Source organism: Acetivibrio cellulolyticus CD2 (assembly GCF_000179595.2).
Taxonomy (GTDB): Bacteria; Bacillota; Clostridia; order Acetivibrionales; family Acetivibrionaceae; genus Acetivibrio; species Acetivibrio cellulolyticus.
On sequence record NZ_JH556651.1, the window covers coordinates 182,510 to 237,889 of the forward strand.

Below are 55,380 nucleotides of genomic sequence, written 5' to 3' on the forward strand. Positions count from 1 at the left end.
AATATCTGACTTATTTGCTGGAAACGCTTCCAAATGTAGATGTCAAAGATCAGAGTGTGCTGGATTCCTTAATGCCTTGGTCGGATGATTTGCCTGAATCCTGCAGACTTAATAATAAGATTTTACAACAGAAGGAGTAGTAATTGTAGACGGGTTGTATTTTACGCTTACGTTTGAAAAGGAGTGGGGTTTTTATGAAGAAGCACTGGTTTATAGCCCTAAAACACAAACTTGCTATTTATGACCCATAACTAGGTATTTATACACTTCCTGATATGAATAAAATTTGAAAAGAAAATCCGAGGGGCACAGAAATTGATAAGAGAAATTAAGGAGGTGCTGTTATTGACTCAAAAGGTTGAAAAATCATTAAGTAAACTAATCGGCCTAATAATTAAAAAATTAGAATCTGGAATTGATGTTAATGATTCTAAGGAATTAAGAGATGCCCTTAGTCTTTTAGAAACTTTAATTTCGGTGGAACTTAGGAAAAAATACAACGAATGGGCATATGAAAGTCTAGATGGAATATATGTCGGACAAATAACAATGACAGGCAAGAACCAAATCAGCATTATTGGGATGTGTGTCTTGATATCAGACCAAAGTTATATACCTATTTATGTTCATACTAGAATTTCAGATTCATCGGATGAAATAGATTGGATGGACTGTAAATTAGCCGAATACGGAGGAAACGGAATAATAAAGATACCTCGCAATTCTAACCAATGGAATAAGCAGATGTATGCTTTAGATGTAAATAAAATTAATTGGCATTACTCGATAAGTTATGGAAAAGAAATTTAAATTGAGTTATAGATATTTTGAACATATTTTCTGTTTTGTACATATCCCATTTTAATATTAATCAGTAAGGTGATTTATGGAACAATATAAAAATACATGGTTTATTTATCGTTGGTTTTACGAAAATGGTGAAGATTTAATCCATCCTGAAGATTTGAAACGGTTTAAGGAAAGGTTTCGATGTCATGGAAACTGCCTGTTTTTCTGTGTAGGTGCAGATAAAGAATATATTATTTTCAAATATAAAGAAGAGTTGTTCAGAGTTAAACCAAATTTATATAAAAGGGTAGGAATGCCTATATATTCATATGGAGAGCATTTAAAATTAAAGAAATATCCAGATGCTATATGCGAAGTTGATGATATTAGGTGGCATTCAGATAGGTATGAACCATTTTATACCCTTATTGTAGATGGTAAAAAGAAATCTAAAAGTTATTATGAGGATGAATTTTTATTAGAAGTGAATATCTGACAATCACAATACCCCAAAATATTAAAGTGGTTGTTGTATGCGAAATGCGAAAATACATTGAAGCCCTTGAACTAGAATTAGAGTTTACGTGCGGCAATTCAGAAATCCTAAATGATATTTCTGAATCAAAAAGTTTACTTTTTAGATTGGTATTGACAAAGGACCATGAGAAAAGAAAAGTGGCCCTCAAAAATACCTTTCAATTTAGTACCTTGATATTTAAAAAAATATTTATTGTGAATTGAAAGCTGTGATTGTATAATGTTCACAATACATTAGTTAACTGCTGAACGTCAATGAATAAAGGCATTAGGGGTGGTGTCATTTTATGCAGCATTATTAAGCTGTAAAGGTGCACCAGAGTGGAGCACTTTTACGATAGCGATTCCATATATAAAAATAAGGCTGAAAGGAAGATTATATGATTAAGAAATTTGATGTAAATGATTTAGATAAATGTGCAAAAATTATGATGTTAGTTTATAACAATGAATATTGGCAGTGCCAATGGTCGCTGGAAACGGCAAAGGCCTATTTGATGGATTATGTGGAAGGTAAAAAATTTATTGGTTATACACTGTGGATAGATAATGTCATCAAAGGAGCCATATTCTGTCATGAAAAAATATGGTGGAATAACAATGAAATTTTTATCGATGAAATGTTTGTATCACCAGAGATTCAAAGACAAGGTTATGGAACTGAACTTCTGAATATAATCGAAAATCATATTAAAGAGCATAACTTGGCGGGCTTTACACTATCAACTAACCGCTTTACTCCTGCTCCAAATTTCTACAGGAAAAATGGTTTTTCAGACGCCGAACATGTGCTTTTTATGTACAAAGAAATATGATAAATTCTTGATATGAACTGTTTTTATCTATCTGAATTAATAAAAATCTAAAGGAATAAGTAATAAGTTTTACTAGATTTCATTAGATAAACTTCAAGATTTAATCGTTTTATAAGGAGGCAAAATATGATTTATTTTAAAACACAGCGGTTGGTATTCCGAGACTGGAAAGAACAAGACCTAAATGAATTTCGGATAATGAATAAGGATACAAGGGTAATGAAATATTTTGCTAAAACACTTATTGATGAGGAAACAGATAGATTTTATAATATAATTCAAGATGAATTCAGAAATTACGGGTACGGTCTTTATGCGGTTGAAACAAGACATAATAATGGATTTATAGGTTTTATTGGGTTCCATTGGGCAAACTTCAATTCACAATTTACTCCTTGCATTGAAATAGGCTGGAGGCTTAAATATGAAGCATGGGGTAATGGGTTTGCAACAGAAGGAGCAAAGGCATGTTTAAAATATGGATTCGAAACATTAGAATTCAATAAAATATATAGTTTCACCTCGAAAATTAATCTTCAGTCTGAAAATGTAATGAAAAAAATTGGTATGGTAAAAGTTATGGAATTTGAGCATCCAAACATTATTGAAGACAGTCTTTTGAGAAAGCATGTTCTTTATGCTATTGAATTAAATCAGATGAAGGTGTAAAAGAATAGAGAATTTGAAACTTGTTTGTTTTGACCTTGATGATTCACCATTAGGAGTTACACTATGGAAATAGAATACTTTGATATTAACAAGATAAATAATGACCAGTTTGACTTTGCAATAGTCTGTGCCGTTTATAAAGGCAAATGGGTTTTTGTAAAGCAAAGAAACAGGGATACATGGGATATGCCAGGTGGGCATAAAGAAGAAAATGAAGATGTCAATGTAACTGCCTCAAGGGAATTATATGAGGAAACTGGGACATTGGATCATGAAATTGAGCCACTATATGATTACTCTGTCACTATTGGGGAAACAACTACCTATGGAAGGTTGTTTTATGCTAAAGTTATTAAAATAGGGTTTTTGCCTGAAAGTGAAATAAGTGAAGTGAGATTTTTTAAAATTGTACCAGATAATCTTACCTATCCAGAAATACAAAGAAGACTTCTTCAGGAAGTATTACAGTATCTAAGTAAAAAATCGGTAGATATTTTAAAAAATGATAAGGTGAAAAATATCAATATCATCAACTTTATCCGAAATAATCAGATTTGTACTTTTGATATGCTCGGAGAGTCTGTTCTTGTAAGAGGAAGGAGCGATGAGGATTGGATTTATATCAGCAGCAAATCTTTCGACGAGTTCATTCAACTCCTTGAAGGGTTGGACGTAGAGGATAAATGCTTTGCAGCCATTGAGGAATGGATGCTTCCATATATAATTAACGGTAAAGAAATCATGTCTCAATTAACCAGTATTAAACTTGTTTATGACAAAAAGGCTCTTTTGCCGTTTGTAAAGGCCAATGTTGTCAGATTATCAATTTCCGATGCTCAATATGTATTTGACAACTCAATGTACAAAGAGTATATATCTGTTGAGTATATAGAAGAACGGATTAATAGGGGCATTGGACTTGGCATCTGGGAAGATGGTAAATTGATAGCATGGGCGATTACCCATGATGACGGAGCCATTGGATTTCTTAATGTATTGGAAGAGTATAGAGAGAAAGGATATGGCTCGCAGATAACCGTTGCAATGATTAGGCAGTTGCTTGAATTGGATGAATTGCCTTTTGTACATATTGAAGAAGAAAATAAGAGGTCTATGAACCTTGCTTTAAAAGTAGGATTTAAGAAGGATAGGCGGGTGCATTGGATTAAACTTAAGTAATGTTGATTGATATATTAGCCACAAGCAAGACAAATCCTATATCAATAAATAAACTGAAAGGAAGTGTAATATGAAGAATTTAGGGACTGCGAGAATTGAAACTGACAGGTTGATTTTAAGACGATTTAATATGAATGATACAGAAGATATGTATAATAATTGGGCAAATGATGACAGAGTAACTAAGTTTCTTACATGGCCTACACATTCAAATGTTGATATAAGTAGAGAAGTTTTAAAATCCTGGATAAATGATTATTCTAATGAAAAATTTTATCAATGGTGTATTGAATTGAAAGAAGTTAATCAAGCGATAGGAAGCATATCAGTTGTTCATCTAAACGAGGAAGTAAACTCTGTTGAGATTGGTTATTGTATAGGGTATAACTATTGGAATAAAGGGATAACTTCAGAAGCATTGAAAGCAATTGTAAAATTCTTTTTTAATGATGTACAAGTAAACCGTATTGAGGCTCGACATGACACAAAAAATCCAAACTCAGGTAAAGTAATGGCGAAGTGTGGACTAATTTATGAAGGTACGAGAATACAGGCAGATAAAAACAATACTGGAATATGTGATATTGCCTTGTATGGTTTGATTAATCCATATGCTAAATGCTAACATTCTTGAAAAGGACTCTTGCAACTAAATCAGAAGGAATTGAGCTTGTAGGAAACCATTTGGAGTGGCAGGGGTTAAATCTTTTGAAATTTGCCTTGATGGAGGAACAGATTATGTTAAAATTGGTGAAACCAGATATTAAGTATAAAAATCAATATTTAGAAATGTTGGGTGAATGGAAAGGAACAGGGGAGCAGCCTCAACCATGGGTATTACATGAAGATTATTCAGATTTTAATGCTATGGTGCAAAAATTTGAAAACTTATCTAAAGGAATAGATGTTCCGAATGGCTTTGTTCCGAGTTCAACATATTGGGCTTACGATGACGAATCAGGCAAAATCGTATGTGCTGTTAATATAAGACATTACCTGAACGATATGCTGATTAAAGTTTGGGGTAATATAGGATATGGTATCAGACCCAGCGAAAGAAGAAAAGGATATGCTACAATTATTCTTAAACTAGCGTTAGAATGTTGTAAAACCTTAAAGATGGAAAGAGTTTTATTGGGGTGCTATAAGGAAAATATTGCGTCTGCAAAGACTATATTGAAAAATGGCGGAGTTTTAGAAAATGAAGTCATAGAAGAGAACTCTGGGAAATTAGTCCAGAGGTATTGGATAAATACTAAATCAATTCTTGATGAATAGGTAATTGAGAGATATATTGAAAACAATGTTAAGTCTATCGTTCTATGGACACTTCAGGATAATCCTTCAAGTTTTTTTTATGAGCGTTTAGGTGGAAGGATAGTTAGCAAGAGGATAATCAATAGGGGAGGAAAAGAACTCCTGCAAATTGCATACGCCTGGGAGGATATATTATATGCAAAAAATTGAATTGACAAAGGACCTAAAAATACAAGCCATAAATGAAATAAAAAAATACTTCTCGACAGAAAGAGATGAAAATATTGGTGATTTGTCGGCTGAATTATTTCTTGATTTTGTTACGGGTAAAATTGCTCCATTCTTTTATAATCAAGGTATACGGGATGCACACCAGTATATAAACGAAAGGCTGGAAGATTTGTTTGGCCTTGAAAAGAGTACTAATATATAGTACTAACAAGGTTGAAGAGATTGTTGCACGAAATTTTTGAGAAAAGAATTCAAAACAGAATTTATGCGTGGGAAGGAAAAAGTCTGACATGGGAAATAGAGAGATAAAGATTGGAAAGAGGTACCGACACTTCAAAGGCAATGAACATCTTGTCTTATATGTTGCAAAGCATTCCGAGACTCTTGAAGAAATGGTTGTATACCAAGCCCTTTATGGAGAGCGTGGTATTTGGGTAAGGCCATTAGAAATGTTCATGGGTCAAAAAGAAGTTGATGGTGAGTTAATAAATCGGTTTAAAGAAATATCATTTATTTAGAACCTGATAAAAGCAGATAACAGATACTTTACATATGGGAACCTTTTTCTAAGATGAAAGTCTAACTAAAGAAAAAGCTATCATTTGGAGGAGTACAATATGAAAAGAAATCTAGTAATGATGATGTCCTTGTTAACTATATTCATTTTAATGATGGGCTGTAAAAGTGAAGATGTAAGAACTGTGCCGGAAAAAGAATATCCTGTAAAAAGTACAGAGGTTAGAACTTTGCCGAAAGGAGGAAAACCAGTAGAAAGTGCTGAAGAGCTTGGTAAAACTGAACAAGATATTAACAAGCAATTTGAACTGAATCTATACTCAGATAATCAGATATATAAAACAACAGATAAAATCAAGATTTGGGCGACGCTCAAATATATTGGAAGTAATAATCAAATAAAAATATGGCATAGCAACCCATATATAAGTTTTTCAATCACTGATGGTAAAGAATTTGACACTGGCAATCTATTTGATGATGTACTAACCTCTACTATTTTGGAAAAGGATAAACTCTATAAATTTGATTATGTCAAAAGTGGCGGTTATTCAGAAGATGATGCTAAGGCAGATTTTTGGAGGAAGTTTTATTCAGAAAAGGATTTATATTTGCCAGAAGGAGAATATAAAGTAACTGTTGGTGGTGCATTCTCATATATGGAAGATACACAAAAGAGCAAAAGCAATTTATCTAAGGAATTGAAAATTAAAGTAATTAAGCCTTAGTGAATTAAGGAAGAGGTTGGATTTGATGTTTAGCAGAGAAGCTTTTGTATGTTGCTACTTTTAAAAAGTGTTATCCAGAATTCTGGATAACACCACTGTACGTAGAGTACGGTATATGGCGGTTCAATCAACTATGTTGAGTATGTCATTGATTCGTGAATTTTACAGCTACAACCAGTTATTTAACAACTCGATCACCTTGAAATATAAGGAAATTTACACTTCAAACTCTGAATCAGCAAGTAACTTTTTTGCATCTTCTACTGTTAACCCTCTGTTATTCTCCGTACTTGATATATTATCTCTCGGATTAGCTCCGACTTCAGCATATAACTGATTGACACCCGCAATCAAAGTCATTTGAGTTGTTTCATGTGCATTCATAGCCCTGTGAGGCATAGTTACTAACCGTGTCACTGCAGCAATTTTAGTTAATTCTATGGATGAAATTTGTCCTTTTTCGAATAACGGGGTGCCTGGAACTGGAATTCTCCTCATAACAGCCATAACACCAACGTTATAGTCTCTGGCCCTTATCATTTCATCAACGATTTCATCGTAACTATGTTCCGGACCAATAGGTTCAACACAATAATATAATTCCAAACCAGCTTTTTTTATGGCTTCCATTGTTGAAATTCTTACTTCTGGCACTATTGTTGTGTCGATGCCTTCTCTTAATCTCTTAATGTGATAAGCACCTGTAAATCCAACTTCTCTTAAATTTGATGCTGTTTCGAATTCGAAATCTCCAATATTTGCAACAAATCGCATCTGATCTGGAAGAATTGATTTTATTTTTTTTGCCATTTCTAAATATTCATCTTTAGGGTAATCTGCCGTAGTCATTAAGAACAAATCATCCATCCCTTGCTTTATCAAATGCCTAACCTCTTCCAAAACTGTATTTGGATCCTTCTTCCACGTTGATTCCATTGCATAATGATTTTTCCCTAATGAGCAGAATTTACAGTCAACAGAACAAGGTTCAGCATTTAAACCTATTTGAGCAAATACATAGCCTTTATTATTAAATTTCTCACGGGTCATTTGATTTGCTAACGACAATATCCTATAAAAGTCTTCTGAACTGGATGGTACGCTTAACAGTTCGAGTGCTTCTGTTTTTTGCAATAGATTACCATTCATGACATCATTTAAAATGCTATCTATAGACATTTTGAATTCCTCCAATATTTTGATGTATCTGATTGTCTTCTTTTGGTTTTCTGTATTTTTTGACAGTACTTCTATAGGTGAAATGTTATACCTAAAGCATCATTTTTGCTTCTAGCAGTTCCGATAACAACTATTTGCTAGCTTCAGATTTTTTCTTGTTTTCTAAATAGTGTTTCTTCATACATTCAAAGCTTATATCACTAATGTCATGTTCTATCTTGCATGAATCTTGATAGGCAGTCGCTTCATCAACACCAAGTACCATCAAAAAATTAGCAATAATAATATGTCGTTCATACATACGTTCCGCGATTTTGCTACCTTTATCAGTCAACGTAATAAAACCGTTATCATCCATTTCAATAAACCCATTTTCGCGGAATTGCTTCATTACTACACTCACGGTGGGCTTAGAGAACCCTAAAGCATTACAAATATCAATAGAACGGACTTGCCCTCTCTTTTGTTTTTCCATCAGGATTGTTTCCAAATAATTTTCCGCCGATTCTTGAATTTTCATAAATAGCAACTCCTTCCTTAATGGTTATGTTATCCAACTTACTGAAATAATAGCATAAACTCCTGTGATTTTCAAGGAAGTCTAAAAAAGCTTATTATATTGAAATACTATTGACATTGCAGTTAGGTTGTGCTAACCTGTAATTAGTTAGGTAAGACTAACTGATTATGGTATATTATAAGGGGGTATCCAAAATGACTCTTGATAGTCTTCCCATAGGAGAAACTGCTACAATTACCCATGTTGGAGGTGAAGGTCCACTCCGTTTGCGACTACTAGATATGGGAATTATACCTAAAACGAAAATATATATTAGAAAAGTTGCGCCTTTAGGCGATCCGATAGAGATTCACATTAGAGGGTACGAATTGACCATTCGTAAGGATGATGCAAAAAAGATTGAGGTGGAAAGAGAGGGTGGTGCAGCATGATCTTTGCACTTGTTGGTAACCAAAATTGCGGGAAAACTACATTTTTCAATTGCCTAACCGGATCAAACCAGCATGTAGGCAATTTCCCCGGCGTTACCGTTGACCAAAAAATCGGTCAAATCCGAGGTACAAAGGATTGTTCTGTAGTTGATTTGCCAGGCATTTATTCCATCCGTCCATATACGAGCGAAGAAATTGTAACACGTGATTTTATTCTTAATGAAAAACCTGATGGTATTATCAATATTATAGATGCAACAAATATCGAAAGAAACTTGTATCTTACCCTTCAGCTTTTAGAGCTTCATATACCTATGGTTCTTGTTCTAAACATGATGGATGAGGTACGAGGAAATTGTGGAGCAATTGATATTAAGGGAATATCCAAGCGGCTTGGTATCCCTGTTCTTCCAATCAGCGCAGCTAAAAATGAAGGTATTACCGAAGTAATAGATAGTATAATTCAAGTTTCAAAAAATAAAATATATCCTGAGAAAATTGATTATTGTGCTAATGGTTCAGTTCATAGATGCATTCATGCAATATCTCATTTTATTGAGGATCATGCACAAGAACTTGGTATAGCTGCTCGTTTTGCAGCAATAAAGCTAATTGAAGGAGATGATTTCTTTGTAGAAAAATTAGCTATAAATAAGAATGAAATTGAAATGATGGAGCATAGCATTGTTGAAATGGAGCATGAAAGTGGGCTTGACAGGAATGCTGCACTTGCCGATATGCGTTATACCTTTATTGAAGATGTATGTGCAAATACAGTTATTAAATGTAAAGAGAGTAAAGAACATACCCGCAGCGTAAAAATTGATAAATTACTGACAAATAAGTATCTTGGACTACCGCTGTTCTTTGGAATTATGTTCTTTGTGTTTTGGCTCACCTTTAACGTTATTGGTAGCTTTCTCAGTGATTTGTTATCTGCTGGAATTGGTGAGCTGACTAATTTGGCTGATAATGGGCTCAAAGCATATGGTATTAACCCTGTTGTACACAGCTTAATAATCGATGGCATCTTTGCAGGTGTTGGAAGTGTTATTAGTTTCCTGCCGCTTATTATTACTCTGTTTTTCTTCCTCTCTATTCTAGAGGATACGGGATACATGGCAAGGGTAGCATTTGTAATGGATAAACTGCTTCGTAGAATTGGTTTATCAGGACGCAGTTTTGTCCCTATGCTTATCGGTTTTGGTTGTTCTGTCCCTGCGATCATGTCAACAAGAACACTTTCATCTGAGCGTGACCGCAAAATGACAATACTGCTTACTCCTTTTATGAGCTGCTCTGCAAAAATTCCGATTTACGCAGTATTTTGTGCTGCTTTCTTTACAAAATATCAAGCTGTGGTTATGATAGGACTTTATATTTTAGGTATAATAATTGCAGTGCTAGTGGCAAAAATTATGAAGAGTACAGTTTTTAAAGGTAATCCAATACCTTTCATAATGGAGTTGCCAAATTATCGCCTTCCCTCAGCAAAAAGTGTTTTACTTCTCATGTGGGATAAGGCAAGAGATTTTCTGCAAAAGGCTTTTACCGTTATCTTTATTGCAACTATTATCATTTGGTTTTTACAAACTTTTGACACTAGATTTAATGTCGTTTCCGACAGCTCCCAAAGTATGTTGGCTATAATAGGAAAAGTTATTGCTCCTATTTTCCGTCCTCTTGGTTTTGGTGATTGGAGGGTTGCAACATCTCTAATTAGCGGATTTATAGCAAAAGAAGCAGTTATAAGCACTATGAGTGTTTTATCAGGAACAAATGTTGCCAACTTAAACTTGTCTCTCGGCAATTTGTTTACACCTTTATCAGCCCTCAGTTTTCTAACATTCACCTTACTATATACACCATGTATTGCTGCTGTGGCTACGATAAAAAGAGAGTTAAATTCAAGAGTTAAGACCGTTTTCATTGTAGTTTGGCAATGCACGATTGCATGGCTTGTAGGCTTTGCAGTGTACCAAATCGGCTGTTTGTTTTTGTGAGGTGAGCAAATGAGTATTAAAGATTATATTTTACTTTCAGTAGTTGTTATATGTAGCATAGTAGCAATTGTCTTTATTATCCGCCAGAAGAAAAATGGCAAATGCATTGGTTGCAGTTCGTGCTGTAGCCATTGTAATAGTAAAAGAAAACTATAAACGAGCAATAAGAGTAATTCGGACTAATTGACAGTAACTTAATTTTGTGATAATTTATTTAAGAAAATTAAAACCAAGAAGGTTTTAGCAAAAATACAATTAGAATCTTAACAACAAAACCAAACCACGAAGGGATGCCGTAAGGAACGGCTCTATTCGTGGTTTTTATTTTTATACGAAAGGGGGAACAAAATGAACAAGGAACTATGGAAAAAATCAGTGGAATTTCACGGACATGAGTGTCCGGGACTTGCTATGGGCTTTAAAGCTTGCGAAGCAGCTATGGATAGGAAAGATTGTTGGCAAGGAGCAGAAGGCTCAGGAAATTGCTGACTACATGGAGATATGCAAAAATGATCTGGATACCAGGACAAAGGATATTACTGATGACAAAAAACCAAGTGCCTATGTTGGCGGCTTGGGAATGAAAGGTACTCATGGGATTGAAAGCACACAAGGAAATTACTCATTGTTTAATGCGGTTCATGCAAAGAATGTAGTAGATGAAACAGGAAAAACAGGTTCACTGTTGATAGACAAAGAAAAGCTTATCCAATGGAATCCTGATAAAATATTTATTGATGTTAGTGGATTACAGATATTTCAGCAGGATTATCAAAAAAGCAAAGATTATTACAATAAGCTGTCAGCGATAAAAAATGGTGAAATCTATTCACAGCTTCCGTATAATTTCTATACAACAAATATTGATACGGCAATAGCAGATGCGTATTACATAGGTAAGGTGCTTTATCCGGAACAGTTCAAAGACATTGACCCTGAAAAAAGGCTGATGAGATATACAAATATCTTCTTGGCAAAGATCTATATGCAGAGATGGCTAAAGCATACGGTGGGTTTAAGAAACTGACTTTACAGTAATAAAAATTGCTAAACCAATGTTAGCAGGAATAATAAACTGTATTAAATATGCTCAAAAGCTGTTTCCAGATGATGAGATTACAGGAGTTGTACGTGGAATGCATCTAGAAGGAGTGCCAGACATAAGGCTTCAATTTAATCAAACACACGAAAATTTCCTGAAAGTTAGCAGGAAATTTTTGTTAGTGTTATAATGAGTTCAGCTATTGATTATAAGGGAGCGAATTATTTTGGAAAAGATAGAAAAGTTTTGCAGTAACTGTAGGTATGGTATAACTGTTTCTATAAACGATGATATCTTATGCAGAAAAAAGGGAATTGTGTCTTCAAATTATTGTTGTTCAAAACATAAGTTCAATTATAAAATTGAAATATTTAAGCCAAAGTGCATTGATTGCATAAATTTCTTTCTCGAAGATGAAACGGAAGAATGCAGTATGGGCATATGCAGATTATTTACTGTAAGGCAATATGATGGGAGACAGAAAAATGCCTGCTCTAGATATATAGCCAAATAAACGTATTTTTTAATAATATATACTTTCCTATTATTTTGTGAACTTAAAATTTTATCATAAAATTTTCATAAATTATTGATTTATGCTCTAAATAATAATAAAATTTATGGGCATAGGCTTATATTGAAAATTACACATACAAAAGGAGATGTTATTATAATGATAGTTTGTTTTAGAATGGAAATTAATCCGATTTCTCAAATGGTGTTGTATTGGCAGTTCCTCAGGTTGGAATATTAAAAAGAATAATTATTGTTGATCTAGGAGAAGGTGCTAAAAAACCTATAGATCCTGAATTGATTGAAGCGGAAAGTGAATGAGGGAGGTCTTAGCATACCGAAAATTACGGATGAGGTAAAATGTCCTTAAAAGGTTAAAGTAAAGGCAATTGATGAAAAAGGCGATGCAATTATGGTTGAGGGTACAGGGCTTTTGGCCTGGGAATTTTGCCACGAGATTGACCATTTAGAGCAATCCCTTTTAATAGACAAAATTATTCCTGGCACTAAGAAAAGTATATAATGATATTTCTGAAATATGTAAGATATATATTTTAGGAGGGGATAGTATAATGAATGAAGCAAGCTCGAAATTTTTAGATAATCTGGCAATAGATAAATTGTTGAATGAAAAATTAAAAAAGGTAAATCATTCTCCTAAACATTCCGTGTTTGTTCCGGCAGAAGGTCTTTTTACAAATTTAATAAAAAGTTTGAATTTTAGTGAAGTAAATTACATTAAAAGTAGTAAAGTTCATAAATGTATTGAAATACCGTCTTTTGAAAGTTCGACATATTATTCTGAGAACAATTCTGTATATCTTTACCATTATCCTGCACAGAATGCAAATTATAATATTTTGTTTGTACATGGATTATTTGATGATAATATGCTAAATTATGGTTATTTGTTTAAACTTCTAAATGAATTGAATTGTAATGTTTATTTTATGACAATGCCTTATCACTTTGATAGAAGGCCAAAATCAAGTAAGTTTAGTGGAGAGTATTTTTTTAGTGCTGATATTTTTAGAACACAGAATGCTTTTAAACAAGCCATACTTGACATTGATGCATCTTTTCAATATATAGGGAATGAAAACGACCTTCCCAATGTGCTGGTAGGATTTAGTATGGGTGGATGCGTAGCTTTGCGGCATTATATTTTGAAAAAACAGGGGATGTCTACATTCCTAATAAACCCTGTTACTGATTTATTTGAAGTTTTATGGGATTCACCTTTGTTTGTTACAATCGGAAGTGATCTGATTAATTCTGGATACGATATGAAAAAATGTGAAAAGTTTTTTGTTGAAATGGATCCGAGTAAGAACTTAGATAACAGCTTTAGGAATGACAAGATTGCAATGGTTTATTCAATTTATGATCAGGTTATTGAAGAAAAAAAGTATAAGAGATTTATTAACATGACAGGCATTAAGAAGACTTTTGCTTACCATTCAGGCCATTTAAATGTTTTTAGAGTGCCAAAGCTGGCTAAAGACATATATGATTTTGTTGAACAAGTGTCTATTTAGGACCTGATATTAAGTAATCAGAATCGGTCATATAATAATCTTGGCTCGACCATTATAAACCCTACACAAAAATTCTATTAATATAATGAATATGTGATAAATTGTTCTAAAAATGCAATTTGAGAAATCAAATCAAATTGCATTTTTACAAAATAGGTTCGAAAATAAAACCTCTTTTAACTTGACCATAAAGATGGTAGAATAAGATATATGCATGATTATTGAAAGGGGAACAATAAATTGTCAAGACCGCCAAAATGGAGAAAAGTTGAGTTTATTCCTAATATACAGTATTTTGTTCCTTTAGATTCGCAGACAGCGAATATTGAAGAGAACATTCTTAGAATTGAGGAAGTTGAAGCTATACGTTTGAAAGATGTTGAAAAATTAGAGCAGGAAGAATGTGCTGAAAGGATGGAGGTTTCAAGACAAACTTTTCAGAGAATTCTTAATACCGGAAGAGAAAAAATTGCTGACAGTATTATAAATGGAAAGGCTATTCGGATAGAGGGAGGAAATTTTACCCGCAACATTTGTCCGGTCAAATGTCTTGATTGCAACAAGGAATGGAAGGAAAGCTATGAAAACTTCGAGAAAATAATAAAAGGTGATTATTCCTGTCCAGATTGTCAATCGAAAAAAATAGTATGTCAGAATACTAATGGGCAAAAATTCTGTAAACGTAATTGCTGGAGAAGAGGTAAAACAATATAAGTATATAATAAATGCATTGATAAAGGTGGATGATCCCCTATACCAATGCATTTATTTTTGAATTATTTGCCAAGTATCCTTGCTATTTCTGCAACGTCCTTGTCTCCCCTGCCTGAGAGATTTATAACAATAATTTTGTCTTTATCGAGTTCTTTTGCAAGCTTCATTCCATAAAATATTGCGTGAGAGCTTTCAATTGCCGGAATAATGGCTTCTACTTTTGAAAGTTTAAGAAATGAGTCTATGGCATCTTGGTCGGTAGCTGTAACATATTGTGCTCTTCCGCTGTCTTTATAAAATGAGTGTTCGGGACCTACTCCAGGGTAATCAAGGCCAGCTGCTATTGAATAAACAGGAAGAGGTTCACCCTTATCATCTTGCAGCAGATAACATTTAAAACCATGGATAACTCCTGGGCTTCCAAGCGATATGGTAGCAGCATGATCAGGAGTGTCAAGTCCTTTACCTGCAGGTTCAACTCCTACCATTTTAACTTCCTTGTCATCATAGAAAGGTGCAAACAGCCCAATGGAATTACTGCCTCCGCCGACACATGCAACAAGGTAATCGGGAAGCCTGCCTTCAAGTTCCATTATTTGTTCCTTAACCTCCCTTCCGATTATTGATTGGAAATGTTTCACTATTTCTGGATATGGATCAGGACCTACTGTCGAACCTAACATATAATATGTATTTTCATAATTCTGAATTAAGTCATTCAGTGCCTCATCAACAGCATCCTTAAGCGTTCTTGTTCCTGTTTTTACAGGAACAACTTTTGCACCTAAAAGCTCCATCCTGAAAACATTTAATGCTTGTCTGCGTGTGTCTTCTTCACCCATATAAACAATGCATTCCATTTCAAATAAAGCACATGCGGTTGCAGTGGCAACGCCATGCTGTCCGGCTCCTGTTTCAGCAATAATTCGTTTTTTCCCAAGACGTTTTGCAAGAAGAACCTGTCCGATTGTATTATTTATTTTGTGTGCACCCATGTGGTTTAGGTCTTCACGTTTTAAGTATATTTTTGCTCCGCCGATTTGTTTTGTTAGTCTTTCGGCATAATATAAAGGGCTTGGCCGACCTACGAAGTATTTGAAGTAATAATCAAGTTCTTTTTGAAAATCTGGATCATCCTTGAATCTGTAAAAGGCTTGCTTTACTTCGTCTAATACTTTTATGAGGCTTTCTGGCACAAAACGTCCTCCGTATTCTCCATAAAAACCTGAGTTATCTGGCAAATTCATTATTTGTATTCCCCTTTCGCTATTAAATTATTTTAGGGCTATGCCCAGTAAAAAATAATTACCAAACTATTATACTCCAAAAGCAATTATTTTGGAAGGTTAGAAATTCTGTAATAATACTATTGAAATCTGTATTTTGTCATGTTTAAAAATGCTTTATAATGTTTGTGTGGCTTTAGTAAAAGAACTAGTATGGTAAATACTTCTTTTTGAGTTGACAATATAATTGACATATGCCTATTAAAATGATAACATAAACAATATTGGGCAATAGCTCATAATATTGTTATAAACACTTGGAATGAAGTATTAAAATTATTTGAAAGAGGATCAAAATGGAAATACAACTTGACTGCTTACCTTGTTTTATGAGGCAGGTGCTTGATGCCTCCAGAATGGCAACCGATCAGCTTGAAATTCAGAAAGCAATAATTATCGATACGGCAAAGCTGATACAAAATTATGAAGAATATAAGTACTCTCCATCTGTTGGTAGGGAAATGCATTGTATTGTAAAAAGGCATACAGGAGTTTCGGATCCATACAAAGATGTAAAAGCCAGGAATATCAAAACAGCCTTGAGCATTTACCCGTCTCTTAAGCATTTTTTATTTAAAAAGAAGGATAGACTGTATTGGGCCTTAAAGATAGCTGCCACTGGAAATATTATAGATTCAGCTATTTATAATGATATTGATGTGGAAAGCCAGGTTGAAAAAGAACTTGATAGCGAGTTTGCAGTTTGTGATTTAGAGAGGTTTGAAAAGTTGTTGAAAGACTGCAAGACATTGCTAATTATAGGAGACAATGCAGGGGAAACGGTATTTGACCGGGTTCTTATTGAAGATTTCCTTTGTCTGAACATTATATATGCTGTCAGAAGTGAGCCTATTATAAACGATGCTACTGCTGAAGATGTGTGTGCTTCAGATTTCAACCGTAGTATTAAAGTACTTTCTTCAGGATGTAATGCACCGGGAACGATTATTGAAGAATGCAGCAGTGAGTTCCTTGAGATATATAACAATGCAGATATAGTTATAAGCAAAGGTCAGGGTAATTATGAAGCCATGTCTGAGCAGAAAAGGGAAATATTCTTTTTACTGAAAGCAAAATGCCCAATTGTGGCAGACAGACTTGGCGTGCACGTTGGAGATTATGTACTAAAGTCTAATAAGTATGGAGAATAAGTTATGGAAGTTATTTGGAATGCAATAAAAAATAGAACAAAAGATATAAAGACGGTATTGGATGTGGCAACAGGAGAAGGGTATTTTGTCAACCTGATATGTAAAAATATATCAGACTATACAAGCATAATAGGGATTGACCCCAATGAGAATGCAATAGCAAAAGCAAGTAAATTATACACTAATTCAAGGATAAAGTTTCATAAGTCAAAGGCTGAAAATATTCCTTATGGCAATGACATGTTTGATATGGTATCCATTTCAAGGGCATTACACCACCTTGGTGATAGAAAAGCATCAATGTCAGAAATGTACAGGGTTTTAAGACCCGGAGGAGTTCTGATAATAAATGAAATGATAAGAGATGAACAAAATGAAGCTCAAATTACAAGATATATGTATCATCATTTAAGAGCTGAAATCGATAGATTAGCTGGTATGAGCCATAATGAAACTTTAACGAGGTATGAAATAAAACAGCTTGTCGGAAATTTTAGATTTAATAAGATTAGCTTTCTAGAATATAACCAGCCTGATATAGATGTGTTTAACAGAAGTGAAATTGAAAGAATTGAAGAAGGATGCGATAAAATTTCAGAGAGATTCGAAGATGAATGTATCAAAGAAAAGTCTCTTGAGATCAAAGGAAGGTTATGGCGGTATGGCATACAGAATCCTACTCAGTATATTGTCATTGCTGAGAAATAGATATGCTATAGAGAAGAATATGAGATGAGAAAAATTAGTTAATGTTCTAACGTCAAGGAGAATTCTGAGACAGAGGAGAATTAATTTTGATGAGAGCTTTATGTGCTTTTTATCAGGAATTCTTCTGTGTTTTCTTGATAAAAAGCACTTTTTGTTTATGAGGATTTAAATAAATTAGTGTAGATAAGTTCATGGTATAAGCTTCGCCTCAAGTTCAAAATTCCATGCTTAGGGATAATGAAAAAATAACATCCTATTCTCATAATATGAAAATACATTAAATCAAATTTTTTCATTATCCAAAGTTGGAACTTATATTTTAGTCATACCTTATATTTGCATCGGATATCTGATGGAAGAAGCATAAGGTCTAAAAAGAAACAAGAATTCAGTGAAGCAGTAAGCAGGCGGGATGTAAAAAATATTTGAAAGTAAAGCTGTTTAGAAACTGAAAACAAACAGATATTATGAAAATGTACATGGATAGATAGGGTGCTTTTTGATGTTAGAGAAGGAGTGTTTATAATGTTAATAAAACAGTTGCAACTAAAGATAGTAGACGGAAAAGGAAGTTTATACAGTTTAATAATTTGGGATGAAAAAAATCGAGTAGATTTGTTTTTTGATATAGAAACTAAAGTGCTAAATATCATGGGTAATAATGATTTACAACAATTTCTTTTATCCAATGAATATCAATTGAGAAAACTATTGCATAATAAGCGTGCGGATAGTTATTATGTAGGGTTTCAGCTTAAATTTTCTATGCTTGATGGAAAAGATATAGCTGCCTTTAATAATAGAGACAACATTGTTGTTAAAGACCATGGCAGCATTAGCGTTATAATTAAGGAAGAGAAAAAGGAGCTTATCGAGGTCTATACAGATGCAAGCTATGATGAAAAACTTCAAAAAGGTGCCTACAGCATATTAAAAAAGGACTTAGATGGGAATTATGAAGAGCACCAACTTAGCAGTGAATATAAGGATTCTGCTTCTATAGAACTTCAAGCTGTTATTAAAGCTTTAGAGTTGTATTGTGGTGATTTGAGAATTGTGACCGATTCACAGTATGTTCGCAAAGGAATTAGTGAATGGATGGTGCACTGGAAATTAAACGATTGGTGTACTGCAAATGGGACTAAGGCAAAGAATATTGATATGTGGTTGAGACTTGAACAGCTTTGTGAGGATAGGTATGTTGAGTTTGGTTATGTAAAGGCTCATAATGATCATTTTGAAAACGAGTATTGTGATTTGTTGGCTCGTAAAAAACGAGAATCTATGAATTGTGAACAATTAAAAAACTTTGTTTTCTAGCCCTACGAAAAAAGAATTAATCTACATAGTTGATTTAGTATAGCGGAGTCTTTATATTAATTCTCTGAATCAAAGATAAGAGAATAGTTTCCGTTATGATTTTCAAAAATTTCCTCAATTTGCTCGTTAATTAACTTGTCAACTTGTCCATCATAATAAATACGTGCACTTACTTCACAATTTGAGCTCAACGTTCTTGGAAAGGGCATTAGTTCAAAACCTTTACAGAAATGCCTTATGCACTTAAAAAACTATTCTTTTAAATTATTTATAAGGAGGTTATTAAATAAATGAATGAAACTCCAAGAGGCAATAGATTGCATATAGCACTTTTCGGCAGGAGAAATGTAGGAAAATCAAGTTTAATTAATGCTTTGACTCATCAAAAGGTTGCCGTAGTTTCAGAGATAGCAGGAACAACTACAGATCCTGTATATAAAAGCATGGAAGTTTTGCCTCTAGGTCCTGTTGTATTTATTGATACACCTGGTATTGATGATGAGGGGATGTTAGGAAATCTTAGAGTGGAAAAAACTAAAGAGGTTTTAAGAAAAACAGATATCGGTATTATAGTAACAACAGGAATGAAACAGTGGGGCGATTTAGAGGAGGAGCTTTCAAAAAAATTTATTGAAAGAAAAATACCTTTTATTGTTGCTGTTAACAAATGTGACAACTTAAATGACTTTGAACTGATTAGTACATTAAAAGAAAGAGTAAAGGTACCTGTAATAAAAATCTCAGCTTATACAGGTAATGGAGTTGAAGCTTTATTTAAGGAACTTACAGGGCTTAATAGAGAGGATGACAATAAGTTACATCTTATTGATGGACTTGTAAAAGAGCAGGATTTAGTTGTGTTGGTTACACCTATTGATAAAGAAGCACCTAAGGGAAGATTTATACTTCCGCAGCAGCAGGTTTTGAGAGATATTTTGGATAATGGTGCTATGGCATTGGTAACTCAGGAATTTGAATTGGAACATGCGTTAAAGAAGCTAGGAAGATTACCGGATTTAGTTATTACCGATTCTCAGGTTTTTGACAAGTTAAGTGCAATAGTGCCTGAAAGTGTTCCACTTACGTCTTTTTCAATTGTATATGCAAATGAGAAGGGTAACCTTAGTTTGTTTATAAAAGCCTTGAAAGTAATTGAGAGTCTTAGGGATGAGGATGATATTCTTATGGTGGAAGGCTGTACACATCACAGAAAAGATGATGATATTGGTACTGTAAAAATACCGAATCTTCTAATGAAAAAAACCGGTAAAAAGATGAATTTCCATCATATTTCGGGAGGTTTTTTTAAAGAAGATGTTTCAAAATATAAAATGATTGTCCATTGTGGTGCGTGTATGCTCAACAGTAGAGAAATGGAGTATAGACAAATTTTTTCGATAAAATCTGGTGTACCAATGATAAATTATGGAATGATTCTCGCATATCTGCATGGAATTTTAGATAGGGCAGTTAAACCGTTTGAAAGGGTCTTATTAGAAACAAAATATTAAATTATAATTTTAGTCTGGGAGGTTTTTAAAATGAGTTTTTTAGATAAGTATGCTGAGGAATTTAAGAAATATGATTCAGTGGAAAATGATTTTATTGATGATGATAAAATTTGGGGACAGCTTGAAAAGTGGTCAAAACCATCTAAAAGTGATGTTAGAAGAGTGTTGGATAAAGCTGCAAATAAGATAAGGCTAGAACCTGAAGAAATGGCTGTTCTTATACAGAATCAAGATAGTGAGACTATAAATGAGATGTATGCACTTGCCAATAAATTAAAAAGAGAAATTTACGGAGATAGAATTGTTTTCTTTGCACCTTTGTACATAAGTAATAAGTGTGTTAATAAGTGTAAATATTGTGGATTTAGAAGTGAAAATAACGAAATAGAGAGAAGAACACTTACTATGGATGAAATATCCGAAGAGGTAAGTATTATGATTGGAGAAGGTCAAAAAAGGACTGTTCTCGTATATGGTGAATCACCGGAAACTAACATAGATTTTATGTGTGATAGCATTAAGCAGGTCTATAAAACTAAAAATGGAAACGGAGAGATAAGAAGAGCAAACATTAATTGTGCACCTTTGTCAAGAGAAGAACTTGTAAAACTAAAAGAGGTTGGAATAGGCACTTACCAAGTGTTTCAAGAGACTTATCATCACAAGACATATAGGGAAATGCATCCGGAGGGAACCATCAAAGGTAATTACAGATGGAGGTTATATGCACAAGACAGAGCTTTAGATGTAGGGCTTGATGATGTTGCTATTGGTGCTTTGTTTGGTCTTTATGACTGGAGATTTGAATTGATGGGGCTTTTATATCATACTATCCACATGGAAGAAAAATATAACGGAGTTGGTCCGCATACCATTTCTTTCCCAAGAATTGAGCCTGCAATTGGAACTCCTTATGTATCTAACTTGAAATATGCAGTAAGTGACGAGGAATTTAAGAAACTTGTTGCAATATTGAGGTTATCAGTGCCTTATACGGGAATGATACTTACCGCCCGTGAAAAACCGGAAGTAAGAAGAGAAGTTATTCCTCTAGGGGTGTCTCAGATTGATGCGGGAAGCCGTATTGGAGTTGGTGGCTACAGAAAATCTGAAGCAAATATGTTGCCTGATAAGGAACAATTCCAATTAGGAGATACTCGTTCGTTAGATGATGTGATTAAGGAAACTTGTGGTATGGACAGTTTACCGTCTTTTTGTACTGCATGTTATAGGGCAGGAAGGACAGGAGAACATTTTATGGAGGTTGCAAAAAACAGTTTTGTACATAATTTTTGTATGCCTAATGCAATTCTCACAATGAAGGAATATCTGCTTGATTTTGCCTCTGAGGATACAAGAGAAGCAGGAGAAAAAGCTATAAGTAAATATCTGGGTATGATGAAAGAGGATAGAGTAAAACAGTATGTTGTTGAAGCTATTGGACGTTTGGAGAAGGGTGAAAGGGATATAAGGCTTTAAAAAATATTATAAATTTTTTGACAAATCAAGCCACAAAGGTTGCTGTATGAAACAGCTCTTTTTGTGGTTTTTATCTCAGATTTGGTTGTAAATGATATTAAAAGTGCACTAGAGTTACTTGCTTATCCTAATAGATTAAAAGCTACATTAAGATTTTAGAAAAAAATTATTGTATAGATTATTGACATATGCCCATAATAATACTATAATGATAATGAGCATATGCCCAATAATAAAATCAATAAGGAGTGATTTATAATGCCAAGAGGAGACGGAACGGGCCCAATGGGTATGGGGTCAATGACAGGAAGAGGTGCAGGTTATTGTTCAGGTAAAGTGACACCTGGCTTTGCTAATTGTTTAGGTGGATTTGGACGCGGTTTAGGTGCTGGTAGGGGATATAGAAGAATGTTTTATGCAACTGGAGTTCCAGGTGTTTTAAGAAATCCTGTAAATAACGGGCAGATATATGACGAAAAAGCAGTATTGGAAAATCAGGAAGAAAATCTTGAAGCACAGCTTAAACTTGTAAAAGAAAGATTAAAAAATTTTAAAGAACAAAAGTAATTTGTTGCTTTAAAATTTAGGTTGCAGGTTCTCCAGATATAGAGAACCTGTTTTCTATGTTCCTGTGGGTACAAAGCAGCAGTGTTAGTGAGTTTTTTTGTGGTTAAGTGATAATAAAATATCAGAAAGAACTATATTATAGGCCTTTTTGAACATACTTATTGACATGTGTTTAAAAAAGTAATATGATTTTGATTATGGTTAATGGGCATAAGCCCTAATTTTGATTACACCTATTAAAATCAGATTTATATGCTGTAGGCTAATAATAAAATTGAAATCATTGAAATTGCTTAAATGCAAGCTGTTTTGAGGTTTTGTTCAAAAAGAGAGGATTTAATATATATTTATAAGGAGGCTTGAGATGAAGATAGCTGTTTTAAGTGGAAAAGGAGGAACGGGTAAAACTACTGTTTCTGGAAGTTTGGCGGTATCAGTGCCGAATAGTCAGTATATAGATTGTGATGTTGAAGAACCTAATGGGGCTATTTTTTTAAAACCCGTTTTTGAAGTTAGTTACCCAGTAAATGTACTTGTACCTGAGGTTGATATATCAAAATGTAATGAATGTGGTAATTGTGCGAGAGCCTGTCAGTTTAATGCAATTGCTGTAGTGAAAGGTAAAGTTTTGATATTCCCTCAAATTTGTCATCACTGTGGAGCGTGTGTTTTGACATGTCCTAATGATGCAATTAATGAAGTAGAAAGAACTATTGGAGTTATTGAAGGAAATGAAAAAGAGTCTTTTCTTCAAGGAAAGCTTAACGTAAGTGAGCCTATAAGTATTCCTATTTTGAGGGATTTGAAAAAGCGAATTCAAAAGGATAAGAATGTAATAATAGATTGTCCTCCTGGGGCATCGTGTACAGTTGTGCAGTCAATAGAGGATTGTGATTACTGTGTTCTTGTTACAGAGCCTACGCCTTTTGGACTTCATGACTTGAACATAGCAGTGCAGCTGGTTCGCAAAATGAAAATACCTTTTGGTATAGTCCTAAATAAAGCGTCTGATGATAGTAAGATTATACATGAATTTTGTGAGAAAGAGGGTATTGATTTGTTATTGGAAATACCTTTTTCACAAGATATAGCAGAAAAGTATTCAAGAGGGATTTTACCTGCTTCTGACAGTGAACTTTGGACAGATAAATTTAAAACACTCTATGAAAAGATAGAAAGGGGTGCTAAGAAATGAAACATATAGTTTTTATAAGTGGAAAAGGCGGAACAGGGAAAAGCACCCTTGTATCATCCTTAAGTATTATTGTACAAAATAAAATGATTGCCGATTGTGATGTTGATGCACCGAATATGCATATTTTATTAAAGGGAGAAGTTCAAGAAAAGATGGACTATTTTGGGGCTAAAGAAGCAGTGATTGACCCTGATTTGTGTATAAAATGTGGTATATGCAAAGATACCTGCAGATTTGATTCAATAAATGATGAATTTAAAATGATACCTATGAAATGCGAAGGATGTGGAGCCTGTGTTCTGGCCTGTCCTCAAAAAGCAATACATCTGGAAGAAGTTAAAACAGGTGAATTATATATATCAAAAACCTCAAGAGGAACTTTTTCACACGCCTTATTGGATATAGGGGCTGAAGGTTCAGGCAAACTCGTTACTGAGGTAAGAAAGAATATACGTAATGTTCAAAAGGACGAAGATTGGGTTTTGATTGATGGTTCTCCAGGAATAGGTTGTGTAGTTATTGCATCTATAACAGGAGCAGATGCAGTAGTTGCGGTAAGTGAGCCTACAAAATCGGGCCAAAGTGATTTGGAAAGAGTTTTAGGTGTTGCAAAGCATTTTGGAATACCAGCTTTTGTTTGTATAAATAAATATGATTTAAACAGTGAAGTGACTTCTGAAATTGAAGCTTATTGCGAAAAAGAGGGCGTACCTGTTATTGGCAAAATACCTTTTGATCCTTCGATAGTGAAAGCTCTAAGAAATTTTAAAACACCTATTGAGGATGGCAATGAAAATGTAAGTAATGAGATTGAAAATATATGGAAAAGGATTACTGATGAAATTAAAAAAATTGAGAATGCAAATTAGTATAAATTTTTAAGTTGATTTTGTTGATTTTGAAAATATCTGTCAATTTGTAGTAAACTTAATATAATTATTCATACAAAAGGAGACAAAGAAAATGGAAAGTTCCGGACAAGGGAAAAAAAATCCCGAAGATTTAATATGTGAAACTCACGAACTTAATAATATAAAGAAAACAGTTGCAGTTTTAAGCGGTAAAGGTGGTGTTGGGAAATCCTTGGTAACTTCTTTACTTGCAGTTGTTATGAGAAGAAAAGGATATAATATGGGTGTTTTAGATGCGGATATTACCGGCCCTTCAATTCCTAAAGTATTTGGAGGGGATAATTACAAAGCAGAAAATAGTGAGTTTGGTTTATATCCTGCTAGAACGCATAATGATATCAAAATTATGTCTATCAATCTTCTTTTAGAAAAAAATGATGCACCTGTTATATGGAGAGGACCTTTAATTTCCGGTACAGTTAAGCAATTTTGGACGGATGTTATTTGGGGAAATTTAGATCTTTTGCTTTTTGATATGCCTCCAGGAACTGGGGATGTTCCGTTGACGGTATTTCAATCTGTTTCTTTAGATGGAATTATTATTGTGACTTCACCTCAGGATTTGGTTTCTCTTATAGTCAAAAAAGCATATAATATGGCTAAAGGTATGAATATACCAATTATTGGTATTATTGAAAACTTGAGTTATGCCGTTTGTCCGGGTTGTGGGAAGAAAATAAATATGTTTGGAGAGAGCAAGGCTGAAAAAGTTGCTCAAGAGATGGGAATTCCGTTTTTGGGAAGGTTGCCGGTAGATCCTGAACTCGCAGAACTATGTGACAAAGGAGAAATTGAAAAGTTTAATAAGAATTATGTTGATGGATGTATAGAAATGATTGAAAGTAAGTTGAATTTGAGTAAAGAATAATAAGGTTATATCAAAAAGTTTGGTGATTCTTCAAAAATAACTGGTGCGTTGTAACAAAATGACCAGTTATTTTTGAAATTACCTAAATTAAAATTTTTGGGGGTAATGTTTAATGGATAAGAAACAGGCAAGTTTAAGGTCATGTCTTCAACCGGCAACTAAAGTTCTTGTATCTTGTAGGGGACTTGATGGAGAAAATAATGTGTTGGCAGTTGCTTATTGCTGTAATTGCAGTTATGATCCGCCTATGGTTATGGTGGGTATTGTTCCGTCAAGGTATTCTTATAAAATGATTAAAGAGTCAGGGTGTTTTGTTGTAAATTTAGTGGATAAAGAATACAAGGAAACGTTTGACTATTTGGGAAGTGTTAGCAAACGTGATGAAGACAAGCTTTCAAAGATGAAAGTTAATTTAAGTGATGGAGTAAAGGTTAATGCTCCAATTATAAAAGATTGTCCTGTCAATATTGAGTGTACGATTGTAGATTCTATAGTAACAGGTTCACATGAAATGTTTGTTGGAAAAGTTGAGTATGTTCATGCGAATTCAGAGTTAGTTGATAGCGAAGGGAAGATAAATTTTTCGGAGATAAGTTTTCTGTAAGGTTATTAAAAAAGACTTTGTAATTGCAAAGTCTTTTTAAAAGCACATAATAAAAAGCTAGGAGTAATGTGATGATAAAAATATGTTTATTATCTGAAAATTATTCAAGAAAAAGATATATGAAAGGTGAACATGGTCTGTCCTTATGGATACAAAAGGATGATAAAAACATTTTGTTTGATACAGGTCAATCGGATTTGTTTTCACAAAATGCCCAGCAGTTGGGCATAGATTTATCAGAGGCTGATATGCTTGTATTAAGTCATGGACACTATGATCATACTGGTGGAGTCCCGGAATTTTGCAGTGTTAATCAGAAAGCACCAATATATATAAATCAGAATGCTTTTCATAAGAGGTATAATGGCAAAAACGATTTAGGCAACAATATTGGTATACCTTGGGTTGAACAGAAAGACGGCAAGGGTGTTCCTTCTGAAAGACTTATAAGGAATAAAGATAAGGTAGATTTAAGTGAAGGAATATTTTTGTCAGGGCAAATACCAAGAAATGTATCTTTTGAAGAGGCACCAAAGAATTTTTATATGGATGATGGTAAGGGAAACCTTTTAATTGATATTATAATGGATGAGCAAATGTTGGTTATTAAAGGAAGTAAGGGGATGCATATTTTTTCAGGTTGCAGCCATGCTGGAATTGTAAACTGTGTAGAACATGTTAAAAGCTTATTTCCTAAGGACAAAATCATAAGTTTGACAGCCGGTATGCACCTTGAAACGGTATCAGAAACAAGATTGCAAAAAACTATGCAATATTTACTTGAGCTTGATATAGAGGCTATAATTCCATTGCATTGCACAGGTATGATGACCATTTGCAAGATGATGCAGTTTTTTAAAGGATGTTGCAAAAGAATGACGGTTGGGGATCAAATGATACTGGAAGAATAATGATTTAATTAGAATAAGAATTTAAATTCTAATTTAAATTAGAATTAGGTATGTGCTTTATTATTATGAAGCATTTAGATAGGAGAATTGGTGTGGTACATGTATTTTGTATGAATGGTATTAATATTGCCGTAGATGTGAACAGTGGAAGTATTAATGTTCTTGATGATATTTCGTATGAGCTTTTACGTAGTTTTGATGAGCCTTTTACATATCAACAAGCTGAGGAAAAGTTTAAAGGAAGCTTTGATAGTGAAAGTATAAGAGAAGCTTGCAAGGATATAAATGAATTAGTTGAAAAGGGTTTGCTTTTTACTCCTGAGTTTGATAAAGAAACTATTATTAATAGAGTTAATGATTATAATGGAATCAAAGCACTTTGTCTCCATGTTGCACATGATTGTAATCTTATGTGTGAATATTGTTTTGCCTCAAAGGGAAGCTATAAAGTGGCTAAAAGTCTTATGCCTGCTGAGGTTGCTTTCAAAGCTGTAGATTTTGTTGTAAATAATTCTGGTACTAGAAAAAATGTTGAAATAGATTTTTTTGGAGGGGAACCTCTTCTAAATTTTGATGTTATAAAACAAACAGTTGAGTATTCTAAAAAAGTTCAAGAACGTTCAGGTAAGAATATTTATTTTACTATTACAACAAATGGGACTCTTCTTGACGATGAAAAAATTAAGTATATAAACGAGAACATGAACAATGTGGTTATTAGTATTGATGGAAGAAAAGAAGTTCATGATGCTATAAGGTATGATGCAGGACATAAAGGTACGTATGATAAGATACTTAAAAATGCACTTAAGCTTGTAGAGGGTAGGAAGGGAAAAAGTTATTTTATTCGTGGAACCTTTACTTCAAGAAATTTAGATTTTTCAAAAGATGTATTCCACCTGGCAGATTTAGGTTTTGATGAAATATCTGTGGAACCTGTTGTAGGTGCAAGTGAAGATTTTCATATAAGAAGTGAACATATTGATCAAATAATAAAAGAATACGAAAATTTGGCACTTTTATACGTTGATAGAATAAAAAATGGTAAACCCTTTAGGTTTTATCATTTTAATATTAATTTATATAATGGCCCTTGCTTATACAAACGCATAACATCTTGTGGTGCAGGGACAGAATACTTTGCAGTTACGCCGGAAGGTGATTTTTATCCATGCCATCAGTTCGTTGGGGGAAAGGGATTTAAGATTGGCGATCTAGATAATGGCTTTAACAACGATGCTTTACGTAAGGAGTTTGAAAAAGTAAATGTGTTTACAAAGCCTGAATGTGATAAGTGTTGGGCAAAATTTTATTGTTCTGGTGGTTGTCCTGCGAATGCTTATTATTCAAATGGCGATATTACAAGGCCGGAAGAAAAGGCTTGTGAAATGCAGAGAAAGCGTATTGAATGTGCTATTATGATTGAAGTGGTTAAGGCACTTGAGAAGGAAAAGAATTAGGTGGGACTAAATTTGGATAAAGGGTTGATAAAAGCAATATGCAGGAATTGGATGTACTTATAGAAGTGCTGAAAAGTAAGCATGATATTGATAAAGAAAGTATAGTAAAACTTTTGACCTGCAAAGAATCAAAATCAATTTATGCTGCTGCTGATGAAGTGAGAAGCTGTGTTGTGGGCAAGGAGGTTCATTTAAGAGGTCTGATTGAGTTTAGTAGTTATTGCTGTAGAACTTGCTTTTATTGTGGACTTAGAAGTGCAAATTCTACACTAAAAAGATATAGGCTGGAGCCTAAGGAGATTTTGGAATGTGCAAGCAGAGCTGTTGCATATGGGTTAAAAACTATTGTATTGCAAAGTGGAGAGGACAAAAGTTATTCAATAAATGTGTTGTGTAAAATTGTTCAAGCAATTAAAGGTATGGATGTAGCAGTAACCTTAAGCATTGGGGAACTTAAAAGGAGTGAATACGCAGAACTGAAAAAAGCAGGAGCAGATAGATATCTTCTTCGTATTGAAACAAGCAACGAGAATTTATATAATGGCTTGCACCCGGGAATGAGTTATAAAAACAGAGTGCGGTGTCTTTATGATTTGAAGGAATTGGGATACGAAACCGGAACTGGTTGTCTTATAGGAATACCTGGACAGACAATAGATATGCTTGCCGAGGATCTTTTGTTTTTTAAAAAGTTAGATGCGGATATGATAGGTATGGGTCCTTTTATACCTTGTGATGGAACCCCTCTTGAAAAGAGTGAAGGTGGCAAGGTTGATCTGGTATACAGAATGATGTCACTGACAAGGCTTTTTTTGCCAGAGGTAAATATGCCTGTTACCACAGCACTTGGAGTGAAGGATTATAATGGCTACAAAAATGGTCTGATGTGTGGAGCAAACGTAATTATGCCTAATATGGGTATGAGTGAATATAAAAAGATGTATGCTATTTACCCTGGTAAAGGTGAAAGCATAAACAATATGGAAAATCAAATTGAAAATATAAAAAAGGTTGTTTTTGAGCTTGGTAGAAGTATTGGTGTGGATTATGGAAGCAGAAGAAAAACAACGAAATAAAGCTGTTTTTTTAAAAACTTTAAAAGTGGCAATTTACCAGTATTTTTTCAAATTATTATATAAAAATCGAATAAATTATTGACATATGCCCAAAATAATTGTACAATTATTTTGGGCATAAGCCTTTTAAGTCCCTTTGCGAATATTTAAGAGGCTGACATTATTGGGAGTGATTATTGGGTTAAATGTATTGTTTTGTAAATAAATAAAGGAGATGATAGTAATGAAAGTATGCATATCTTCAATTGGTAACACGCTAGATAGCAAAATGGATCCTAGATTTGGAAGAGCGTCGTATTTTGTTATTGCAGATACCGAAACGATGGATTATGAAATTATTGAAAATGCAGCTTCAATTTCAGGTGGAGGTGCAGGTATAACTTCAGGACAATTAATGGTAGATAAGGGCGTAAAGGCAATTGTGACAGGTAATGTTGGACCAAATGCTATGAGTGTATTAAAAGCTGCACGTATAGAAATATACAGGGGGCAAGATACAACGATTAAGGAAAATTTGGAAAACATAAAGAAAGAGGTACTTGTTAAGATAGATAACACTGTACCAGAACATTATGGTATGCAAGGAGGTACAAAATGAGAGCTAAAAAGTATTTAAGATTGATGTTGCTTGTAGTGTTTTCTTTTATTCCAAAATAAAGAATTTAAAGGTTTATAAAACCGCAATGGAACATTTGTATTTTGGAAGTACCTAAATTGATATTGATGTTAATTGGAGGAGATGCAAAAGATGCGTATTGCTATATCAACGGATGAAAGTTATGTTTCAGAACATTTTGGTAGATGTCCTGTATTTACAATTGTAGATATTGAAGACGGCAAGCTTGTAAATAGAAAATCTATTAATAATCCAGGACACGCACCGGGAGCTATACCGCAGTTTTTAAATAGTGAAGGTGTAAAAATGATTGTATGTGGTGGTATGGGTGCAAGAGCGATGGGTTTTTTTGAAGAGTTTGGTATTGATACTATGACAGGTATTAGTGGAAAAATTGATGATATTATTTTAAAATTGCAAAACGGTACCTTAGAAGGTGGGAAAAGTCTTTGTACACCGGGTGCAGGAAGAGGATATGGTATTGATAAGACAGTGTGCGATCATCCGCATGAAGACTAAATAGGGTTTGTTAAGGTTATAAAGGCCTAGTATATATTGACGCTGTAAACTGCAGTTAGCTAGTTGTTTTGCTAAATCACGGTATACTATTTTTCTCAAAAAGTGTCTTATAGCGTAAGCGTTATAAGACACTTTTTGAGAAGATATAGTTCATCTGTTTATCGCAGCGGAGCTTGCTGCTATGATTGCAGCTTCCGCTGCGATATGTGATATTTAAAAGACAATTGGTTAATTGCTGTTTTTTCGGCGTAAAAATTTTTTATAAGGTGATTCTTAAAAAACTTTGCAATTGCAATTTCTATAAATATGATTTTATGGGAACTTAACCGTAAATACTGAACAAGTTATTTTTAGAAATGAGCTAAAGGTAAGTGCAAAGTTTTCTGGAATCATTTAAATAGGAGAGATTTTTATGGCGTTGAGACAGATTAGAAATTATATTGATGATGATGTTTTGAGGAAAAAATCAAAAGTTGTAGAAAAAATAGATGAGAAAATATTGAATTTATTGGATGATATGGCTGAAACAATGTATCAATCAAATGGAGTAGGCTTAGCTGCACCACAGGTAGGAATACTAAAGAGAGTTGTTGTTATAGATGTAGGAGAGGGTCTCATTAAGTTAATAAATCCTCAAATTATTTCTATGGAAGGTGAGCAGCAAGACATAGAAGGTTGTCTCAGTGTTCCGGATATTATAGGTGAAGTTAAGCGTGCTAATAAGGTTAAGGTCAAGGCAATTGATGAAAAGGGTAATAGTATTGAGCTTGATGGAACGGGTCTTTTAGCACGTGCTTTTTGTCATGAAATTGACCATCTTGATGGTATTCTTTTCATAGACAAAATTGTTAATGGTACTAAGAAGTATATTAATAATCATGAAGACAAGAAATAAGGTAACATTAAAAAAACTTTGCAATTGCGATTTCAAAAAAATGATTTGGTTAGCTTTGTGACGTGAATTGTATAGCTTTTTTAAAAGAGCTTTATCTTCGGGAAGATATATTCAAAGAAGCGGAGATAAAAATCAATATACTGAAAGAGAAAAAGGAAAATGTTGATTTTATCACTTATGTTTGTGATGGAGAATCCACATTAGACAAAAATCTTGGTGTTGAGATAGAAATACTAAAATCCTTTGGAATAAAAATTGCTGTTATAACTAATGCGTCTTTGCTTTGGAGGGATGATGTAAAGCAAGATTTATTAAAAGCAGATTTGATATCGGTAAAGTTAGATTCTGTAACAGATAGTGTCTGGAAAAAGATTGACCGACCAAATGGCAAATTGGAACTAAATAAAGTTTTAGAGGGAATAAAGGATTTTGCAAAGGTTTATAAAAATGAATTACTAACAGAAACTATGCTTGTAAAAGATTTGAATGACAATAAGGAAAATATATCTGCAATTGCGGATTTTATTAAAGATATAAATCCACTTAAGGCTTATGTGTTCAGGATGAGTTGCAGGTTTTGTATACGTCCGGTACTGTGTTCCATGCATATCTGGGGGAGAAATTGTCTGACTGGAAAGCGGCAACTATGCTTATTCGCAGGATTGCGGAAATTTCTAGGATCCCTTAACTTGATCCTGATGAGGACAAGTTCTATGCCGAAGGTGCCGAAGAAGTAGAGGAAGAAATTGAGAAAATAAGAAAATAACTAAAACAGTGAATTTAAGAAATAAGGTACTTTACATTTTGATTTCGTAGAGTGCCTTGTTTGTTTTTATGGAAATAGGAAGTTTTTTGGTTATCTTATAGTTCGTAGTGTTTATTAAATTTTTTAATAGTTTTATTATAAAATGCTAATTAATAATTGACTTATGCCCAAAATAAGAATAGAATTTATTGTGGGCATAAGCTTATAATGAAAGTGCTTTAATAAGAGGATATAACTTTACTAATCTTGACATTATTTATGCAGGTGTAAAAAGTTAAGGAATTTTGAAGTTGAATTTTATGTGAAGGGAATGATTAGAATTGCTTGACCAAATTTATAATATGCTGAAGCAATATGATTTAAGGATGACTCCTCAACGCAAAGCAATTCTTGAAATTCTATACAATTGTAGAGGACATCATCTTGAAATTGAAAATATTTATCAGCTTCTTTCTGTTGACTTGGATAAGAAACATAAAGTAGGTCTTGCAACTGTTTACCGAACGATGGATACGCTTGAAAAAGTAGGTTTGGTTTCAAAGCTATCAATGGAAGATTCACCTTCAAGGTATGAGTTGGCATTTCCGGAGGAAACAAACCATCATCATTTGATTTGTTTAAAGTGTGGCAGGGTACAGGAACTTGATGATGTCTTAACAGAAGAATTTAAGAAAATTGTTTTAGAAAGCAAAAATTTTATGATGACTGAAAGACCGATTAAGATATTTGGCTATTGTAGTGAATGCAGAAACTAGATTTATTTTTTATTCTATAGATGATAATTACTATCGTTTGCAATATGAGAGGACCGATTACAGCGCTTGTTGTATTATTTCTTGTATTTAGGTTTATAATTGCGGTTGGTGAATTTATAGTTTCTTTTACAACAAAAGTGTTTGATGCTTTATATACACCGTTTATAATGAAAATTAGCGGTTTGCTTGGAGGGAATGGATTCCTTCATTCTATTCTTATTGGAGAAATATCTACTGGAATTGATTTTGAAGGGGCTATGGGGGGTATTGACAACAGAAGTATTTGTCATATTTGCAATTGTTTTGCCATGTATAATTCTTTTTTATATGGTTTTTGGGCTACTGGAAGACTATGGATATATTCCTAGAATAGCAGTAATACTTGACAGGATACTTCATAGAGTTGGACTTCATGGATATTCGGTTATTCCAATGTTGCTTGCTTGTGGATGTAATGTTCCGGGAATACTGGCGGTAAGAAATCTGGAGGTGATACCTTATGTTCTTGGAGGTATATTATTTATAAATATACTCCATGCAACAGGAATAATTAAATTAGTTGGAAAATTATTGCACCCTTGATAAAAGGAGTATTCGGACTCCCAGAAGAGACTGTATCTGCATTAATTATTGGTACGGTAAGAAAGGATGCTGCTGTTGCATTGCTTGGACCGTTAGGCTTGAATGATTATCAAATGGTTGTTGCAGTAATAATATTGACTTTATATTTCCTGTGTGTTGCTACGTTTACTGTTTTATTAAAGGAACTTGGTATAAAAGATACAGTAAAGGCCGTTGGTATTATGTTTAGTGCTACTCTAATTGCCGGAGGTGCATTGAATTTTTTGGGAAGTGTTTTTATGCCAATAAGTTTGATATTTATTGAGCTTGCACTTATTTTGTTTTGTGCTTTGCTTATTTCTGGTATACCAAAAGTAATGAATAAGTATAATAAAAAGTAATGACAATACCTTTATGGTTTATTATTAATGCAAATAAATAACTATAGAAAGGTGGTTGCTATGAAAAATTATGATGTAGTTGTTATTGGTGGGAGTGCAGCTGGTGTAACTGCTGCTGTGACAGTAAGGAGGCAATGTCCAGAAAAAACTATTCTTTTGATAAGGAAAGAAAAGCATGTGCCTATACCTTGTGGAATACCCTATGTTTTCGGAACTGTAGGAGATCCACAAAAGAATCTTATTCCGGTTGACAATATGCTCCAGAATAGTAAGGTAGATAGTATTGTTGGTGAAGTTTTGGATATTCAAAGAGAAGCAAAGGTCATAGATACTGCAGAAGGTGAAAAAATTGGGTATGACAAACTGATAATTGCAACGGGTTCAATTCCTCTAATTCCGCCATTGCCTGGAGCGGATAAAGGAAATGTTTTTGCTATAAAAAAGGATGTTGCTTATTTGCAAGGAATACTTGATAAGCTCGGAGAAGCAAAGGATTTATGCATTGTTGGCTGTGGCTTTATAGGTGTTGAAATTGCTGAAGAATGCAGAAAAAAACGTCAGGATATAAATATAAGCATTGTTGAAATGCAGAGGCATTGTCTCCAGCTTGTTTATGATGTTGAGTTCTGTGAATTGGCTGAAAAGGTTTTAAAAGAGCAAAATATAAATCTTATGTTGGATGAAAAGGTGAAGTCACTTGAGGGAAAAGATAAGGTTGAAAGTATAAAGTTAGAAAGCGGACAAGAAATAAAAGCGAATATGGTTATTATGGGCATAGGTGCTTTTGCAAATATTGAGCTTGCAAAAAAAATTGGTCTTGAAATTGGTCCTATGAAGGGAATTCAGGTTAATCGTTATATGCAGACAAGCGATAAGAATATATTTGCATGTGGTGATTGTGCTGAAAAGATTTCATTCTTTGACGGAAAACCATCAGGCTTAAAACTGGCTTCAATTGCTACAATGGAGGCTCGTATTGCAGGTGCAAATCTATTTTCTATAAGACGTGTCAACATGGGAGTTATTGGCGTTTATTCTACTGCATTGCAGAATAATGCGTTTGCGTCAGCAGGGCTTACAGAATCCCAGGCGTTAGAAAAAGGATATAATATTATTGCTGGTACAGCAGAGGCAATAAACCGTCATCTGGGATCTATGCCGGGAGGTGCTAATTTAAAAGTAAAACTTGTCTTTGAGGCAGGCAGCAGAATTATTCTTGGTGGACAGGTTTCTGGAGCTTTGAGTGGAGGAGAACTTATAAATACAATAAGTGCGTTTATAAATCAAAGAATGACTGCTGACGATATTGCCACCTTCCAGACAGGTACTCATCCAGCTCTAACAGCTTCACCGATAGCCTATCAACTTGTCAATGCTGCCGAAAATGCAGTTCAACAAATGATTTCAGGGCATACTTGCTGATGGAATTAAGGGAATTAATGTGCAGGTAACAAATAAAAAATGAAAGCAGGAAGTGGTTTTAGTGTGTAGGGATGAGTATTCGGATATAGTTTTGGAGCATTTTATGTGTCCAAGAAATGTTGGAAGTATGAATGATGCTGATGGAGAAGGTACTTGTGGAGATCCGGGATGCGGAGATTCTTTGACAATATATATCAAGGTGAAGAATTCTGTAATAGATGAAATAAGCTTTCTTGTATTTGGTTGTGCAGCTGCAATTGCTACAAGCAGTATGGCTACTGAGCTTGCTAAAGGCAAGACACTTGAAGAGGCATTAAAAATTACTGATGAAGATGTAATTGAAGCATTGGGAGGCCTACCGGAACATAAGAAGCATTGTTCAAACCTTGGTGTAGAGACATTAAAAAAAGCGATTGAGGATTACTATAAGAAGAAAGTTCACAAAGAGTAGACTATAGATATTTTATAGTAAAAGTATAGGTATAAATAAGATATATTTTTATGAATTAACAAAGCAGTTTATAAACTGCTTTGTTAATTCAAATAGCATTAAATGTATAAAATTAGCTGTGCTTTAAGGCAATTAGACCTCAATAATTCCAAAGGGTTCAAGCATATTAATAAAGGCTTTAGACTTATCTGTGTGCCCCATTGTTCCCATACCTCCTGAGGAGATGAAAGTTGATGGTGATTGTACTCTGTAATAATTTGCAGCACAAATCTGATTTTGTCCTACTTCAGTTGTTATAATGGCGTTGTTGCCTGCAATTTCAGATAGTTTTGACAGAAGAAAAGGTGGATTAATAGTATCTGAATTTACTGAAAAGCTTAAGTCTTGCGTATGTTTTTCTTTTAAACTTTTTAGTTTTTCAACCCAATTAAATATATCAGCTGATTCTAGATCAAGTGCTTTTATGATGGCTTGTGAGCCCGCTAGCTTAATTCTTTAGTACCCCCCTTGAAAATTTAAACATTTACATATACTAAAGCTTATAGTTTGAAATATTTAAAATTCATATATAATAATATACTATACCTTGCAAGGGTATATAAGTTAATAATATTTTGAGCAAATGTCATAAATAATATTGGTTTTAAATTAAGTGCTATTGACAAATATATGGTTTTAAATGTGTTTGCTGATAATAATTTTATATTGACGAAACTTAAATTGATAAATATAATGGGCATATGTATAAATAAGGAGGGGTTTTTGTGTTTGATATTAGTGTTGAGCAAATAACAGATGCTTTGGAAGTAGAGAGGTTGATTGAAAATTCGAATAAGCTTGTAATATGTGCAGGAAGATGGGATCCAATGTGTATACCGGTTTATAGGGCTATGGAGCAAATCATAAAAGATGGTCAGTTTCAAGATACTTTACTGAGAGTGATTGAGTTTGACAGTGAAGCTGCAAGCAAAATACGTGGTTTAGAAGAATGTAAGCACTTTAGAGGATTGCCGTTTACAGTTTATTTTCTAAATGGTAAGGTGGTATGTGCAACCGCTAGTATTCAGTCTAGACAGCAGATTGAGGAAAATATTAAAAAATATTTGTACTAAGGTGCACTTAAGGGGATACTATGAGGACTAGAATTGCTATACCTGTAAAAAATGATAAATTAGTAGAAGAGTTGTTATATTGCGAAAGTATGCTTATATATTTGGTTGATGATGGTAATATTATAAGTAAGGAGATCAGGTTATTGCAAGTAAGAAATATAGATATGTTAATTGATGCTTTGAAGGGATTTGGAATTAACCTATTAGTAGCTAATCATATATGTGAAGATGTTAGAATTAAATTAAACAATAAACAAATAGGTGTAATTTGCAAAAGTAACAATAATCCTGATGAAATAGTTGGAGAATACATAAAGTATATTAAATATTAAAATAAAACGTGATACAATTGCACAATATTGCACAATTGACATATGTTTGCAAGGATGATAACATAAATTACATTGGGCAATAGCTCATAATATTTAAGCCATGAATATTCTTTATTAAGTTTTTAAGGTTGCTATTAATTTGGAAAGTTGGGACTTTAAAGAACTTGATAAAGAATTTGTGCTTTTTGAAATAAACAGATTTGAGACTTGCTTAAAACAGATTAGATACTAAAGAGAGGAATAAAAAATGAAAAAAATTGTATGTGCAGTTTTGCTATTAGTATGTATTGCACTTTCAGGATGCAGAGGGCAAAATACAATGCAAGCTGACTCCTCTAAAATACAAGTCGCAGTTTCTATAGTTCCACAGGTCGAATTTGTAAAGGCTGTTGGGGGAGAATTTGTTGAGGTTGTGGCAATGGTTCCTCCAGGTAAAAGTACCGAAAATTATGCACCAACGCCTCAGGAAATTGAGAAGTTCAGTAATTCGGCTTTATATTTTTCTATTGGTGTTCCAACGGAAATTTCAAATATTCTACCAAAAGATGGAGCGTTAAATAAAGATTTAAAAATAGTAAAATTAAATGATGAGGTAAAAAAAGTTTTTCCGGAAAGGGAGTTTTCTCCAGGTAGTAGAGATCCTCATATATGGCTGTCTCCTAAAAGAGTAAAGGTTATGGTGAAAATTATATCGGAGGAGCTTTCAAAAATTGATTCAAAGAATAAAGCCTTTTATGAAAAAAATGCCTTAGAATACAGTAATAAACTTGATGAACTGGATAAACAGACAAAAGAGTCGCTTTCCAACTTAAAGAATAAGAATTTTATAATATATCATCCGGCTTTGGGTTACTTCGCTGATGACTACGGATTAACTATGCTTTCGCTTGAAGAAGAAGGCAAGAGTGCCACTGCAAAGGATTTTGAGCAAAAAATAAGTGAAGCAAAAAAGCAGGGAATCAAGGTGATATTTTATCAGGCCGAAATGGATAGCAAGCAAGCTAAGGTTTTTGCAGAAGAATTAAAGGGTAGTGCAGAACAGATATTCCCTCTTGCTCCCGATTACATTGAGAATTTGAAAAAGACTGTTAATATTTTTGTTAGAGTTCTTAATAAACAATGAGGTGTCTATGAATACTATAGTTCAAATTAAAGATTTGAGTGTGTTTTATGAAGACACATGTGCCTTGGAAAATATAAACCTTAACATTAATGGAGGAGATTTTCTTGGCATTATTGGACCAAACGGAGGCGGTAAAACTACGCTTCTAAAGTCTATATTAGGTTTTATTGCTCCATCAGAAGGTTCAATTAGTATACAGGGTAATAGTAATTTTCATTCAAAAATTAAGGTGGGATATGTTCCGCAGCATACGGTTTTTGATCGTAATTTCCCTATAAAGGTGCTTGATGTAATATTAATGGGTTTGTTAAATGATAAAAACTTATTTTTAAGAAGATTTTCAAATAAAGAAAAAGAAGCTGCTTTATGTGTGATGGAACAGGTAGGTATCAGTGAATTAAAGAATAGACAGATAGGGCAGCTTTCAGGTGGGCAGCTGCAAAAGGTATTATTATCTCGTACACTGTTGCAAAAACCAGATTTGATACTTATGGATGAGCCGACTGCAAGTATGGATACTGGATCGAGAGCAAGAATATATGAAATTATAAAAGCTTTAAATAAAGAAATGACTATTGTTGTTGTAACTCATGATACAAGTTTCATTTCGTCTTATGTTAAAACTATAGCGTGTCTGAACAAAAAGCTGTTTTATCACGGCAATCCGGTTTTAGATGAGTCTGTTGTCGAACAGGTTTTTGGATGTCCAGTAGATATTCTAGCACATGGGATTCCACACAGAGTGTTGAAAGAACATGGAGATGAGCAAAATGTTTAGTTCAATTTTGGAATACGGTTTTATTCAAAATGCATTTATAGCGTCAATCCTTTCAAGTATTGCATGTGGGATTATTGGAACAATAATCATAGAAAAGAAGCTCGTTATGATGAGCGGCGGTATAGCTCACACTGCATTTGGCGGTGTTGGAATGGGATATTTCCTAAAAATAGAACCTATTATAGGGGCGTTGATTTTCTCGCTTTTATCTTCATTGGGTATTGCAAAACTTCATAGAAAATCAAATACGCAAACAGATATTCTTATGGGATTATTCTGGTCAGTTGGCATGGCGGCAGGGATTCTTTTTATTGCCTTTACCCCTGGTTATCCACCAGATATGTCATCCTACCTTTTTGGGGATATTTTAACTGTCACAAGATTTGATTTATTATTGATGCTTATATTAGATAGTATTATTATTTTATTGACTGTGTTTTTATTCAATGCACTAGTGGCGTATATGTTTGATGAGGAATTCCTTAAGGCAAATGGCATTAAAATTTGGTATTTTGATTATTTAGTTTTTGCCATGATTGCTGTAACAGTAGTTCTTCTTATACGTGAAGTAGGGATTATTCTTATACTTGCTTTGCTTACCGCTCCGGCTGCAATTGCAAAGCTTTTTACAAAAGATTTAAAGACCATAATGTTTTTGTCGTGTATACTAGGAATGTTTTTTAGCATTGCAGGTTTGTGGATATCTTATGAAATAAGAATCGCTTCTGGTGCTGCTATTATAATGGTATGTGGGATATCTTATTTAATTGCCACAATGGTACTAAAAAAACTAAAAGTAAAAGTAAAAGTTAAAGAGAATAAGGCTTAATAATTTTGAGGGTATAGGAATTTATAGAAACACTAGTTTTTGTAAATCCTTATATTGGGTGGATTACCTTAATCGAATGAAATAAAGCGAAGGATTTAATTTTGATACTGCAGTAAATCCTTCGCTTATAAATGGCATAAAATAAGATGATTTTCTACTTCTCCAATGCATCAACAAGTTTTTGCAAAGGTTCTTTTATTGAACCGAATCCAACAGTTTTTGTGGTTGCGTACTCTTTTATTAACATGTTTGAATCAGGCAGTTTGTCACTAATGGTTTTTTCTATATCTTTTTTTTTAACTTCCAAATCCAGCAATTCTTTAAAGGTTGTGTTTCCATGTATTGTTTTTTCTGAGTTATCAATTTTTTTGTGTAATAGTTTTTCCTTCAATTGGGCAGAAATCTCTAAATATAACTTGGGATAACACTCTAGAGATGCTGTCAGTAATTCCACCGATTTTTATATTATTGGGTCTTTTGGATGTATGGGTACAAAGAGAAACAATGATTAGGCTTATGGGTGAGAAGTCAGGGATAATAGGAGTTACAATTGCATTTCTTCTTGGGTCAGCTATAGCTGGGCTATTATATGCTGTTTTTCCGGTTGCTGGCGTGCTTCTAAAGAAAGGAAGCAAATTTTCTAATGTGCTTATTTTTATCGGAGCTTGGTCAACAAAAAAATACCTTTACTATTGTTTGAGGCTTCGGCAATTGGTTGGAAGTTTATGCTTACAAGGTTTCTTGTAGATATTCCTGGCATTGCTATAATAGCTTATTTAACTGAAAAACTTATGAACAAATCTGAAAAAGAATTGGTTTATCAAAATGTAAGTAAATATTCTGGCGTTGCCCCAATTACTTATAGTTCAGGTCAAAAGGTCAAACAATTGGAAAATCGTCAGGGCAATAGAACCCTTTACGGTATTTTCCACCTTTTAGCCATATAATACTTGAGAGGAATTCACAAGTCTTCTACCTATCAGCTCAGAAATAGGTCCATGACCGCCACAAATGATGCACGGTTTTTTATTCCTTTTTTCGATATTTTCAATAAGACTAAAAATCTGATTTCTTATCTCTGTAGCTTTCCGGGAGTCAACATTGACACTTCCCATAAGGTATGGTGCAAGAGAATTGAACTCTGCTCTTTCAGGGGAAAATCCATTAATATTAACAAGATTATCTCCGGTGATTACAATACCGTATTTTCTACATACAAAAATCATCTCACCATAAAGATGACCTCCACTGCCCTCAAATGCTTCAAAGACAAGGTTATCAATTTTGAAATCCCCTATATGTAAAAGTTCATCATGCACTTCAGGTGTATTGCTGTCTATAATTTCGAATCTATTGGTATTGGGTGGTGTATATCCTGAAATGATTCGGCTCAACTTACTATATCCTAAATGCAAATCATTATTTTCTCGGTAATCTGGAATACCTATATTCTGCCTATACAAACTGTCAGCACTCTTTTTATTGAGACAGATTTTTACGTCTTCGAGTTTCGACAGAAGACCACAATGATCAACGTCAGCGTGTGTGATATATATTTTTTTGCTTCGTTTATTCCAATCTTGAAATAGTTGATTGAAAATATTGAACATTTCATCTGCATAAATAGCATAACCTGTATCAACTAGCACAAGCTCATCCGTTGTGACAAAAATATACGTATTGCTACCACATGGCGGTTGAATACTGTACAAAGTGATGGAATCATTAATTTTAACTTTTTCAATATCCGCTTTGAAATCACTGCCCTTATGTTTACTTATAAAATATGCAAACCTGCGAATATAACCAAATACTTTATCCGGATTCTCACCCTTGCCTTGAAGCATCTGTAAAACCCTATTAGACTCTGAAATAAACTCCATTGTTTTTTCTATAGTTAGGTCCAAGAGCTTCTGCATCTCATTTGCAAGTCGAATATAAAAAATTGTATTATCCAAGTTTTTTTCTGAATCGTTATAATCAAGAATATCAATCTGATAAAGCTCACTAATATCATCAAGAAGCAATTTAATTATCTTTGGATTCTCAATTAACAGTCCCATTTTAAAATTTTGATACAAAGTGCTATTAGTACTTGAGTTTATATATGAGATATTTATATCATATCTATCAAGGATTTTAAGTACCGGCAACACCGCCCCAGTTGTATCAGGGATTTTAATCTCAACAACAATAACATTAATTTCTGAAATTTTATTGTTGATGTAGCCAACGCTTTCTAATTCTTTCCCTATTTCATCAAGGTTTTCATCTGATGCTTCTACATCAATAAAAAGTGTGTGAAGATCAACTGCCTTATTATAGCTAACACGAACAATATTTCCACTATTTTTTGCAATGATTTTTGATGCAAGCAGAAATGCACCAGTTTTATCCGGCATGCTAGTAACATAAGATTTTCTCGTCATACTACACCTCAATTTTATGACCAATTACAGTTACTAGTAATCGTAATTGGTTATATATAATAAATTCTTAATAAAAATGAAACAATTGCATAATAGCTTATTAGTTCAATAGTATATTTTAAAAACTCATAAGTCAAGAAAGAGTAATAATACAATAATGAACCTAAAATCTGTATATGAAACAATTCAAAAATTGTTACTATTCAAGCGTTGACAGAAAGCAGCAGGTATATTTTGCATTTTGCAAGCTGTTAAAGTATTCCGTAACCTTCATAAAAGATTCTATCGAGGTTATGGCTTCACGCTTGCAGCATCTAGGACCTCCATACTTGCTGATTTCAAGCAGAGCATAACCGGTTACTCTACTGGCAGCACTTCGTTCATCCCGAGACATGGGGGTTGCGGCTTCAATAATCGATGTTGCAATTCCACATCCTGCACCTGCTCCACAGACCCCGTGAAATCCACAACTGCCGCCTTTAATATCCTTGCCGCGTTTTATGGCTTCCTTTATTTTAGAGGTATCTTTATTACGGAATAAGTTTTGATAGGCGGAAACAAGAACTGCAGGAACAATACTGTGGTATTCAGGTCCATGCATATTGAGGCTCGGTACCTCAAATACTTTTTGTGTAAGAATTATCGGATTGCTTTCACTGCTTGCAGTCAAAAGCCGTTCTACCTTCGCAAGAATATCAAGACTGTGGCAGGAGTCACAAATATAATGGCCATTTGTACATTTAACAAGAGTTTCAAACTCTTGGCGGCAAATACTACAGGTTTCCTTTGTAGTATTGTCAACTGAATACAAAAGTTCATTGCCGCATATTATACAACCTTTGGTTTTCAAGGGGGCACAGCAGCTTTCATTAATTCCGGTCTCTTCACTTTCATTTTCAAATGCCATTTTGTGTAGCTCATCAATATAATAGTTCACGCCTGTTTCTAAAAGCTCCTGGGTTGGTCTACAGTTGGGAGAATGAATGTTTCCGTTATTTTGATTTGCTGCAACTACTCCGCAGCCTCCTACGCAAATTATATCATATTTTGCAGTCCCTGCATTTTGAAATGCTTTTTACATCTCTTGTCTGCCAGGTTTTTATTACCTTGTGGTTCAGTTCTATTTCAGTCCAAAAGGTTCCCAGCAGATATTCTTCGCGTCCACAGCTTGCGGTACATCCATATATTTTGCCATAAAGGTCAAATGCCCACTCGGTTTTGCATGCAGGACATGTATCAAAGCTTGCTATATATAATTCGCCTGTATCTACCAAGTGGCGAATTCCCTTGAAGTCAGGTCTGTGAAATTTGGCGAGGACAGGATAGAAGCAAACTCACTCCACAATTGTACCTGTGTCATGAGATGCTGGGGTTTTGCATAACAGTCGAACAACTCATAGTTTCTGCCTATCTGGGTTTTAAAGAGTTCAGGCGGCAGATCAAGCCATCCCTTTTTATCCAGAAACTCTGCTAGGTTTACAATATCTTTGATATTTTCCATATCTACAACGGAACGCAGGTTTAAATGATTGAGTAGGATAAATACTGTACAGACATTTTAACACAGGTTGCAGCAGTTCGTTTGGCTATAAACAAAGTAGGCAGCCTTGTACTGGAGAAACATTCCATGAACTGCATTGAAAATGCAGTTTCATCTGAAGATAAAGAAAAAGCACTGCCTGAACTTGCAAATACAATGAAAAGTTTTATGAGGTTTGCAGAATAGAAACTGTTCAATAAAGTGGGTGCGGGCGGCATTCACTTTTGTTATATAACCAAGTTTTCAATTGTCGTATAACTTGGTTTTTAACTTGTATCTCCTTACAAAGAATAATGTAATACCTGTAATGAAAAACAATCCAGCTAACATTTGTGATACTCTAAATGTCCCAATAAATAAGCTATCTGTTCGTAATCCTTCAATGAAAAATCGTGCAAAACCATATAAAGCCAGATAAAGAACAAATACTTCACCGTCAATCTTTTTTTTCTTCCTGAACCATAGTAAAAGGAAAAACAGTCCAAGATTCCATAAGGATTCATATAGAAAGGTGGGATGAACTAATACTATTTGCATTTTTGAAGGGTCAAATATTCCCATCCTCCAAGGAAGATTTGTTTCAGTTCCATGAGCTTCCTGGTTAACGAAGTTTCCCCAACGGCCTATGGATTGAGCTAAAGCTACATAGGGTATAAGAAAATCAAAGAGATTCAATACATTTATTTTTCTCTTCTTTGTAAAAACAAAAGCTACGGCCACAGCAGTAAGTATTCCGCCGTATATTGCTAAGCCTCCATGATGTATGTTAATAACTTCAAGTAAATTATTCTTGTAGTTGGACCATTCAAACGCGACATAATAAAGCCTTGCCCCTATAATAGCCAGTGGGGCTACAACTATTAAAAGATCAGTTACATCATTCTGGTTAATTCCAAAAGTTTTAGAGTCTTTGTTAGCAAGCAAGAAAGCAAGTGCAAAGCTTGTTGCTATAATAATTCCGTACCAGTGTATACTGATGCCCAAAATACTGAATGCAATTGGGTTAATTGTAAAGCTAACCCCTAAGCCTGGAAATGTTATTGGTTGTATCATTTGATTTCCCTTTCTAAAATAGTAAGATATTTTAAAGTTTATAGAATTCAATTGTTAAACTAAAACGCCATAATCAATATTCTGATTCCTACAAGCCCTAAAGCAATAGCAAGGCTTCTTATTATCCAAATCCCGTTAAAACGGTTTGAGAGCCTTGCACCTAGTTGAGCACCAAACAATACGCCTGATGATAAAGCTACAGTTTGTAGTATACCTTTTGATAAAACTCCAGAGGCAATATGTACAATTGTTCCAGAAAGTGACATTACAGCCAGAACAAAGTGAGAAGTTGCTGTGGCAATATGAACTGGAAAATTAAGTGCATGTACCAATACCGGAACGTGAATGATGCCGCCCCCAATTCCGAGCAAGCTGGAAATATACCCCACAAAGATGCTAATGATTACACCAAGAAGGAGATTATAGGAAAATACATAGTTAACACCTTCGATATCAGTAATTGAACGAATTATGTGGTTTTTAGGTACTTCACCTTCAGCTGCTTTTGTATTTTTAGGTTTTATCATTAAAAATACCGAAGCTGCAATCAATAAAATACCAAATACGCAATTAAAAACATTCCTTGGAATTAGTGAAGTTGTATATGCACCAAGTATTGAACCAGGAATTGTACTAATTGCAAAAATCAAGCCGGATTTGAAATCTATCCTTTTCATTTTTGCATAAGCAAGTGAACCTGATAGCGCATTAAAGAAAACAACAGCAAGTGAGATGCTTGTGATGGTTTCAGGGCTTTTGTCAGGGTATAAAAGTAAAAGGACCGGTACTAAAATAAACCCTCCTCCGGCACCTATAAGCGTACCGAAGGTTCCTACCATAAAACCTAAAGGCAATAGCCATAAAAACTGTTCCATAATCTAAAAATCAACTCCATAATCTAAGATAGAATTCTATTTTAAATAATAATCCAACAATAGACCGCCAACACCTGTAACTACTGCATTCTCTCCTAATGTTTCTTTACTGAATTGAATTGTGGGCTGAGAGCATTTTTGTATGTTTTTCATAGTCATATTTACAGTCAGATGAAATAGGCGATCACATTTCCTGAATAATGGCCCTCCAAGTATAATTAGGTCTGGGGCTAAAATATTTTCTATAGCTAAAAGCCCCTTTGACATATAGCTTGCTGTGTTTTCAAGTATTTCATTTGCAAGTAAGTCATGGCTTTCAACAGCATCAAGAAAAGTATCCAGATTGATAGCAGAAATATCAAACTCAACTTTTTGCAGTGCTTTTGAACTTCTGCCTTTGCAAATTTCATTTTTAAAAGCACTTAAAACAGCAGGAACTGAAACAAATGTTTCTAGGCAACCACTATGACCGCAATAACAGATTGGACCAGCAGTATCTATTTTCAAATGGCCAAATCCGCCACTATAATTATTTAAATTTCTCACATGCTTTCCGTTTGAAACCAAGCCTAACCTTAGACCTACTCCCGCTGTTATGTAAGCAATGTTGTTAAAGTTTTTACCTGAACCTTTTATATATTCTCCAAAAGCACCTGCGTTTACACCATTTTCAACAAGTGTTGGCAGTTTGGTATGTTCCTCAATCATGTCTTTAATGGGTATATTTTTCCATTTGTCGTTGGGAAAATTCGCAGGATTTAAAATAACTCCCTTATTATGATCAAGAGGGCCAATAGCACCTATACCGATTCCGAGGATTTTACTGCTTTCAATATCTTTACAAAAATCAGAAACAAGGGATGAGATTTTTTTAACTGTTTTTTCAGGAGTTGAGTCTCTAAACATTCCAAAGGCTTCTGCTCTGAGAATATTACAATCCATATCCATAAGTGCCAGACGAGTATACATCCTTGTAATTTCAACACCAATTATATATCCTGCGTTAAGGTCTATGGAGTATAACAGAGGTTTTCTTCCTCCGGTAGAAATGCCGGTGTCTACAATTTTAACCAACCCAGAACTCATTAAATCATTGATAATTCTATTCAAAGTTGAAAGTTTATACCCTGATAAAGAAACAAGTTTTGATTTTGTAACAGAGTCATTATACCTAATTAGGTTAAATATTTTTTTGTGCTCATCATACTTTAGATTAAGGGAATTGCCTGAAATGGTCATAAGTAATCCGCCTTTATTGTAATATAAATAAGATTATACTACTTATATATAAAATGGTCAAAACATTTTCTGCAGGTTAGGACCTTTTCACTGTTTTTTAATTTTGATTCTGCCTCTTTCTAACAAAGTGAAAGAGGCAAAAACGGAGGGGAGCGATGCCTCGGAGTTTTTATTTTGGAGTTGTAATTACTTATAGCCAATATGGCTATAAGTAATCGACGGTAAAGAACAAAAATTTTAAAATTAGCACTGAATCAAACGAATTATATTTTACTAATAATATATAATATATTTAAACATAAAAGTATATTAAAATGGATGGTATTAGGAACTGAAGGTTTTTAAACGGAATAGTTTTAAATCATAAATATAATTGAAAACGGGAGAGGTGAATAATTTGACTCACAAATTTGATATAAATAACAGGCACAAATTAGATAATGAGAAAAGATGCAGTATTATGCCTCCGTATAAAACACTTAAAATGCTTGGTTATAATGGTGAAACGGACTTTGCAGATATAGGATGCGGCATTGGATATTTTACCATTTCAGCAGCCGGAGATTGCTGGAATTTCTTCGACTGTTTATGTTCTGGATATTTCGCTTGAAATGCTGGAGGAAGTGGAAAAAAGAGCATCGAAAGCAGAGCTATCCAATATACGTACTATAAAGACAGAGGAATATGATTTAAAACTCAAAAATCAAACAGTTGGATTTGCTCTTTTAAGCAATGTTGAGGTTTTCTTGAAGGATTATATCATGCCCCAGGCAAAGTCCTATAAGGATGGTGAACTGGACTCCTGAGGAATTCAGTATATTTGCCTGCCCAAGGGGGTTGCAGGATATAGTATTATTTGTTTTGCTTGATTATATATTAAATAGTTTTTACATAACTTTATTAATCATGTTTTCTAATTCATGGATTGACCTTAAACCTATAACATGTTGTGCGATAATTCCGTCTTTGAACAATATAAGTGTAGGTATACTCATTATCCTGAAATGAAGTTCATTAACCTACTATTAAACATCATAAAAGATGTGTAAAAAATTTTATAAATTATTCATTATTCAATTAATAAGGGGTAGTGGAGTATCCGTGCAATTAACTAACTAAGTTAAGATAAATGGGGCTCAGGGGGGCGAAGCAAATGTAAATTATTTATAGTTAGGGCAAGTTGATCTTCCTTTTTATATTTTCTCTTGATCAGCTTGCTAAAATTGCAGATGAATTGAAATCAGCAGGTGTAAAAAATTGCTCCCATGTATTGTATAGGAATCTTTTCAAGCTGTTTCTTAAAAAGCAAATTCGGTGACAATTGCTTGATGCCCAACTTAGGGGATAAAGTCATTTTTAAAGATTAACTAAGATTAACTTCCTTAGAATTGACAAAGTATAAAATTAGATGTAATATTATTATGTGCATATGCACATAATAATATTGAGGTGAGACGATGAATAGTACAAGCGAAACTAAATATTTAAAAAGCACAGCAGCCTGGTTGAGTTCGCATTTGGAAGCAGTAAATAAGAGGTTATCTGATTTGAATTCTCAATCATAGATTTTTCTTTTGCCTAAACTTCAATGAAATTATTGAAATATATTAAAAAGATATATATAATTTTTAGGGATGTATGTATATAATATTATTGAGGCGGTGGTCAAAATTGTACACAGAAAAGGTTTTAGATCATTTCATGAGTCCAAGAAATACAGGAAGTATGCCGGATGCTGATGCGGAAGGCACAATGGGTGATCCAAAATGCGGAGATTCATTGAATATTTACATTAAAGTAAATAATGATGTTATTAAAGATATCAGCTTTCTCGCTTTTGGGTGTGCTGCTTCTATAGCAACCAGCAGTATGACAACAGAGCTTGTTAAGGGAAAAACACTTGAGGAAGCTTTGAAAATTACCGAGCAGGATGTGATTGATGCTCTGGATGGATTGCCTGAGGAGAAAAAGCACTGTTCAAACTTGGGAGTAAGTGCATTGAAAAAGGCTATCCAGAATTATATGGAGAAACTTGATGTATAGAAAACTTCAAAATTGACAAACAGGTTTCCTCAAAATATACTTAGAGGAGGCGGTTAAGTAGTTTATAGCCAAGATAATCTGGATGGTGAAATACATGTTTGATGAAGACAAAGGATTGTATACTATAGGCACAGTTGCGGAATTAATTGGAGAGCATCCTGAGACGCTAAGGGTTTGGGAGAAAAACGATCTTTTGCGCCCTAACAGGGAGGGATATCAAAGAAAATATTCCAATAATGACGTGAAAAGGCTTAAGTTTATAAAGCACCTTATGCATGAAAAAGGTCTGAATATTGCCGGGGTAAAGCATTTAACCTCAATGTATTCCTGCTGGTATAAACGTAACTGCAAGGGTGGGGCAACACAGAACAGCCCTGTTCCTGTAAATGAATCGAAGCCTTGCTGGAAGCTTGAGGGAACCTTTTGCCTTGTTGCAAGTGATAAGGCTGAAATGTGCAGTACGTGTGATATGGTTAAAAAGTGCATAGGCTGTACAGGATGCAAATAACAAAATTTCAGAATGAAAAATTAAGGTAGATTTTGTTGAAATGTCTTTAACGGGAATCGATAAATCAAGGAAGAACAATAATTTCCTAGACATTTTAAAAAAGTTAATATAAACTTCAATAATTTTATTGAATTGAATTCGAACGATACAATTAGGAGATGACGACATGAGTGAGTGTAGTTGCGATTGCACCAGCACAGATTGTGCAAGTGAAGGATGTTCTACAAATGGATGCGGAAGTAAGCCGGGACGCATGGCGAGCAGTGAAGCGAAGCGGAACGACCAGCCACAGGACTTCCTTGAGAAAACCCATGAACTTAACCGAATTAAAAAGGTAATTGGTGTAGTCAGTGGAAAAGGCGGTGTAGGGAAGTCTCTGGTGACATCCACTTTAGCGGTGCTGATGAGAAGAAAGGGGTATAAGGTAGGCATCCTTGATGCGGATATTACTGGTCCATCCATACCTAAAATGTTTGGTATTACTAAAAAGGCCGAGGGAAGTGAGTTTGGGATTTATCCTGAAAAAACTCATAACAACATTAATGTAATGTCAGTAAACCTACTGCTTGAAAAGGATGATTCTCCAGTAATTTGGAGAGGACCTATAATTTCGGGTACAGTAAAACAATTCTGGACGGATGTGATATGGGGAGATGTCGATTATCTTTTTCTCGATATGCCTCCGGGAACTGGAGATGTACCTTTAACAGTATTTCAGTCCATACCCTTGAACGGTATAGTTATTGTCACATCGCCTTAGGATTTGGTTTCATTAATAGTGAGGAAGGCTTATAACATGGCTAAATCAATGAATATACCTGTACTCGGTATTGTAGAAAACATGAGCTGGCTGAGGTGCCATGACTGTGGTAAAGATATTCAGTTATTTGGAAAAAGTAAAATAGAGGAAATAGCTTCCAAGCTAGGTGTGCCTGTACTTGGAAAGATGCCTATCGATCCATCAGTAGCTGAGCTTTGCGATAAGGGAGAAATTGAAAAGTTAAACCATTCTTATCTTGATAGTGCTGTTGAGTATATTGAAAAAGGCACCATGGATAAATGCCCAATTAAAGAGTAATGGAGTGATTAATAATGAAAATTGCAGTCCCATCTGAGGAAAATACAATAGAGAGCAGTGTATGTCAGTCTTTTGGGCGCACTTACTACTTTATAGTTGCCGATTCGGAAACACTTGAGTATAAAGTAATTGATAATCAAGCGGTCAGCAGCCAGGGAGGAGCAGGAATAAAGGCTGCCCAGGCTGTTGTGGACAGTGGTGCGGATGCGGTGGTAACCTTCCATTGCGGTCAGAATGCAGCTGATGTGCTAAAGGCGGCAGATATTAAAATAATAAAGGCAGTTCCTGGTACAGTCTCAGAAATGATTCAAAAATACAAGGCAGGGGAGCTTGCCGAGATGACTGAGATACAACCCGGGACGCATGGGTGAGCAGTTGATGAAGTCAACGACCAACCGGGGTACCAGCATGGGGGCTAATTCATGCAGATAGCTGTTTTAAGCGGAAAGGGAGGCACCAGAAAAACCTTCGTATCGGTAAAGACAATGGTGTATAGAAATGAAGTCGAGGTTTTCTCAACAGCAGAACTTAAAATGGGAAACGGTGCTTCTGGAAAGTTGGTCACATCTGTGCACTGAGAAATATTCCGGTGGCTGGCAGAATACCTTTCGATCCACAGGTGGTTGAAGCAGTCAATACGGGAAGACCAGTAGTATTAATTGATAATAGCCCTGCCAAGGATTCGATTTTGGAAATATGGGAAACTGTATCATCAATACTGCTGAAGGATAATTGAAAGGGTGGTTAGATTTGCAGTCAGAGACACAATTTATTGCAAGGTATGCTGAAACAGATCAGATGGGTATTGTACACCACTCAAATTACCCTATATGGTTTGAGGCAGGCAGAACTGATTTTCTAAAGAAGTCAGGAATGGCAAATTCAAAGATTGAGGAATTGGGGATACTGCTTCCCCTTTCGCATATAGATTGCGCCTTTAAAAGTCCCGCACGATATGAGGGGGAGATAATGGTGAAAACACCACTCTGGGAGATGTCCCGTGCAAGGATAGAATTTGAGTATGAGATTGTCAAAGATAAGGGGGGGGCCCCCACTGCAATTGGGGGTGCATCGCACGCACGGGCTGATAAATCTCTTAAACCTCTGAATATTGAAAAAAAGCTGCCAGAGAGGTGGTGTATTCTGAAAAAAGCCATGGGTTAAACTAATGCTTGGAGAAAAATAATCAATTAAAAAAACGAGAGGAGTTTTATAATTATGAAAATTGCAGTTGCAAGTGAAGGAAGAATAGTAGCACAGCATTTTGGACACTGTGAAGGGTTTAACGTATTTACAGTAGAGGAGGGTAAGGCTACAGGCAGCAAATTTGTTCAAAATCCCGGGCACAAGCCAGGGTTTCTGCCGAATTACCTTAATGAAATAGGTGTTAATGTTATTATTTCCGGTGGTATGGGTGGAGGAGCTATAGAAATATTTAATGAAAAGGGTATACAGGTAGTTACCGGAGCAACAGGAGATGTTGAGGATACAGTAAATAAATTCCTTGCAGGAAATCTGAAATCAAACGGCAGTATATGCCAAGAGCATCAGAATAGTGACAACTGCGGAGGGCATAGCTGATACTTTTAGGTGAAAAATAGGATTTGTATATATTTGGTTGTTTGCTCATAATATTTAATCTTAGCTAAAGCAGGACAAGTGCCTGCTATTTTTCTATTTGAATATAATAAAAACTTTGTAAAGAAGGTTTTCTGAATAGTTTAATTAACATTAGAAGTTGTAGAGGAGAAATTGGAATGGTACATATATATTCCATGAACGTTGTAAAGAAAATAAATTAAAATGAAATGGTGGTGGGGGTATTTTGAAGGATAATCCTGAATATGCAGTTAAATTGTTTAAAGATGGTTATAATTGCTCACAGGCGGTTATAGGAGCATATTGTGAAGAACTAGGCATGGACATGGAAATGGCACTAAAACTAGCATCTTCATTTGGTGGAGGAATGGGAAGGCTCAGGGAGGTTTGTGGTGCTGTTTCTGGAATGTTCATGGTTGCCGGTATTAAATACGGGTATACTGACCCAAAGGACAAGGTAATAAAGCAAAAGCATTATGAGTTGGTTCAAATGCTTTCTCAAAGATTTAAAGAAAAAAACGGCTCCATTATATGCAGGGAGCTCCTAGGTTTAGATATTAAACATGACTCTCCTGTACCAGATGCAAGAACAAAAGAATATTATAAGAAGCGTCCTTGTGTAGAGCTTGTAAAATGTGCAGCTGAAATAGTGGATGAAGTATTGAAGGAAAAGGAGCTCGGCTCATGCTAAAGGCAGAAAGGATACAGGATTTATCAAAGGAAGAATTGCTGGAGCTCAATAAAATATATGCAAAAAACTGGCTTGCTCATGACGGACTTTGGTTTCAATCCATAGAAGAAAAATATGGTATGGACATGGCGATCGATATGGACAGGGAAGCATGGAGAAGGTTTACTGTGATTGAGGCAAGGCGGCTAATAGACTTTTTGCAACTTGGAAGCAATTCTGGCATAGATGGACTAAAAAAAGCTCTTTCTTTCAGGCTTTACTCCATGATAAATGAAGATGAAATTGTGGTTGAAGGTGATAATGTGCTTTTATACCGTGTCAAAACTTGCAGAGTCCAGCATGCAAGAAGAAAAAAGAACTTGCCTGATTTTCCGTGCAAATCCGTAGGTATTATTGAATACAGTCTGTTTGCCAAAACTATTGATGAACGGTTTGAAACAGAGACTATAAGCTGTTATCCGGATATAACGGATCCTGAATATAATTGTATATGGAAGTTTACTTTAAAAACGTGAAGCTTTGAAATTTAAATGGAGGTTGGAAATGTCTGTAAATACTGCGAAAAATCATTACCTTGGCAAAGAGGGATATACAAGAATGAATTGTGCACAATCGGTGATTAGTGCGTTTAAAGAAAAATATAATTTGAGTACTGAAGCCATTGAAGCTTTCGGAAATTTTGGTACCGGCAGAGCCCCAGAAGGATTATGTGGTGCTTTATATGCAGCAAAGTATATTTTTGAAAAATATGCTGCTGTAGAAAAAAGTATTGAGTTGGAAAAATATTTTTTCGATCAAGCAGGCGCAGTAAAATGCGATGAGATTAGAATGCGCAAAAAATTATCCTGCCTTGGTTGCGTTGAAAAATGTGCAGAGTTTTTAGAGAGAGGATAATTTAAAATCCATCTTGTTTTTTGGATAAAATAACTGCTTGTAACAGCTGCAATGCATCTTGTAAGGTATCAATATTCTAATGCTACCTAATGCTACCTGGTAAAGATTGACACATAGTTGGAAATATGCTAGAATATTTGAAAATGGTTATCATTATCATATTGGAGGCCTTGAATGAGTACAAGAAGTTGCTACAAAACTAAACAGAAGGATTTGATTTTAGCTTACCTTGCAGGTAAGAAAAATCAATATGTTTCAGTTGATATGATTGCAGAATGCCTCAAAGGGAAAGTTGGAATAACAACAATATACCGCTACCTGGATAAGCTTATTAAAGAAGGTGTCGTTCTAAAGCATGCTATATCTGATAGTAAGAATGCTTACTATCAGTATTTAGAACCGTCAGAAAAGAGTTTAAATCAATATAATCTTTTATGTGTTGAATGTGGCCAGATACTTCATTTGGGGTGTAATTATCTTGATGAGTTGTCAATATACGTACAGAAAGAGCTTAGTTTTAAAATAGATAATCATAAGACTATATTTAATGGGTACTGTGAAAATTGTATTGATGAAAAACAATAATTACTTAAATGGTTAAATGATTGGCAAGGAGGAAGTAATTGCAATGTGTAATAAATACTTTAATACTAGAAGAATTGTAGTGCTACTTATTTTAATTTGCATTATTTCTACCTTCTTATTGCTCATCGGTTTCTCAATATCCCATGCTGATCATCATTGCACGGGAAGCAGTTGCCCGATATGTGCTCAAATTAACACATGTCTGGATTTTTTAAACAATCTAGTAAGTATTTTTTGTATAACATATCTATTTTTTATTTTTATCAGTTTATTGTATTCTAAATGTTTATTTATTAAACACTTCCTAAAAAAAGAAAGCACCCTTGTAGGATTAAAAGTGCAATTTAATAATTGAGAGCCTCCAAGTATTTTACAACTGAAAACAAAAAATTAGGAGGCTATTTTTGCATGAAAAAATTTATTTCAAGCATTTTTTTGGTTATGCTTATGGCAATAACTTTGGTGGGTTGTACTCAAAAGGAGGTTAAAGAAACCTCTAAAATAGATAATAAGCTTAACATTGTGGCAACAATCTTTCCACAGTACGATTTTACAAGAGCAATAGTTGGTGATAAGGC

73 protein-coding genes and 3 pseudogenes (1 of these 76 running past the window's edge) are annotated in these 55,380 nt (G+C 34.3%); 63 read left to right on the plus strand and 13 right to left on the minus strand.

Annotation, left to right across the window (positions count from 1 at the left end; translation table 11 throughout):
• The first annotated feature begins 345 nt into the window (after positions 1–345).
• The 10 genes from ACECE_RS0200935 to ACECE_RS26195 all read left to right on the plus strand — a co-directional run bounded on the left by ACECE_RS0200935 (position 346) and on the right by ACECE_RS26195 (position 6,721).
• Positions 346–810: a hypothetical protein gene (locus tag ACECE_RS0200935; RefSeq protein ID WP_010243322.1), complete on the plus strand. Its 465-nt coding sequence runs from the start codon at positions 346–348 to the stop codon at positions 808–810.
• A gap of 76 nt (positions 811–886) precedes the next feature.
• Positions 887–1,285 carry a DUF6960 family protein gene (locus ACECE_RS0200940; RefSeq protein WP_010243325.1) on the plus strand — a complete coding sequence of 133 codons (399 nt, stop codon included), beginning with the start codon at positions 887–889 and terminating at the stop codon, positions 1,283–1,285.
• 421 nt (positions 1,286–1,706) lie between these two features.
• Positions 1,707–2,141 carry a GNAT family N-acetyltransferase gene (locus ACECE_RS0200950; RefSeq protein ID WP_010243329.1) on the plus strand — a complete coding sequence of 145 codons (435 nt, stop codon included), beginning with the start codon at positions 1,707–1,709 and terminating at the stop codon, positions 2,139–2,141.
• Positions 2,142–2,267: 126 nt separating this feature from the next.
• A complete protein-coding gene (locus ACECE_RS0200955; protein ID WP_010243331.1) occupies positions 2,268–2,810 on the plus strand; it encodes a GNAT family N-acetyltransferase in 543 nt (180 codons plus the stop codon).
• 63 nt (positions 2,811–2,873) lie between these two features.
• Positions 2,874–3,989: a GNAT family N-acetyltransferase gene (locus ACECE_RS0200960; protein WP_010243333.1), complete on the plus strand. Its 1,116-nt coding sequence runs from the start codon at positions 2,874–2,876 to the stop codon at positions 3,987–3,989.
• Positions 3,990–4,059: 70 nt separating this feature from the next.
• A complete protein-coding gene (locus tag ACECE_RS0200965; RefSeq protein ID WP_010243335.1) occupies positions 4,060–4,614 on the plus strand; it encodes a GNAT family N-acetyltransferase in 555 nt (184 codons plus the stop codon).
• Positions 4,608–5,267, plus strand: a complete 660-nt coding sequence (locus tag ACECE_RS0200970; RefSeq protein WP_010243337.1) for a GNAT family N-acetyltransferase — start codon at positions 4,608–4,610, stop codon at positions 5,265–5,267. The genes ACECE_RS0200965 and ACECE_RS0200970 overlap by 7 nt, the downstream gene beginning before the upstream one ends.
• A gap of 175 nt (positions 5,268–5,442) precedes the next feature.
• Positions 5,443–5,679 (plus strand): DUF2164 domain-containing protein, encoded by a 237-nt coding sequence (locus tag ACECE_RS0200975; protein ID WP_010243339.1) that lies wholly within the window; start codon positions 5,443–5,445, stop codon positions 5,677–5,679.
• A gap of 88 nt (positions 5,680–5,767) precedes the next feature.
• The gene (locus ACECE_RS0200980) at positions 5,768–5,995 is read left to right on the plus strand and encodes a DUF1653 domain-containing protein (RefSeq protein ID WP_010243341.1); all 228 of its coding nucleotides are present in this window, start codon (positions 5,768–5,770) and stop codon (positions 5,993–5,995) included.
• A gap of 99 nt (positions 5,996–6,094) precedes the next feature.
• Positions 6,095–6,721: a hypothetical protein gene (locus tag ACECE_RS26195; RefSeq protein WP_010243344.1), complete on the plus strand. Its 627-nt coding sequence runs from the start codon at positions 6,095–6,097 to the stop codon at positions 6,719–6,721.
• 216 nt (positions 6,722–6,937) lie between these two features.
• Here the strand turns inward: ACECE_RS26195 and ACECE_RS0200990 are convergent, their stop codons facing one another.
• Both ACECE_RS0200990 and ACECE_RS0200995 read right to left on the minus strand, forming a co-directional pair.
• Positions 6,938–7,900 (minus strand): biotin synthase BioB, encoded by a 963-nt coding sequence (locus tag ACECE_RS0200990; protein ID WP_010243346.1) that lies wholly within the window; start codon positions 7,898–7,900, stop codon positions 6,938–6,940.
• A 130-nt stretch (positions 7,901–8,030) separates the two neighbouring features.
• Entirely contained in the window at positions 8,031–8,420 is a 390-nt protein-coding gene (locus ACECE_RS0200995; RefSeq protein ID WP_010243348.1) for a metal-dependent transcriptional regulator, read from the minus strand.
• 194 nt (positions 8,421–8,614) lie between these two features.
• Here ACECE_RS0200995 and ACECE_RS0201000 point away from each other — a divergent pair, with 194 nt between their 5' ends.
• The 9 genes and pseudogenes from ACECE_RS0201000 to ACECE_RS0201030 all read left to right on the plus strand — a co-directional run bounded on the left by ACECE_RS0201000 (position 8,615) and on the right by ACECE_RS0201030 (position 14,661).
• Complete coding sequence (locus tag ACECE_RS0201000) at positions 8,615–8,851, plus strand: FeoA family protein (RefSeq protein ID WP_010243350.1); 237 nt, start codon at positions 8,615–8,617, stop codon at positions 8,849–8,851.
• Complete coding sequence (feoB, locus tag ACECE_RS0201005) at positions 8,848–10,854, plus strand: ferrous iron transport protein B (protein WP_010243352.1); 2,007 nt, start codon at positions 8,848–8,850, stop codon at positions 10,852–10,854. Before ACECE_RS0201000 ends, feoB begins: the two co-directional genes overlap by 4 nt.
• A gap of 348 nt (positions 10,855–11,202) precedes the next feature.
• A pseudogene (locus ACECE_RS31580) lies at positions 11,203–11,301 on the plus strand (FmdE family protein); the annotation flags it as partial.
• A gap of 46 nt (positions 11,302–11,347) precedes the next feature.
• Positions 11,348–11,881 (plus strand): TroA family protein, encoded by a 534-nt coding sequence (locus tag ACECE_RS26200; RefSeq protein ID WP_010243357.1) that lies wholly within the window; start codon positions 11,348–11,350, stop codon positions 11,879–11,881.
• Positions 11,882–12,122: 241 nt separating this feature from the next.
• Positions 12,123–12,410, plus strand: a complete 288-nt coding sequence (locus tag ACECE_RS0201015) for a hypothetical protein (protein ID WP_010243361.1) — start codon at positions 12,123–12,125, stop codon at positions 12,408–12,410.
• Positions 12,411–12,622: 212 nt separating this feature from the next.
• On the plus strand, positions 12,623–12,730 hold the full coding sequence (locus ACECE_RS32040; RefSeq protein ID WP_010243363.1) for a peptide deformylase: 108 nt from the start codon (positions 12,623–12,625) through the stop codon (positions 12,728–12,730).
• A gap of 91 nt (positions 12,731–12,821) precedes the next feature.
• Entirely contained in the window at positions 12,822–12,932 is a 111-nt protein-coding gene (locus ACECE_RS32045; RefSeq protein ID WP_268870995.1) for a peptide deformylase, read from the plus strand.
• A 49-nt stretch (positions 12,933–12,981) separates the two neighbouring features.
• Positions 12,982–13,947 carry an alpha/beta hydrolase gene (locus tag ACECE_RS0201025; protein ID WP_010243365.1) on the plus strand — a complete coding sequence of 322 codons (966 nt, stop codon included), beginning with the start codon at positions 12,982–12,984 and terminating at the stop codon, positions 13,945–13,947.
• A 240-nt stretch (positions 13,948–14,187) separates the two neighbouring features.
• On the plus strand, positions 14,188–14,661 hold the full coding sequence (locus tag ACECE_RS0201030; protein WP_010243367.1) for a DUF134 domain-containing protein: 474 nt from the start codon (positions 14,188–14,190) through the stop codon (positions 14,659–14,661).
• Between the two features lie 62 nt (positions 14,662–14,723).
• Here ACECE_RS0201030 and trpB read toward each other — a convergent pair whose 3' ends face one another.
• Positions 14,724–15,908 carry a tryptophan synthase subunit beta gene (gene trpB, locus ACECE_RS0201035; protein WP_010243369.1) on the minus strand — a complete coding sequence of 395 codons (1,185 nt, stop codon included), beginning with the start codon at positions 15,906–15,908 and terminating at the stop codon, positions 14,724–14,726.
• Between the two features lie 335 nt (positions 15,909–16,243).
• Between trpB and ACECE_RS0201040 the strand changes: the two genes are divergently transcribed.
• From ACECE_RS0201040 to ACECE_RS0201150, 22 genes and pseudogenes are all read left to right on the plus strand, one after another.
• On the plus strand, positions 16,244–17,098 hold the full coding sequence (locus tag ACECE_RS0201040; protein ID WP_010243371.1) for a damage-control phosphatase ARMT1 family protein: 855 nt from the start codon (positions 16,244–16,246) through the stop codon (positions 17,096–17,098).
• 3 nt (positions 17,099–17,101) lie between these two features.
• Positions 17,102–17,806: a class I SAM-dependent methyltransferase gene (locus ACECE_RS0201045; protein ID WP_010243373.1), complete on the plus strand. Its 705-nt coding sequence runs from the start codon at positions 17,102–17,104 to the stop codon at positions 17,804–17,806.
• A gap of 525 nt (positions 17,807–18,331) precedes the next feature.
• Complete coding sequence (locus tag ACECE_RS0201050) at positions 18,332–19,126, plus strand: ribonuclease H family protein (protein ID WP_010243375.1); 795 nt, start codon at positions 18,332–18,334, stop codon at positions 19,124–19,126.
• Between the two features lie 290 nt (positions 19,127–19,416).
• Positions 19,417–20,637, plus strand: coding sequence for a [FeFe] hydrogenase H-cluster maturation GTPase HydF (gene hydF / locus ACECE_RS0201060; RefSeq protein WP_010243377.1), 1,221 nt, complete (start codon positions 19,417–19,419; stop codon positions 20,635–20,637).
• 30 nt (positions 20,638–20,667) lie between these two features.
• Positions 20,668–22,116, plus strand: a complete 1,449-nt coding sequence (hydG, locus tag ACECE_RS0201065) for a [FeFe] hydrogenase H-cluster radical SAM maturase HydG (protein WP_010243379.1) — start codon at positions 20,668–20,670, stop codon at positions 22,114–22,116.
• Between the two features lie 258 nt (positions 22,117–22,374).
• The gene (locus ACECE_RS0201070) at positions 22,375–22,683 is read left to right on the plus strand and encodes a DUF5320 domain-containing protein (protein WP_010243381.1); all 309 of its coding nucleotides are present in this window, start codon (positions 22,375–22,377) and stop codon (positions 22,681–22,683) included.
• Between the two features lie 364 nt (positions 22,684–23,047).
• Entirely contained in the window at positions 23,048–23,878 is an 831-nt protein-coding gene (locus ACECE_RS0201075) for an ATP-binding protein (protein WP_010243383.1), read from the plus strand.
• Positions 23,875–24,747 (plus strand): ATP-binding protein, encoded by an 873-nt coding sequence (locus tag ACECE_RS0201080; RefSeq protein WP_010243385.1) that lies wholly within the window; start codon positions 23,875–23,877, stop codon positions 24,745–24,747. Before ACECE_RS0201075 ends, ACECE_RS0201080 begins: the two co-directional genes overlap by 4 nt.
• Positions 24,748–24,841: 94 nt before the next feature.
• Positions 24,842–25,657 carry an Mrp/NBP35 family ATP-binding protein gene (locus tag ACECE_RS0201085; protein ID WP_010243387.1) on the plus strand — a complete coding sequence of 272 codons (816 nt, stop codon included), beginning with the start codon at positions 24,842–24,844 and terminating at the stop codon, positions 25,655–25,657.
• A 112-nt stretch (positions 25,658–25,769) separates the two neighbouring features.
• Positions 25,770–26,261 (plus strand): flavin reductase family protein, encoded by a 492-nt coding sequence (locus ACECE_RS0201090; protein WP_010243389.1) that lies wholly within the window; start codon positions 25,770–25,772, stop codon positions 26,259–26,261.
• Positions 26,262–26,332: 71 nt separating this feature from the next.
• Entirely contained in the window at positions 26,333–27,172 is an 840-nt protein-coding gene (locus ACECE_RS26210) for an MBL fold metallo-hydrolase (protein ID WP_010243391.1), read from the plus strand.
• 65 nt (positions 27,173–27,237) lie between these two features.
• Positions 27,238–28,632 (plus strand): thioether cross-link-forming SCIFF peptide maturase, encoded by a 1,395-nt coding sequence (gene scfB / locus ACECE_RS0201100; RefSeq protein WP_040427863.1) that lies wholly within the window; start codon positions 27,238–27,240, stop codon positions 28,630–28,632.
• A 38-nt stretch (positions 28,633–28,670) separates the two neighbouring features.
• On the plus strand, positions 28,671–29,708 hold the full coding sequence (gene hydE / locus ACECE_RS0201105) for a [FeFe] hydrogenase H-cluster radical SAM maturase HydE (RefSeq protein WP_010243395.1): 1,038 nt from the start codon (positions 28,671–28,673) through the stop codon (positions 29,706–29,708).
• Positions 29,709–29,931: 223 nt separating this feature from the next.
• A complete protein-coding gene (locus tag ACECE_RS0201110; protein WP_010243397.1) occupies positions 29,932–30,306 on the plus strand; it encodes a NifB/NifX family molybdenum-iron cluster-binding protein in 375 nt (124 codons plus the stop codon).
• Positions 30,307–30,456: 150 nt separating this feature from the next.
• Entirely contained in the window at positions 30,457–30,843 is a 387-nt protein-coding gene (locus tag ACECE_RS0201115) for a NifB/NifX family molybdenum-iron cluster-binding protein (RefSeq protein WP_010243399.1), read from the plus strand.
• 412 nt (positions 30,844–31,255) lie between these two features.
• Positions 31,256–31,738 (plus strand): peptide deformylase, encoded by a 483-nt coding sequence (def, locus tag ACECE_RS0201120; RefSeq protein ID WP_010243401.1) that lies wholly within the window; start codon positions 31,256–31,258, stop codon positions 31,736–31,738.
• Between the two features lie 62 nt (positions 31,739–31,800).
• Positions 31,801–32,223 (plus strand): annotated as a pseudogene (locus ACECE_RS31585) (radical SAM protein); the annotation flags it as partial.
• A gap of 622 nt (positions 32,224–32,845) precedes the next feature.
• Positions 32,846–33,259, plus strand: a complete 414-nt coding sequence (locus ACECE_RS0201130; RefSeq protein ID WP_040427904.1) for a transcriptional repressor — start codon at positions 32,846–32,848, stop codon at positions 33,257–33,259.
• Positions 33,260–33,478: 219 nt separating this feature from the next.
• The gene (locus ACECE_RS0201135) at positions 33,479–33,841 is read left to right on the plus strand and encodes a nucleoside recognition domain-containing protein (protein ID WP_026073650.1); all 363 of its coding nucleotides are present in this window, start codon (positions 33,479–33,481) and stop codon (positions 33,839–33,841) included.
• The gene (locus ACECE_RS0201140) at positions 33,838–34,221 is read left to right on the plus strand and encodes a hypothetical protein (protein WP_026073651.1); all 384 of its coding nucleotides are present in this window, start codon (positions 33,838–33,840) and stop codon (positions 34,219–34,221) included. Before ACECE_RS0201135 ends, ACECE_RS0201140 begins: the two co-directional genes overlap by 4 nt.
• 60 nt (positions 34,222–34,281) lie before the next feature.
• The gene (locus tag ACECE_RS0201145) at positions 34,282–35,643 is read left to right on the plus strand and encodes an FAD-dependent oxidoreductase (protein ID WP_010243408.1); all 1,362 of its coding nucleotides are present in this window, start codon (positions 34,282–34,284) and stop codon (positions 35,641–35,643) included.
• Positions 35,644–35,704: 61 nt separating this feature from the next.
• Positions 35,705–36,094, plus strand: a complete 390-nt coding sequence (locus ACECE_RS0201150; RefSeq protein ID WP_010243410.1) for an iron-sulfur cluster scaffold-like protein — start codon at positions 35,705–35,707, stop codon at positions 36,092–36,094.
• Positions 36,095–36,226: 132 nt separating this feature from the next.
• Here the strand turns inward: ACECE_RS0201150 and ACECE_RS32485 are convergent, their stop codons facing one another.
• A complete protein-coding gene (locus tag ACECE_RS32485; protein ID WP_456048987.1) occupies positions 36,227–36,448 on the minus strand; it encodes a thiamine pyrophosphate-dependent enzyme in 222 nt (73 codons plus the stop codon).
• Between ACECE_RS32485 and ACECE_RS32490 the strand changes: the two genes are divergently transcribed.
• From ACECE_RS32490 to ACECE_RS0201175, 6 genes are all read left to right on the plus strand, one after another.
• Complete coding sequence (locus tag ACECE_RS32490) at positions 36,393–36,593, plus strand: hypothetical protein (protein ID WP_162862447.1); 201 nt, start codon at positions 36,393–36,395, stop codon at positions 36,591–36,593. The two genes, ACECE_RS32485 and ACECE_RS32490, sit on opposite strands and share 56 nt — an antisense overlap.
• A 265-nt stretch (positions 36,594–36,858) precedes the next feature.
• The gene (locus tag ACECE_RS0201155; protein WP_010243414.1) at positions 36,859–37,206 is read left to right on the plus strand and encodes a YbbN family protein; all 348 of its coding nucleotides are present in this window, start codon (positions 36,859–36,861) and stop codon (positions 37,204–37,206) included.
• A gap of 20 nt (positions 37,207–37,226) precedes the next feature.
• Entirely contained in the window at positions 37,227–37,538 is a 312-nt protein-coding gene (locus tag ACECE_RS0201160) for a NifB/NifX family molybdenum-iron cluster-binding protein (protein ID WP_010243416.1), read from the plus strand.
• A gap of 247 nt (positions 37,539–37,785) precedes the next feature.
• Entirely contained in the window at positions 37,786–38,661 is an 876-nt protein-coding gene (locus ACECE_RS0201165) for a metal ABC transporter solute-binding protein, Zn/Mn family (RefSeq protein WP_010243418.1), read from the plus strand.
• A 7-nt stretch (positions 38,662–38,668) separates the two neighbouring features.
• Positions 38,669–39,439, plus strand: a complete 771-nt coding sequence (locus ACECE_RS0201170) for a metal ABC transporter ATP-binding protein (protein ID WP_010243420.1) — start codon at positions 38,669–38,671, stop codon at positions 39,437–39,439.
• Positions 39,432–40,268 (plus strand): metal ABC transporter permease, encoded by an 837-nt coding sequence (locus ACECE_RS0201175; RefSeq protein ID WP_010243422.1) that lies wholly within the window; start codon positions 39,432–39,434, stop codon positions 40,266–40,268. The genes ACECE_RS0201170 and ACECE_RS0201175 overlap by 8 nt, the downstream gene beginning before the upstream one ends.
• A 154-nt stretch (positions 40,269–40,422) precedes the next feature.
• On the opposite strand, the gene ACECE_RS30855 is transcribed toward ACECE_RS0201175, so the two are convergent.
• Positions 40,423–40,659 (minus strand): hypothetical protein, encoded by a 237-nt coding sequence (locus ACECE_RS30855; protein WP_010243424.1) that lies wholly within the window; start codon positions 40,657–40,659, stop codon positions 40,423–40,425.
• A 44-nt stretch (positions 40,660–40,703) separates the two neighbouring features.
• On the opposite strand from ACECE_RS30855, the gene ACECE_RS32230 reads away from it, so the two are divergent.
• Together ACECE_RS32230 and ACECE_RS32235 are read left to right on the plus strand one after the other, a co-directional pair.
• On the plus strand, positions 40,704–41,015 hold the full coding sequence (locus tag ACECE_RS32230; RefSeq protein ID WP_010243426.1) for a permease: 312 nt from the start codon (positions 40,704–40,706) through the stop codon (positions 41,013–41,015).
• Positions 40,994–41,215 (plus strand): transposase, encoded by a 222-nt coding sequence (locus tag ACECE_RS32235; protein ID WP_010243428.1) that lies wholly within the window; start codon positions 40,994–40,996, stop codon positions 41,213–41,215. The genes ACECE_RS32230 and ACECE_RS32235 overlap by 22 nt, the downstream gene beginning before the upstream one ends.
• On the opposite strand, the gene ACECE_RS0201190 is transcribed toward ACECE_RS32235, so the two are convergent.
• The 4 genes from ACECE_RS0201190 to ACECE_RS32495 form a co-directional block, all read right to left on the minus strand.
• The gene (locus ACECE_RS0201190) at positions 41,204–42,697 is read right to left on the minus strand and encodes an MBL fold metallo-hydrolase (RefSeq protein WP_010243430.1); all 1,494 of its coding nucleotides are present in this window, start codon (positions 42,695–42,697) and stop codon (positions 41,204–41,206) included. The genes ACECE_RS32235 and ACECE_RS0201190 overlap by 12 nt on opposite strands.
• Before the next feature lie 199 nt (positions 42,698–42,896).
• The gene (locus ACECE_RS26225) at positions 42,897–43,604 is read right to left on the minus strand and encodes a DUF5714 domain-containing protein (protein WP_162862448.1); all 708 of its coding nucleotides are present in this window, start codon (positions 43,602–43,604) and stop codon (positions 42,897–42,899) included.
• Positions 43,605–43,737: 133 nt separating this feature from the next.
• On the minus strand, positions 43,738–43,971 hold the full coding sequence (locus tag ACECE_RS28905; RefSeq protein WP_026073653.1) for an SPASM domain-containing protein: 234 nt from the start codon (positions 43,969–43,971) through the stop codon (positions 43,738–43,740).
• Complete coding sequence (locus ACECE_RS32495) at positions 43,965–44,198, minus strand: hypothetical protein (protein WP_026073654.1); 234 nt, start codon at positions 44,196–44,198, stop codon at positions 43,965–43,967. Before ACECE_RS32495 ends, ACECE_RS28905 begins: the two co-directional genes overlap by 7 nt.
• Before the next feature lie 81 nt (positions 44,199–44,279).
• Here ACECE_RS32495 and ACECE_RS29930 point away from each other — a divergent pair, with 81 nt between their 5' ends.
• Entirely contained in the window at positions 44,280–44,423 is a 144-nt protein-coding gene (locus tag ACECE_RS29930) for a metal-sensitive transcriptional regulator (RefSeq protein WP_235715900.1), read from the plus strand.
• Positions 44,424–44,480: 57 nt separating this feature from the next.
• On the opposite strand, the gene lgt is transcribed toward ACECE_RS29930, so the two are convergent.
• The 4 genes from lgt to ACECE_RS32240 all read right to left on the minus strand — a co-directional run bounded on the left by lgt (position 44,481) and on the right by ACECE_RS32240 (position 48,252).
• Positions 44,481–45,290: a prolipoprotein diacylglyceryl transferase gene (lgt, locus tag ACECE_RS0201215; protein WP_010243434.1), complete on the minus strand. Its 810-nt coding sequence runs from the start codon at positions 45,288–45,290 to the stop codon at positions 44,481–44,483.
• Between the two features lie 59 nt (positions 45,291–45,349).
• Positions 45,350–46,165, minus strand: coding sequence for a sulfite exporter TauE/SafE family protein (locus ACECE_RS0201220; protein WP_010243436.1), 816 nt, complete (start codon positions 46,163–46,165; stop codon positions 45,350–45,352).
• 36 nt (positions 46,166–46,201) lie between these two features.
• Positions 46,202–47,404 carry an ROK family transcriptional regulator gene (locus ACECE_RS26235; RefSeq protein ID WP_010243438.1) on the minus strand — a complete coding sequence of 401 codons (1,203 nt, stop codon included), beginning with the start codon at positions 47,402–47,404 and terminating at the stop codon, positions 46,202–46,204.
• Positions 47,405–48,129: 725 nt separating this feature from the next.
• Entirely contained in the window at positions 48,130–48,252 is a 123-nt protein-coding gene (locus ACECE_RS32240) for a DUF1847 domain-containing protein (protein WP_083878378.1), read from the minus strand.
• Between the two features lie 823 nt (positions 48,253–49,075).
• Between ACECE_RS32240 and ACECE_RS0201240 the strand changes: the two genes are divergently transcribed.
• The 13 genes and pseudogenes from ACECE_RS0201240 to ACECE_RS0201300 form a co-directional block, all read left to right on the plus strand.
• Positions 49,076–49,447 (plus strand): iron-sulfur cluster assembly scaffold protein, encoded by a 372-nt coding sequence (locus ACECE_RS0201240; protein WP_010243444.1) that lies wholly within the window; start codon positions 49,076–49,078, stop codon positions 49,445–49,447.
• A 94-nt stretch (positions 49,448–49,541) separates the two neighbouring features.
• Positions 49,542–49,955 (plus strand): MerR family transcriptional regulator, encoded by a 414-nt coding sequence (locus tag ACECE_RS0201245; RefSeq protein WP_010243446.1) that lies wholly within the window; start codon positions 49,542–49,544, stop codon positions 49,953–49,955.
• A gap of 166 nt (positions 49,956–50,121) precedes the next feature.
• Positions 50,122–51,033, plus strand: a pseudogene (locus tag ACECE_RS26245) (P-loop NTPase).
• Between the two features lie 14 nt (positions 51,034–51,047).
• The gene (locus tag ACECE_RS0201255; RefSeq protein ID WP_010243448.1) at positions 51,048–51,404 is read left to right on the plus strand and encodes a NifB/NifX family molybdenum-iron cluster-binding protein; all 357 of its coding nucleotides are present in this window, start codon (positions 51,048–51,050) and stop codon (positions 51,402–51,404) included.
• A 51-nt stretch (positions 51,405–51,455) separates the two neighbouring features.
• Complete coding sequence (locus ACECE_RS30865; protein ID WP_010243450.1) at positions 51,456–51,611, plus strand: hypothetical protein; 156 nt, start codon at positions 51,456–51,458, stop codon at positions 51,609–51,611.
• An 11-nt stretch (positions 51,612–51,622) separates the two neighbouring features.
• The gene (locus tag ACECE_RS30870; protein WP_010243452.1) at positions 51,623–51,769 is read left to right on the plus strand and encodes a hypothetical protein; all 147 of its coding nucleotides are present in this window, start codon (positions 51,623–51,625) and stop codon (positions 51,767–51,769) included.
• A 14-nt stretch (positions 51,770–51,783) separates the two neighbouring features.
• On the plus strand, positions 51,784–52,197 hold the full coding sequence (locus ACECE_RS0201270) for an acyl-CoA thioesterase (RefSeq protein WP_026073656.1): 414 nt from the start codon (positions 51,784–51,786) through the stop codon (positions 52,195–52,197).
• Positions 52,198–52,251: 54 nt separating this feature from the next.
• Complete coding sequence (locus ACECE_RS0201275; RefSeq protein WP_010243456.1) at positions 52,252–52,614, plus strand: NifB/NifX family molybdenum-iron cluster-binding protein; 363 nt, start codon at positions 52,252–52,254, stop codon at positions 52,612–52,614.
• 244 nt (positions 52,615–52,858) lie between these two features.
• On the plus strand, positions 52,859–53,323 hold the full coding sequence (locus ACECE_RS0201280) for a C-GCAxxG-C-C family protein (protein WP_010243458.1): 465 nt from the start codon (positions 52,859–52,861) through the stop codon (positions 53,321–53,323).
• On the plus strand, positions 53,317–53,838 hold the full coding sequence (locus ACECE_RS0201285; protein WP_010243460.1) for a DUF6125 family protein: 522 nt from the start codon (positions 53,317–53,319) through the stop codon (positions 53,836–53,838). The genes ACECE_RS0201280 and ACECE_RS0201285 overlap by 7 nt, the downstream gene beginning before the upstream one ends.
• A gap of 28 nt (positions 53,839–53,866) precedes the next feature.
• Positions 53,867–54,217, plus strand: coding sequence for a C-GCAxxG-C-C family (seleno)protein (locus tag ACECE_RS0201290; RefSeq protein WP_010243462.1), 351 nt, complete (start codon positions 53,867–53,869; stop codon positions 54,215–54,217).
• 174 nt (positions 54,218–54,391) lie between these two features.
• Positions 54,392–54,802, plus strand: a complete 411-nt coding sequence (locus ACECE_RS26250; protein WP_010243465.1) for a Fur family transcriptional regulator — start codon at positions 54,392–54,394, stop codon at positions 54,800–54,802.
• 408 nt (positions 54,803–55,210) lie between these two features.
• Positions 55,211–55,380: the start of a metal ABC transporter substrate-binding protein gene (locus tag ACECE_RS0201300; RefSeq protein WP_010243467.1), read on the plus strand. 808 nt of this gene lie beyond the right edge of the window; the window shows 170 of its 978 coding nt (coding positions 1–170); it begins with the start codon at positions 55,211–55,213; the stop codon falls past the right edge of the window.

Excerpts from the sequence above, each read along its gene's own strand:
- ACECE_RS0200940 (WP_010243325.1), top strand. The coding sequence starts at position 887 with ATGGAACAATATAAAAATACATGGTTTATTTATCGTTGGTTTTACGAA.
- ACECE_RS0200950 (WP_010243329.1), top strand. The coding sequence starts at position 1,707 with ATGATTAAGAAATTTGATGTAAATGATTTAGATAAATGTGCAAAAATT.
- ACECE_RS0200955 (WP_010243331.1), top strand. The coding sequence starts at position 2,268 with ATGATTTATTTTAAAACACAGCGGTTGGTATTCCGAGACTGGAAAGAA.
- ACECE_RS0200960 (WP_010243333.1), top strand. The coding sequence starts at position 2,874 with ATGGAAATAGAATACTTTGATATTAACAAGATAAATAATGACCAGTTT.
- ACECE_RS0200965 (WP_010243335.1), top strand. The coding sequence starts at position 4,060 with ATGAAGAATTTAGGGACTGCGAGAATTGAAACTGACAGGTTGATTTTA.
- ACECE_RS0200970 (WP_010243337.1), top strand. The coding sequence starts at position 4,608 with ATGCTAACATTCTTGAAAAGGACTCTTGCAACTAAATCAGAAGGAATT.
- ACECE_RS0200975 (WP_010243339.1), top strand. The coding sequence starts at position 5,443 with ATGCAAAAAATTGAATTGACAAAGGACCTAAAAATACAAGCCATAAAT.
- ACECE_RS0200980 (WP_010243341.1), top strand. The coding sequence starts at position 5,768 with ATGGGAAATAGAGAGATAAAGATTGGAAAGAGGTACCGACACTTCAAA.
- ACECE_RS26195 (WP_010243344.1), top strand. The coding sequence starts at position 6,095 with ATGAAAAGAAATCTAGTAATGATGATGTCCTTGTTAACTATATTCATT.
- ACECE_RS0200990 (WP_010243346.1), bottom strand. The coding sequence starts at position 7,900 with ATGTCTATAGATAGCATTTTAAATGATGTCATGAATGGTAATCTATTG.
- ACECE_RS0200995 (WP_010243348.1), bottom strand. The coding sequence starts at position 8,420 with ATGAAAATTCAAGAATCGGCGGAAAATTATTTGGAAACAATCCTGATG.
- ACECE_RS0201000 (WP_010243350.1), top strand. The coding sequence starts at position 8,615 with ATGACTCTTGATAGTCTTCCCATAGGAGAAACTGCTACAATTACCCAT.
- feoB (WP_010243352.1), top strand. The coding sequence starts at position 8,848 with ATGATCTTTGCACTTGTTGGTAACCAAAATTGCGGGAAAACTACATTT.
- ACECE_RS26200 (WP_010243357.1), top strand. The coding sequence starts at position 11,348 with ATGGAGATATGCAAAAATGATCTGGATACCAGGACAAAGGATATTACT.
- ACECE_RS32045 (WP_268870995.1), top strand. The coding sequence starts at position 12,822 with ATGGTTGAGGGTACAGGGCTTTTGGCCTGGGAATTTTGCCACGAGATT.
- ACECE_RS0201025 (WP_010243365.1), top strand. The coding sequence starts at position 12,982 with ATGAATGAAGCAAGCTCGAAATTTTTAGATAATCTGGCAATAGATAAA.
- trpB (WP_010243369.1), bottom strand. The coding sequence starts at position 15,908 with ATGAATTTGCCAGATAACTCAGGTTTTTATGGAGAATACGGAGGACGT.
- ACECE_RS0201040 (WP_010243371.1), top strand. The coding sequence starts at position 16,244 with ATGGAAATACAACTTGACTGCTTACCTTGTTTTATGAGGCAGGTGCTT.
- ACECE_RS0201045 (WP_010243373.1), top strand. The coding sequence starts at position 17,102 with ATGGAAGTTATTTGGAATGCAATAAAAAATAGAACAAAAGATATAAAG.
- ACECE_RS0201050 (WP_010243375.1), top strand. The coding sequence starts at position 18,332 with ATGTTAATAAAACAGTTGCAACTAAAGATAGTAGACGGAAAAGGAAGT.
- hydF (WP_010243377.1), top strand. The coding sequence starts at position 19,417 with ATGAATGAAACTCCAAGAGGCAATAGATTGCATATAGCACTTTTCGGC.
- hydG (WP_010243379.1), top strand. The coding sequence starts at position 20,668 with ATGAGTTTTTTAGATAAGTATGCTGAGGAATTTAAGAAATATGATTCA.
- ACECE_RS0201070 (WP_010243381.1), top strand. The coding sequence starts at position 22,375 with ATGCCAAGAGGAGACGGAACGGGCCCAATGGGTATGGGGTCAATGACA.
- ACECE_RS0201075 (WP_010243383.1), top strand. The coding sequence starts at position 23,048 with ATGAAGATAGCTGTTTTAAGTGGAAAAGGAGGAACGGGTAAAACTACT.
- ACECE_RS0201080 (WP_010243385.1), top strand. The coding sequence starts at position 23,875 with ATGAAACATATAGTTTTTATAAGTGGAAAAGGCGGAACAGGGAAAAGC.
- ACECE_RS0201085 (WP_010243387.1), top strand. The coding sequence starts at position 24,842 with ATGGAAAGTTCCGGACAAGGGAAAAAAAATCCCGAAGATTTAATATGT.
- ACECE_RS0201090 (WP_010243389.1), top strand. The coding sequence starts at position 25,770 with ATGGATAAGAAACAGGCAAGTTTAAGGTCATGTCTTCAACCGGCAACT.
- ACECE_RS26210 (WP_010243391.1), top strand. The coding sequence starts at position 26,333 with ATGATAAAAATATGTTTATTATCTGAAAATTATTCAAGAAAAAGATAT.
- scfB (WP_040427863.1), top strand. The coding sequence starts at position 27,238 with ATGAAGCATTTAGATAGGAGAATTGGTGTGGTACATGTATTTTGTATG.
- hydE (WP_010243395.1), top strand. The coding sequence starts at position 28,671 with ATGCAGGAATTGGATGTACTTATAGAAGTGCTGAAAAGTAAGCATGAT.
- ACECE_RS0201110 (WP_010243397.1), top strand. The coding sequence starts at position 29,932 with ATGAAAGTATGCATATCTTCAATTGGTAACACGCTAGATAGCAAAATG.
- ACECE_RS0201115 (WP_010243399.1), top strand. The coding sequence starts at position 30,457 with ATGCGTATTGCTATATCAACGGATGAAAGTTATGTTTCAGAACATTTT.
- def (WP_010243401.1), top strand. The coding sequence starts at position 31,256 with ATGGCGTTGAGACAGATTAGAAATTATATTGATGATGATGTTTTGAGG.
- ACECE_RS0201130 (WP_040427904.1), top strand. The coding sequence starts at position 32,846 with ATGCTGAAGCAATATGATTTAAGGATGACTCCTCAACGCAAAGCAATT.
- ACECE_RS0201145 (WP_010243408.1), top strand. The coding sequence starts at position 34,282 with ATGAAAAATTATGATGTAGTTGTTATTGGTGGGAGTGCAGCTGGTGTA.
- ACECE_RS32490 (WP_162862447.1), top strand. The coding sequence starts at position 36,393 with ATGGCGTTGTTGCCTGCAATTTCAGATAGTTTTGACAGAAGAAAAGGT.
- ACECE_RS0201160 (WP_010243416.1), top strand. The coding sequence starts at position 37,227 with ATGAGGACTAGAATTGCTATACCTGTAAAAAATGATAAATTAGTAGAA.
- ACECE_RS0201165 (WP_010243418.1), top strand. The coding sequence starts at position 37,786 with ATGAAAAAAATTGTATGTGCAGTTTTGCTATTAGTATGTATTGCACTT.
- ACECE_RS0201170 (WP_010243420.1), top strand. The coding sequence starts at position 38,669 with ATGAATACTATAGTTCAAATTAAAGATTTGAGTGTGTTTTATGAAGAC.
- ACECE_RS0201175 (WP_010243422.1), top strand. The coding sequence starts at position 39,432 with ATGTTTAGTTCAATTTTGGAATACGGTTTTATTCAAAATGCATTTATA.
- ACECE_RS32230 (WP_010243426.1), top strand. The coding sequence starts at position 40,704 with ATGCTGTCAGTAATTCCACCGATTTTTATATTATTGGGTCTTTTGGAT.
- ACECE_RS32235 (WP_010243428.1), top strand. The coding sequence starts at position 40,994 with ATGCTTACAAGGTTTCTTGTAGATATTCCTGGCATTGCTATAATAGCT.
- ACECE_RS0201190 (WP_010243430.1), bottom strand. The coding sequence starts at position 42,697 with ATGACGAGAAAATCTTATGTTACTAGCATGCCGGATAAAACTGGTGCA.
- ACECE_RS26225 (WP_162862448.1), bottom strand. The coding sequence starts at position 43,604 with ATGGCATTTGAAAATGAAAGTGAAGAGACCGGAATTAATGAAAGCTGC.
- ACECE_RS32495 (WP_026073654.1), bottom strand. The coding sequence starts at position 44,198 with ATGGAAAATATCAAAGATATTGTAAACCTAGCAGAGTTTCTGGATAAA.
- lgt (WP_010243434.1), bottom strand. The coding sequence starts at position 45,290 with ATGATACAACCAATAACATTTCCAGGCTTAGGGGTTAGCTTTACAATT.
- ACECE_RS0201220 (WP_010243436.1), bottom strand. The coding sequence starts at position 46,165 with ATGGAACAGTTTTTATGGCTATTGCCTTTAGGTTTTATGGTAGGAACC.
- ACECE_RS26235 (WP_010243438.1), bottom strand. The coding sequence starts at position 47,404 with ATGACCATTTCAGGCAATTCCCTTAATCTAAAGTATGATGAGCACAAA.
- ACECE_RS0201245 (WP_010243446.1), top strand. The coding sequence starts at position 49,542 with ATGTTTGATGAAGACAAAGGATTGTATACTATAGGCACAGTTGCGGAA.
- ACECE_RS0201255 (WP_010243448.1), top strand. The coding sequence starts at position 51,048 with ATGAAAATTGCAGTCCCATCTGAGGAAAATACAATAGAGAGCAGTGTA.
- ACECE_RS30865 (WP_010243450.1), top strand. The coding sequence starts at position 51,456 with ATGCAGATAGCTGTTTTAAGCGGAAAGGGAGGCACCAGAAAAACCTTC.
- ACECE_RS0201275 (WP_010243456.1), top strand. The coding sequence starts at position 52,252 with ATGAAAATTGCAGTTGCAAGTGAAGGAAGAATAGTAGCACAGCATTTT.
- ACECE_RS0201285 (WP_010243460.1), top strand. The coding sequence starts at position 53,317 with ATGCTAAAGGCAGAAAGGATACAGGATTTATCAAAGGAAGAATTGCTG.
- ACECE_RS0201290 (WP_010243462.1), top strand. The coding sequence starts at position 53,867 with ATGTCTGTAAATACTGCGAAAAATCATTACCTTGGCAAAGAGGGATAT.
- ACECE_RS26250 (WP_010243465.1), top strand. The coding sequence starts at position 54,392 with ATGAGTACAAGAAGTTGCTACAAAACTAAACAGAAGGATTTGATTTTA.